This window comes from Thermoactinomyces sp. CICC 10523 (assembly GCF_016055105.1).
GTDB classification, from domain to species: Bacteria; Bacillota; Bacilli; order Thermoactinomycetales; family Thermoactinomycetaceae; genus Thermoactinomyces_A; species Thermoactinomyces_A daqus.
In genome coordinates this window covers 56,806-111,781 of the sequence record NZ_JAECVX010000002.1, presented here as the reverse complement: position 1 = coordinate 111,781, position 54,976 = coordinate 56,806, and the positions used below count along the sequence as shown (strand labels likewise).

65 protein-coding genes and 1 other annotated feature (1 of these 66 cut by a window edge) are annotated in these 54,976 nt (G+C 49.8%); of the genes, 15 read left to right on the top strand and 50 right to left on the bottom strand.

The features are described from left to right. Positions 1-690 carry the 5' end (the start) of a DNA repair helicase XPB gene (locus I8U19_RS03495; protein ID WP_033100990.1) on the bottom strand. The gene continues 999 nt to the left of window position 1, outside the view, so the window shows 690 of its 1,689 coding nt (coding positions 1-690); it begins with the start codon at positions 688-690; the stop codon falls past the left edge of the window. A 135-nt stretch (positions 691-825) separates the two neighbouring features. Here I8U19_RS03495 and I8U19_RS03490 point away from each other — a divergent pair, with 135 nt between their 5' ends. Then, entirely contained in the window at positions 826-1,272 is a 447-nt protein-coding gene (locus I8U19_RS03490; protein WP_198055203.1) for a protease complex subunit PrcB family protein, read from the top strand. A gap of 109 nt (positions 1,273-1,381) precedes the next feature. Here the strand turns inward: I8U19_RS03490 and I8U19_RS03485 are convergent, their stop codons facing one another. Beyond that, complete coding sequence (locus I8U19_RS03485; protein ID WP_160173844.1) at positions 1,382-1,528, bottom strand: hypothetical protein; 147 nt, start codon at positions 1,526-1,528, stop codon at positions 1,382-1,384. A gap of 122 nt (positions 1,529-1,650) precedes the next feature. Between I8U19_RS03485 and I8U19_RS17480 the strand changes: the two genes are divergently transcribed. Continuing rightward, positions 1,651-1,785, top strand: a complete 135-nt coding sequence (locus tag I8U19_RS17480; protein WP_255517803.1) for a hypothetical protein — start codon at positions 1,651-1,653, stop codon at positions 1,783-1,785. Here I8U19_RS17480 and I8U19_RS03480 read toward each other — a convergent pair. The 10 genes from I8U19_RS03480 to I8U19_RS03435 all read right to left on the bottom strand — a co-directional run bounded on the left by I8U19_RS03480 (position 1,770) and on the right by I8U19_RS03435 (position 8,891). Next, positions 1,770-2,129, bottom strand: a complete 360-nt coding sequence (locus I8U19_RS03480; RefSeq protein ID WP_033100987.1) for a hypothetical protein — start codon at positions 2,127-2,129, stop codon at positions 1,770-1,772. The two genes, I8U19_RS17480 and I8U19_RS03480, sit on opposite strands and share 16 nt — an antisense overlap. Positions 2,130-2,206: 77 nt before the next feature. Further along, positions 2,207-3,304 (bottom strand): S8 family peptidase, encoded by a 1,098-nt coding sequence (locus I8U19_RS03475; protein ID WP_198055202.1) that lies wholly within the window; start codon positions 3,302-3,304, stop codon positions 2,207-2,209. A 76-nt stretch (positions 3,305-3,380) separates the two neighbouring features. Then, a complete protein-coding gene (locus tag I8U19_RS03470; RefSeq protein ID WP_198055201.1) occupies positions 3,381-3,566 on the bottom strand; it encodes a type II toxin-antitoxin system antitoxin in 186 nt (61 codons plus the stop codon). Continuing rightward, positions 3,563-4,408, bottom strand: a complete 846-nt coding sequence (locus I8U19_RS03465; protein ID WP_198055200.1) for an SPFH domain-containing protein — start codon at positions 4,406-4,408, stop codon at positions 3,563-3,565. Before I8U19_RS03465 ends, I8U19_RS03470 begins: the two co-directional genes overlap by 4 nt. Positions 4,409-4,510: 102 nt before the next feature. Beyond that, the gene (locus I8U19_RS03460) at positions 4,511-5,176 is read right to left on the bottom strand and encodes a GDSL-type esterase/lipase family protein (RefSeq protein ID WP_198055199.1); all 666 of its coding nucleotides are present in this window, start codon (positions 5,174-5,176) and stop codon (positions 4,511-4,513) included. Further along, entirely contained in the window at positions 5,173-6,207 is a 1,035-nt protein-coding gene (gene spoVAD / locus I8U19_RS03455) for a stage V sporulation protein AD (protein WP_033100983.1), read from the bottom strand. The genes I8U19_RS03460 and spoVAD overlap by 4 nt, the downstream gene beginning before the upstream one ends. A gap of 15 nt (positions 6,208-6,222) precedes the next feature. Beyond that, positions 6,223-6,687, bottom strand: coding sequence for a stage V sporulation protein AC (gene spoVAC / locus I8U19_RS03450; protein WP_152568543.1), 465 nt, complete (start codon positions 6,685-6,687; stop codon positions 6,223-6,225). Between the two features lie 84 nt (positions 6,688-6,771). After that, complete coding sequence (locus I8U19_RS03445) at positions 6,772-7,149, bottom strand: YhjD family protein (RefSeq protein WP_198055198.1); 378 nt, start codon at positions 7,147-7,149, stop codon at positions 6,772-6,774. Between the two features lie 67 nt (positions 7,150-7,216). Further along, complete coding sequence (locus I8U19_RS03440) at positions 7,217-7,663, bottom strand: CBS domain-containing protein (RefSeq protein WP_033100980.1); 447 nt, start codon at positions 7,661-7,663, stop codon at positions 7,217-7,219. A 43-nt stretch (positions 7,664-7,706) separates the two neighbouring features. Next, a complete protein-coding gene (locus I8U19_RS03435; protein ID WP_198055197.1) occupies positions 7,707-8,891 on the bottom strand; it encodes a M20 metallopeptidase family protein in 1,185 nt (394 codons plus the stop codon). A gap of 176 nt (positions 8,892-9,067) precedes the next feature. Between I8U19_RS03435 and I8U19_RS03430 the strand changes: the two genes are divergently transcribed. Then, positions 9,068-9,412 (top strand): YugN family protein, encoded by a 345-nt coding sequence (locus I8U19_RS03430; RefSeq protein WP_033100978.1) that lies wholly within the window; start codon positions 9,068-9,070, stop codon positions 9,410-9,412. Positions 9,413-9,557: 145 nt separating this feature from the next. On the opposite strand, the gene I8U19_RS03425 is transcribed toward I8U19_RS03430, so the two are convergent. Then, positions 9,558-9,938, bottom strand: coding sequence for an Asp23/Gls24 family envelope stress response protein (locus I8U19_RS03425; protein WP_033100977.1), 381 nt, complete (start codon positions 9,936-9,938; stop codon positions 9,558-9,560). A 66-nt stretch (positions 9,939-10,004) separates the two neighbouring features. Next, positions 10,005-10,823: an NYN domain-containing protein gene (locus tag I8U19_RS03420; RefSeq protein ID WP_160173843.1), complete on the bottom strand. Its 819-nt coding sequence runs from the start codon at positions 10,821-10,823 to the stop codon at positions 10,005-10,007. Between the two features lie 229 nt (positions 10,824-11,052). Between I8U19_RS03420 and cax the strand changes: the two genes are divergently transcribed. Both cax and I8U19_RS03410 read left to right on the top strand, forming a co-directional pair. After that, positions 11,053-12,114 carry a calcium/proton exchanger gene (gene cax, locus I8U19_RS03415; protein WP_198055196.1) on the top strand — a complete coding sequence of 354 codons (1,062 nt, stop codon included), beginning with the start codon at positions 11,053-11,055 and terminating at the stop codon, positions 12,112-12,114. Positions 12,115-12,446: 332 nt separating this feature from the next. Further along, complete coding sequence (locus I8U19_RS03410; protein ID WP_198055195.1) at positions 12,447-13,343, top strand: LysR family transcriptional regulator; 897 nt, start codon at positions 12,447-12,449, stop codon at positions 13,341-13,343. Between the two features lie 52 nt (positions 13,344-13,395). Here I8U19_RS03410 and I8U19_RS03405 read toward each other — a convergent pair whose 3' ends face one another. Continuing rightward, entirely contained in the window at positions 13,396-13,674 is a 279-nt protein-coding gene (locus I8U19_RS03405; protein ID WP_033099067.1) for an Fpa/YlaN family protein, read from the bottom strand. Between the two features lie 251 nt (positions 13,675-13,925). Here I8U19_RS03405 and I8U19_RS03400 point away from each other — a divergent pair, with 251 nt between their 5' ends. Continuing rightward, positions 13,926-14,297: a hypothetical protein gene (locus I8U19_RS03400; protein ID WP_033099068.1), complete on the top strand. Its 372-nt coding sequence runs from the start codon at positions 13,926-13,928 to the stop codon at positions 14,295-14,297. 260 nt (positions 14,298-14,557) lie between these two features. Here I8U19_RS03400 and I8U19_RS03395 read toward each other — a convergent pair whose 3' ends face one another. The 4 genes from I8U19_RS03395 to I8U19_RS03380 all read right to left on the bottom strand — a co-directional run bounded on the left by I8U19_RS03395 (position 14,558) and on the right by I8U19_RS03380 (position 17,874). Beyond that, positions 14,558-15,040: a PaaI family thioesterase gene (locus tag I8U19_RS03395; RefSeq protein WP_309485181.1), complete on the bottom strand. Its 483-nt coding sequence runs from the start codon at positions 15,038-15,040 to the stop codon at positions 14,558-14,560. A gap of 19 nt (positions 15,041-15,059) precedes the next feature. After that, positions 15,060-16,106, bottom strand: coding sequence for a M42 family metallopeptidase (locus tag I8U19_RS03390; RefSeq protein WP_033099120.1), 1,047 nt, complete (start codon positions 16,104-16,106; stop codon positions 15,060-15,062). Between the two features lie 150 nt (positions 16,107-16,256). After that, positions 16,257-16,730 carry a PTS sugar transporter subunit IIA gene (locus I8U19_RS03385; protein WP_198055194.1) on the bottom strand — a complete coding sequence of 158 codons (474 nt, stop codon included), beginning with the start codon at positions 16,728-16,730 and terminating at the stop codon, positions 16,257-16,259. 13 nt (positions 16,731-16,743) lie between these two features. Continuing rightward, positions 16,744-17,874, bottom strand: coding sequence for an aminopeptidase (locus tag I8U19_RS03380; protein WP_033099070.1), 1,131 nt, complete (start codon positions 17,872-17,874; stop codon positions 16,744-16,746). 340 nt (positions 17,875-18,214) lie between these two features. Between I8U19_RS03380 and I8U19_RS03375 the strand changes: the two genes are divergently transcribed. Next, on the top strand, positions 18,215-18,718 hold the full coding sequence (locus I8U19_RS03375; RefSeq protein WP_033099121.1) for a GAF domain-containing protein: 504 nt from the start codon (positions 18,215-18,217) through the stop codon (positions 18,716-18,718). A 70-nt stretch (positions 18,719-18,788) separates the two neighbouring features. Here I8U19_RS03375 and I8U19_RS03370 read toward each other — a convergent pair whose 3' ends face one another. The 9 genes from I8U19_RS03370 to I8U19_RS03330 all read right to left on the bottom strand — a co-directional run bounded on the left by I8U19_RS03370 (position 18,789) and on the right by I8U19_RS03330 (position 27,476). Then, the gene (locus I8U19_RS03370; RefSeq protein ID WP_052153828.1) at positions 18,789-19,223 is read right to left on the bottom strand and encodes an NUDIX hydrolase; all 435 of its coding nucleotides are present in this window, start codon (positions 19,221-19,223) and stop codon (positions 18,789-18,791) included. A gap of 12 nt (positions 19,224-19,235) precedes the next feature. Further along, positions 19,236-19,709 (bottom strand): PaaI family thioesterase, encoded by a 474-nt coding sequence (locus tag I8U19_RS03365; protein ID WP_052153829.1) that lies wholly within the window; start codon positions 19,707-19,709, stop codon positions 19,236-19,238. A 108-nt stretch (positions 19,710-19,817) separates the two neighbouring features. Then, positions 19,818-20,441, bottom strand: coding sequence for a histidine phosphatase family protein (locus I8U19_RS03360; RefSeq protein ID WP_198055193.1), 624 nt, complete (start codon positions 20,439-20,441; stop codon positions 19,818-19,820). Next, positions 20,441-21,568 carry a hypothetical protein gene (locus I8U19_RS03355; protein WP_198055192.1) on the bottom strand — a complete coding sequence of 376 codons (1,128 nt, stop codon included), beginning with the start codon at positions 21,566-21,568 and terminating at the stop codon, positions 20,441-20,443. The genes I8U19_RS03360 and I8U19_RS03355 overlap by 1 nt, the downstream gene beginning before the upstream one ends. A 181-nt stretch (positions 21,569-21,749) precedes the next feature. Further along, positions 21,750-22,580: a carbohydrate ABC transporter permease gene (locus I8U19_RS03350; RefSeq protein ID WP_198055191.1), complete on the bottom strand. Its 831-nt coding sequence runs from the start codon at positions 22,578-22,580 to the stop codon at positions 21,750-21,752. A gap of 12 nt (positions 22,581-22,592) precedes the next feature. Continuing rightward, positions 22,593-23,894 (bottom strand): carbohydrate ABC transporter permease, encoded by a 1,302-nt coding sequence (locus I8U19_RS03345; protein WP_198055190.1) that lies wholly within the window; start codon positions 23,892-23,894, stop codon positions 22,593-22,595. 212 nt (positions 23,895-24,106) lie between these two features. Further along, the gene (locus I8U19_RS03340; protein ID WP_033099076.1) at positions 24,107-25,387 is read right to left on the bottom strand and encodes an ABC transporter substrate-binding protein; all 1,281 of its coding nucleotides are present in this window, start codon (positions 25,385-25,387) and stop codon (positions 24,107-24,109) included. A 35-nt stretch (positions 25,388-25,422) separates the two neighbouring features. Beyond that, positions 25,423-26,478: a Gfo/Idh/MocA family protein gene (locus I8U19_RS03335; protein ID WP_198055189.1), complete on the bottom strand. Its 1,056-nt coding sequence runs from the start codon at positions 26,476-26,478 to the stop codon at positions 25,423-25,425. 29 nt (positions 26,479-26,507) lie between these two features. Continuing rightward, positions 26,508-27,476: a sugar phosphate isomerase/epimerase family protein gene (locus I8U19_RS03330; RefSeq protein ID WP_033099078.1), complete on the bottom strand. Its 969-nt coding sequence runs from the start codon at positions 27,474-27,476 to the stop codon at positions 26,508-26,510. Between the two features lie 328 nt (positions 27,477-27,804). Here I8U19_RS03330 and trmB point away from each other — a divergent pair, with 328 nt between their 5' ends. The 3 genes from trmB to I8U19_RS03315 all read left to right on the top strand — a co-directional run bounded on the left by trmB (position 27,805) and on the right by I8U19_RS03315 (position 30,129). Beyond that, positions 27,805-28,485: a tRNA (guanosine(46)-N7)-methyltransferase TrmB gene (trmB, locus tag I8U19_RS03325; protein ID WP_198055188.1), complete on the top strand. Its 681-nt coding sequence runs from the start codon at positions 27,805-27,807 to the stop codon at positions 28,483-28,485. 290 nt (positions 28,486-28,775) lie between these two features. Next, positions 28,776-29,378 (top strand): 30S ribosomal protein S4, encoded by a 603-nt coding sequence (gene rpsD / locus I8U19_RS03320; RefSeq protein ID WP_033099080.1) that lies wholly within the window; start codon positions 28,776-28,778, stop codon positions 29,376-29,378. 337 nt (positions 29,379-29,715) lie between these two features. Next, the gene (locus I8U19_RS03315) at positions 29,716-30,129 is read left to right on the top strand and encodes an NUDIX hydrolase (protein ID WP_033099081.1); all 414 of its coding nucleotides are present in this window, start codon (positions 29,716-29,718) and stop codon (positions 30,127-30,129) included. 172 nt (positions 30,130-30,301) lie between these two features. Here I8U19_RS03315 and tyrS read toward each other — a convergent pair whose 3' ends face one another. Then, positions 30,302-31,564: a tyrosine--tRNA ligase gene (tyrS, locus tag I8U19_RS03310; protein ID WP_198055187.1), complete on the bottom strand. Its 1,263-nt coding sequence runs from the start codon at positions 31,562-31,564 to the stop codon at positions 30,302-30,304. Between the two features lie 44 nt (positions 31,565-31,608). Further along, positions 31,609-31,831 (bottom strand) — a binding site (T-box leader). A gap of 85 nt (positions 31,832-31,916) precedes the next feature. On the opposite strand from tyrS, the gene I8U19_RS03305 reads away from it, so the two are divergent. Both I8U19_RS03305 and I8U19_RS03300 read left to right on the top strand, forming a co-directional pair. Beyond that, the gene (locus I8U19_RS03305; RefSeq protein WP_198055186.1) at positions 31,917-34,244 is read left to right on the top strand and encodes a transglycosylase domain-containing protein; all 2,328 of its coding nucleotides are present in this window, start codon (positions 31,917-31,919) and stop codon (positions 34,242-34,244) included. Between the two features lie 137 nt (positions 34,245-34,381). After that, positions 34,382-36,691: a transglycosylase domain-containing protein gene (locus I8U19_RS03300; RefSeq protein WP_198055185.1), complete on the top strand. Its 2,310-nt coding sequence runs from the start codon at positions 34,382-34,384 to the stop codon at positions 36,689-36,691. Between the two features lie 54 nt (positions 36,692-36,745). Here I8U19_RS03300 and acsA read toward each other — a convergent pair whose 3' ends face one another. The 11 genes from acsA to I8U19_RS03245 form a co-directional block, all read right to left on the bottom strand. Then, on the bottom strand, positions 36,746-38,464 hold the full coding sequence (acsA, locus tag I8U19_RS03295; RefSeq protein ID WP_198055184.1) for an acetate--CoA ligase: 1,719 nt from the start codon (positions 38,462-38,464) through the stop codon (positions 36,746-36,748). 131 nt (positions 38,465-38,595) lie between these two features. Further along, the gene (locus I8U19_RS03290; RefSeq protein ID WP_081943620.1) at positions 38,596-38,748 is read right to left on the bottom strand and encodes a DUF1540 domain-containing protein; all 153 of its coding nucleotides are present in this window, start codon (positions 38,746-38,748) and stop codon (positions 38,596-38,598) included. A 109-nt stretch (positions 38,749-38,857) separates the two neighbouring features. Beyond that, on the bottom strand, positions 38,858-39,583 hold the full coding sequence (locus I8U19_RS03285; protein ID WP_198055183.1) for a 5'-methylthioadenosine/adenosylhomocysteine nucleosidase: 726 nt from the start codon (positions 39,581-39,583) through the stop codon (positions 38,858-38,860). 70 nt (positions 39,584-39,653) lie between these two features. Then, a complete protein-coding gene (ccpA, locus tag I8U19_RS03280) occupies positions 39,654-40,694 on the bottom strand; it encodes a catabolite control protein A (RefSeq protein ID WP_198055182.1) in 1,041 nt (346 codons plus the stop codon). Between the two features lie 94 nt (positions 40,695-40,788). Then, complete coding sequence (locus tag I8U19_RS03275; protein WP_152568440.1) at positions 40,789-41,931, bottom strand: hypothetical protein; 1,143 nt, start codon at positions 41,929-41,931, stop codon at positions 40,789-40,791. 154 nt (positions 41,932-42,085) lie between these two features. Further along, positions 42,086-43,186: a bifunctional 3-deoxy-7-phosphoheptulonate synthase/chorismate mutase gene (locus I8U19_RS03270; protein WP_198055181.1), complete on the bottom strand. Its 1,101-nt coding sequence runs from the start codon at positions 43,184-43,186 to the stop codon at positions 42,086-42,088. A 236-nt stretch (positions 43,187-43,422) separates the two neighbouring features. Then, the gene (locus tag I8U19_RS03265) at positions 43,423-44,160 is read right to left on the bottom strand and encodes a zf-HC2 domain-containing protein (RefSeq protein WP_033099088.1); all 738 of its coding nucleotides are present in this window, start codon (positions 44,158-44,160) and stop codon (positions 43,423-43,425) included. A gap of 13 nt (positions 44,161-44,173) precedes the next feature. After that, positions 44,174-44,719, bottom strand: coding sequence for an RNA polymerase sigma factor (locus I8U19_RS03260; protein WP_152568441.1), 546 nt, complete (start codon positions 44,717-44,719; stop codon positions 44,174-44,176). 53 nt (positions 44,720-44,772) lie between these two features. Then, positions 44,773-45,117, bottom strand: a complete 345-nt coding sequence (ytxJ, locus tag I8U19_RS03255) for a bacillithiol system redox-active protein YtxJ (RefSeq protein ID WP_033099090.1) — start codon at positions 45,115-45,117, stop codon at positions 44,773-44,775. Between the two features lie 164 nt (positions 45,118-45,281). Beyond that, complete coding sequence (locus tag I8U19_RS03250) at positions 45,282-45,566, bottom strand: YtxH domain-containing protein (protein WP_052153833.1); 285 nt, start codon at positions 45,564-45,566, stop codon at positions 45,282-45,284. Next, positions 45,550-45,981, bottom strand: a complete 432-nt coding sequence (locus tag I8U19_RS03245; RefSeq protein ID WP_160173771.1) for a DUF948 domain-containing protein — start codon at positions 45,979-45,981, stop codon at positions 45,550-45,552. Before I8U19_RS03245 ends, I8U19_RS03250 begins: the two co-directional genes overlap by 17 nt. Positions 45,982-46,268: 287 nt before the next feature. On the opposite strand from I8U19_RS03245, the gene I8U19_RS03240 reads away from it, so the two are divergent. Further along, positions 46,269-47,351 (top strand): isocitrate/isopropylmalate family dehydrogenase, encoded by a 1,083-nt coding sequence (locus tag I8U19_RS03240; protein WP_033099092.1) that lies wholly within the window; start codon positions 46,269-46,271, stop codon positions 47,349-47,351. 92 nt (positions 47,352-47,443) lie between these two features. Here the strand turns inward: I8U19_RS03240 and I8U19_RS03235 are convergent, their stop codons facing one another. Further along, on the bottom strand, positions 47,444-48,181 hold the full coding sequence (locus I8U19_RS03235; RefSeq protein ID WP_198055180.1) for a hypothetical protein: 738 nt from the start codon (positions 48,179-48,181) through the stop codon (positions 47,444-47,446). A gap of 342 nt (positions 48,182-48,523) precedes the next feature. After that, positions 48,524-48,808, bottom strand: coding sequence for a hypothetical protein (locus I8U19_RS03230; protein ID WP_033099094.1), 285 nt, complete (start codon positions 48,806-48,808; stop codon positions 48,524-48,526). A 178-nt stretch (positions 48,809-48,986) separates the two neighbouring features. Here I8U19_RS03230 and I8U19_RS17475 point away from each other — a divergent pair, with 178 nt between their 5' ends. Further along, positions 48,987-49,112, top strand: coding sequence for a hypothetical protein (locus tag I8U19_RS17475; RefSeq protein ID WP_255517802.1), 126 nt, complete (start codon positions 48,987-48,989; stop codon positions 49,110-49,112). A 285-nt stretch (positions 49,113-49,397) separates the two neighbouring features. Here I8U19_RS17475 and I8U19_RS03225 read toward each other — a convergent pair whose 3' ends face one another. From I8U19_RS03225 to I8U19_RS03205, 5 genes are all read right to left on the bottom strand, one after another. Continuing rightward, positions 49,398-49,643: a hypothetical protein gene (locus I8U19_RS03225; protein ID WP_033099095.1), complete on the bottom strand. Its 246-nt coding sequence runs from the start codon at positions 49,641-49,643 to the stop codon at positions 49,398-49,400. Positions 49,644-49,687: 44 nt separating this feature from the next. After that, a complete protein-coding gene (locus I8U19_RS03220; protein WP_052153834.1) occupies positions 49,688-50,248 on the bottom strand; it encodes a Myb-like DNA-binding domain-containing protein in 561 nt (186 codons plus the stop codon). Positions 50,249-50,466: 218 nt separating this feature from the next. Continuing rightward, complete coding sequence (locus tag I8U19_RS03215) at positions 50,467-50,850, bottom strand: DUF309 domain-containing protein (protein ID WP_198055179.1); 384 nt, start codon at positions 50,848-50,850, stop codon at positions 50,467-50,469. Between the two features lie 256 nt (positions 50,851-51,106). Continuing rightward, on the bottom strand, positions 51,107-51,829 hold the full coding sequence (locus I8U19_RS03210) for a tetratricopeptide repeat protein (RefSeq protein ID WP_033099097.1): 723 nt from the start codon (positions 51,827-51,829) through the stop codon (positions 51,107-51,109). 252 nt (positions 51,830-52,081) lie between these two features. Further along, positions 52,082-52,582: a DUF3907 family protein gene (locus I8U19_RS03205; RefSeq protein ID WP_198055178.1), complete on the bottom strand. Its 501-nt coding sequence runs from the start codon at positions 52,580-52,582 to the stop codon at positions 52,082-52,084. 207 nt (positions 52,583-52,789) lie between these two features. On the opposite strand from I8U19_RS03205, the gene I8U19_RS03200 reads away from it, so the two are divergent. Continuing rightward, positions 52,790-53,266: an acyl-CoA thioesterase gene (locus I8U19_RS03200; RefSeq protein ID WP_033099099.1), complete on the top strand. Its 477-nt coding sequence runs from the start codon at positions 52,790-52,792 to the stop codon at positions 53,264-53,266. Positions 53,267-53,299: 33 nt separating this feature from the next. Here I8U19_RS03200 and I8U19_RS03195 read toward each other — a convergent pair whose 3' ends face one another. The 3 genes from I8U19_RS03195 to I8U19_RS03185 form a co-directional block, all read right to left on the bottom strand. Then, positions 53,300-53,488, bottom strand: coding sequence for a hypothetical protein (locus I8U19_RS03195; RefSeq protein WP_033099100.1), 189 nt, complete (start codon positions 53,486-53,488; stop codon positions 53,300-53,302). Between the two features lie 283 nt (positions 53,489-53,771). Continuing rightward, a complete protein-coding gene (locus I8U19_RS03190; protein ID WP_198055177.1) occupies positions 53,772-54,209 on the bottom strand; it encodes a CoA-binding protein in 438 nt (145 codons plus the stop codon). Continuing rightward, entirely contained in the window at positions 54,190-54,912 is a 723-nt protein-coding gene (locus I8U19_RS03185; RefSeq protein WP_052153835.1) for a hypothetical protein, read from the bottom strand. Before I8U19_RS03185 ends, I8U19_RS03190 begins: the two co-directional genes overlap by 20 nt. Positions 54,913-54,976 lie beyond the last annotated feature (64 nt).

Sequence of the window (54,976 nt, the reverse complement as noted above, 5' to 3'; positions counted from 1 at the left end):
CCGCTGCATGATCGCCAGCGCGACAACCGTTTTTCCCGCACCGCATGGCAATACGATTACTCCCCCGCCATACCAGTCCGCTCCTTCGGCAAAATACGCTTCGAGCGCATCCTGCTGATAGGGACGCAAACCGCGAAAACGATCATGTTCAGAAAGCGAAAAGGAAAGCGATTCCCCTCCGGCAAAGCCGGTTTCGTCCAGTGGCGGATATCCGGCGGCAACACATGCCTGCTTTACGGCTCCAAGTGAATGCATGGGAAATATGAATGCCCGCTCACTTTCCGGTACGGGTACAGTTTCCCGCTTTAAATGCGTCAGGATTTGTGGGAAAATGGAAGGAGATGCACCAACCAGTGCAAAGGTGTGCTCTTTTCTTCGTTGCAGTCGAATCTGCCCAAACCGGTTGATCGTTTCTTCCACCCGCCGCTCAAATGCACCGGTCAACGGAAATTTGCTGTGCGAGCGCAGCCATTCCAGCAGACTTTTGGCCGACATCCCGGAGGCTGCCGCTTGCCACAGGGTAAACGGCGTTAAACGAAAAGTGACAAGCTGCTCCGTTTCTCGTACCTTTTGCGCAAAGCGGTTGAGTTTCAAACTCAGTTCACTTCCGCTGTCCGCTATTTTTTCCAATAAAACGGTACCGTCGTGCTGAATGATCAGCCCCTTTTTCAGCAAACTTTTTTCTGACATTCTTTTCCCTCCATCTCTATTTTTTCCTAACGGCTGAAAAGCTATTGATATTGCAAAATACTCTGTCGAATCATGCAACTTTTTCTCTTCTTCATCGTCTATTTCATACAACAAACCAAGCTTGGAGGAGAAAGGATGCGCAAGCTGATCGCTCTGATGCCGATTCTTTTGCTCATGACCAGTTGTCAAATCGCAGATGCCCCCGGACTAACAGGAGGACTGAAAATGGAAGAACCCAAAGAAAATATAACTTTTCATACCATCGAACCTTCCGGGCTGCCGGAAGAGATTCAGAAGCAAGTGAATCAAAAACTGGCGACACCGAAGAAACAGGCTGTTCTGTTTCACGAAGATAGCCGACATTTCGCTTTGATTACCCTGGGCGAACGGAAAACGGCCGGGTACACCATCACCGTTGACCAAGTTGTCCGCCGGGGAAATACCGTAACGGTATATGCCACGGAAAAAACTCCGGCGAAAGGAAGCTTTGCCGCACAGGTGATCACCCACCCTTCGATTATCATCACTTTTTCCGCCAAACAGCCGGTGCAGCATTTAGAAGTGAAATGGGCACAAAGCTGACAAAAAAAGGAGGCGAATTCCCTGTGAAAAGGGTTCCGCTTCCTTTTTTCAAGCAGTTTTATATCCCTTGCATCCCTAAAAAAGCGATAAGTACAAATGATCGATGATGTCATTTTTTCGGCTGTTCAGGCTGATGCGGTTGTTCATATGGATCCTTGACCGGTTCATATGGTGTCATGATTTCCGGAAAATACGGCTGGGAAATTTCAGGTTCGTGTGTTGGATACGTTACATCCGGTATCTTAAAACAAATCATTTCAGCTTCCCTCCTCGTTATCCGTATTGTTCCCACTCCTTCCGGTTTTACGTTTTCACTTTTTCCCATTAAAAAATCCCTCCGACCGGCAGCCGGGGGGAACAGTTGGGAGGGGAGGAAGCGTGCATGCTTCCCGTATGATCGATCCATGCATCGCAAACGGTATATATCTCTTTCCGAAAAACGGAATTCGGGTCAACCTGTCACTTTCCGGCTGGAGCCCGTTTGTTGCGACGATCCATCATGACCGCTTTTGATTTTCATAAGCTCTCAGCCATGGGGACTCCGGCGATTCCGGCGACTCCCATACCGGTTTTTCCGTGCCGGAATACGCTGGTTGTGGAGGAGGAGGCATCATCCCCGGGCCTTGCGGAGGGATCGCCGCTCCCGGAAAACCTTGTGCGTGAACCGGAGGTGTGGGAATCATCCAGGGATGCCATGCACCATAAGGCGGCAGATAAGCAGAGGTCATGCTTTGCCCTCCGCAACATCCGGAACCGGCAGGCGTATAATGGTAATGATAATACGGGATAAACCCGTATGTGTAAGCAGGATAATTTCGGAAGCCAACCGGACCCGGTTGGTAATATCCGTAATCCATGTCTGTCCCTCCTTTGATCTGACGATACACCACCAATATATGCCCGCCCGGCCTGCCTTATGAGAGAAACCCTCTTCCTACAGCCCCTGCACCAGTCCTACTCCGGTAAGCGGATCCCGCCCCGCCGGCGGCAGATCGATCGCCCGGTGATACAGCATGGCTTTCAACTCGGCCGAAGTCGCCCTGGGAAAAGCAGCCCGATAGATGGCCAGAACTCCCGTCACATGGGCTGCGGCCATCGAGGTTCCGCTCAACACCGCATAACGGCTGTAGAAATAAGTGCTCAAGATCCCCGTTCCCGGCGCTGCGATATCCACTTTTCCGGTGGCTGAATACGAGTCCCGACGGTTTAACTTATTCAGCGCCGCCACGGAAATCACCGGGGATATCCTTGCCGGGATCGAAACGGTATCGCCTTTTCCGGACGCATTTCCATTGTTCCCTGCGGCAGCGACAATCAAAATCCCCCTGCTTACGGCTGCCGCAATCGCTTGCGCCAAGGCCGGGTGAATCGTTTGCCCGCCGCTGATGCTGATATTCAGGATATGCATCCGATTGGCAATCGCCCATTCAATTCCCTTAATCAAATTGGAAATCGTTCCGTGTCCTGCAGAATTCAATACCTTGATCGCGTAAAGAGATACCTTCGGGGCGATCCCGACCACGCCAAAGTGGTTGTTTAATGCCCCGATGATTCCGGCAATATGGGTCCCGTGGCCGTTATCATCTTGCGGAGGCAGAAAAGGTGAAAGAACATTTACGCCGCCTTTAATGTTTGAAGCCAGATCCGGATGATGAAAGTCGAGCCCGGTATCAATGACCCCCACCCGCACTCCCGTACCGTTGTTCAATCTGCGTTTCCCGAGGACCCTTGCGACATTCCAGGTCAGCACCTGGCTGTTGACGGCCCTTTTGTCATTGATCCTGCGGGAGGCTGAAAACACTTTTTCGATCTTGAAAAAAGGCAGCCGCAGCAAGCGGTCTTCCTGTATACTGATTAAATCCGGGTCCTTTTTCAATTTGAAGGCATTTTTCGAGGATTTAAACGATGCCGTAACGGTGGAAGAATATTTTCCGACATGGTGAATCTGTCCCCCGGCTTGTTTCACGATTTCAGGTTTGGCAACTGAACGAAAAACAAACGTATAACGTCCTTCCGGTGAAACAGCTGACATAAAATCACCCCTTTATTCTAGTTATGAATAAAAGGGTGATTTTGCTTGGACTAGATTGGTAAGTATTTAGTTGATTTTAAGTTTCGCCATCCGGCTTCTTTGACTTGCTTGAGGGAATTCTGCCCGCCCTCTTCACCGCATCTTTTAATAGAAATTCAATCTGTGCATTTACACTTCGAAATTCATCGGCCGCCCATTTTTCTATCATATTGTAAAGCCCTTGATCGATTCTCAGCAAAAACCGCTTTTTGTTGGTACTCATGTAAACAAGGTTCCGGTATTAATTACCGGAGTCGTCTCTCCTTCAGATACCAAGGCGACCATCAGATTATTCACCATCGCAGCTTTTCTTTCCTCATCCAGTTCGACGACGCCCTTCTTTTCGATGTGGTCCAACGCCATTTCCACCATGCCGATCGCACCTTCTACGATTTTCTGCCTGGCTGCAATCACCGCCTGCGCCTGTTGGCGGCGAAGCATCGCCTGGGCGATTTCGGGAGCATAAGCCAAATGGCTGATCCTCGCCTCCAAAATTTCCACTCCGGCGATTTTCAGCCGCTCTTGCAGCTCGGTGCACAGATTTTCCGCCACTTCCTCCGGCGCTCCCATCAACGAAGGAAGCGACTGGTCATGGCGATCATAAGGGTAACGGCTGGCCAGGGAGCGGATGGCGGTTTCGCTCTGGATCGCCACAAAAACGTTAAAATCCTCCACATCGAAAAGCGCTTTGGCGGAGTCGATCACTTTCCATACAATCACAGCGCCGATCAGAATCGGGTTTCCATCAGCATCGTTTACTTTCAGTTTATCACTGTGAAAATTGCGTACGCGCAGGGAGATTTTCTTTTTTGATGCGAAAGGATTCGCCCAAAAAAACCCATCTTCCGCAATCGTACCGGCATACTTGCCAAAAAAGGTGAGAACGCGGGCCTCATTCGGCTGAATCATAACGAATCCGGGGAGAAGCAGAACGGCCACCACCAGAAAAATGATCCCAATCCCGTAGATGACGAGTCCGGCTCCGGCCAAAAGCAAGAAAATTTCGAGCAACAAAAACAAAAATCCATTTGCCTTCCATGCAACTCTCTCTTCAGTGCGTGTCATGCGCTGCCCCCTTATCAATTTGTTATCTATATGATATCATTATGATAATAAAAAATCCATTCCTGCGGCCGAAAAAGGGCTCGGCGAAGGAATGGAAAATGGTCATTGAGTAAGCGGTGTCAGAGATGGCAATGCATCAGTGCGGGTTTGGACAGTTGAGATGAAGAGTTTGGCAAGCTCATCATATCCCGTCTGGTTCGGGTGTACTTCATCGCTGAAATATTCTTTGCGATTTAAAAAAACATCAAACGGGTTGATCAGTTTGGCTCCGAACGGGTTGCAGATTTTCTCCAAGGCACGGTTAAGGGATTGGATGAGAAATGAGGCTTTGCCAACGCCGATTTCATAAGCTGGCAAAGGAATATAAAATCCGAGCACACGAAGCACCGCCGCCGGATTTTCTCTGCGCATCAGCGTAAGCATCTTCCTGACATTATCCTGAAGTTTATGGGTTGTCTTCATAATTTTTCTCAGAGTCAACTCATTATTTTCATAAAGCGAAATGAAATCGCATCCCCCGGTGGTGATGGTAATGTGCGTCATTCTAGGCAACAGGCGAATCATCGCAGGGTTGCTCACCAAGGATAGCAGTTCGTCAGAGGTCATACCGGAAATTCCAAAATTCCGCACATAACATTGGTTTGAATGCCGCAAATGCTGAAAATATTGGGCAACAAAATGTGCGGAAGGGTTACTGGCTCCAATCCCCTCCGTGAGAGAATCTCCCAGGGCCAGATAAGCGACAGGTGAGATCCGCTGTTCGTTCATGCCTTTCCTTCCTTCCCTTCTTCCATTTCAAAAGCCACCGCATGCGCTATACAAGGAATGGCTTCCCCCTGTTGGTATGAAACGGTACTCAATAAGGCACCGGTCGCGACTACCAGGATGCGCTTCCACTTGTTCCGCATCATTTCTCTCAACAGATGCCCATAGGTTACGACAGCACTGCATGCACACCCGCTGCCGCCGGCAAATGTTTCTTGCTTCTGGGTATAAATCATCAACCCGCAATCCGCAAAATGTTCCCCCATCTCAAAGCCAGCATTCTTCAGCAGCTCCCGCGCGATGGGCAATCCCACTTTGGCAAGATCCCCGGTGACGATTAAGTCATAATCTTCAGGGGATCGGCCGGTATCGGCAAAATGCGCTTGAATCGTCTGCGCGGCCGCCGGCGCCATGGCAGAACCCATATCCATCGGATTTTTCACGCCCAGGTCGGTTACTTTGCCAACGGTGGCATAGCGAACAACCGGGCCGTCACCCGAACGCCCCAACAAGCAGGCACCTGCCCCGGTCACGGTCCATTGGGCCGTCTCCGGCTTTTGTCCGCCATACTCTGTCGGATAGCGGTACTGCTTTTCTGCTGTACAATTGTGGCTGCTCACACCGGCGATCACATGACGGGCATAGCCGCCATCGACCAATACCGCCGCCAAAGCCAAAGACAACATCGAAGTGGAACAGGCGCCGTATACGCCGAGAAACGGAATCTGGTTCGTTTTGGCGGAAAACGAGGCGGAAATGTTTTGGTTCAGCAAATCGCCGGCAAGATAAAAATCGATTTGTTCCGGGGTCAGGCCTGCCTTTTCTATGGCAAGGGAAACGGCATCCTCAAGCATTTTGCGTTCCGCCTTTTCCCATGTTTCTTCCCCGGCATACAGATCCGGATAAATTTTATCGAAACTCTCCCTTAACAATCCTTCCCCTTCCATCGGGCCGACTGTGGCAGCACTGGACAGGACGCGAACATCATTTTGAAATTCCCATGTGCTTTTTCCAATCAGCTTGGTTCCTGTCATTTCGTCTCCCCCATGTCATCTCACCAGTCCGGTCAAGGTATAGATCAAACCGATCACAAAGGCGGACAGCGTTCCAAACACAATCACTGCCCCTGCCAGCTTAAACATGTTTCCGCCTACTCCGAGAACATAGCCTTCAGCCCGGTGTTCCAGCGCCGACGAAGCAATCGAATTGGCAAATCCCGTGACCGGTACGGCCAATCCGGCGCCGGCCCATTGACCGATCCGGTCGTAAACTCCCAGCCCGGTCAAAAGGCAGGAAATAAAGATCAGTGTGGCTGCGGTCGGATCGCCGGCCTTTTCCGGTTTAAACCCAAACCAGTGAATATACATCAGCATGAGCGCCTGGCCAAGTACGCAGACCAATCCGCCGATCACAAAAGCTTTCAGGGAATTCATCCATATTTTAGGCTTGGGCCGATGTTTGTTTGCGATTTTTTCATAAGCCAATTCCTTTTCCTTCTGTCTGTGCTTTTCCATCGCCATCGCCCCCTTTTTTCGATCTGTCCGTTTTTAGAGTGCGCCTTCCCACTCTCTTTATGCATCATAAAAAATGCCTCCCTGCTATTCTGACTGCACTCCGTACGCTTCGCCGAGCAAGGTCTGCGCTTCCCGCATGCATTCGACTTTGATCCACTCGTTCAGCAACTTTTCTTTATAGAGAAACCCGTGCAGTTCCGCTTCAATCTCACGATGGTCCGGTGTTTGTTTCACCGCAATGATTCGCCCGCCCATTCGCCTCAGCGCTTTTCTGCTCTCGCTTTCTTTTTCCGCCAGACGTTCTGACATTTTCCTTATTTGTTCCAACCAAATTTCCTTCAGTTTGCAGGGGGAACGGGCCACGGTCCGGTAATCGGCCTGCAAGACAAGGGCAAGCACCTGCAAAATGGCCGTTTTTTTGACCAAGGTCAGGAAAGACTCATATTCTTCGCCGGAAATCATCACAGCACACGTCCTTCCCTTGACGTAAAAAGCCGCCGGGTCAACCGGCAGCTTTTTACCTTTCGGGTTATGACTTGAGATCATTTGATGCATTCGGATTATGCGTTTCTGAAATTTCGTTGAGAGCCTGGCTCGCTTCATCTTGATGTTGCTCGCGTACAGCCATGTCCCCAATCGACACGACACCGACCAGGCGGTTGTTTTCCACGACCGGCAACCGGCGAACTTGTGCTTCAGCCATTATTCTCGCCGCTTCATCCACCGTCATGTCCGGAGTTCCCGTCACCAGGGAAGTGGACATAATGTCAGCCACCGAACCGGAATTGGGCTGTTTGCCGGCGATTCCGCGCACAACGAGGTCGCGGTCGGTAATGACTCCTTTCAAGACGCCGTTTTCCACTACGGGAACCATCCCAACATTCGATGCCCGCATTTTGGAAGCTGCCTCAAAAACATTGTCCTGCGGCGTAACGTATTCCACATCAGTCGTCATAATCTCACGCAACGTGTGCATCAAAGATCCCCCCTGAGCCTTATGGTAACCAAACGGGGGATTCTCATTCTCCCTTTCCGCTTCCAAGAAACCGCATAGCCGTCCGAACCCACAATTCCGCCCCGATTTTCATCGCTTCTTCATCGAAATCAAAAAGGGGATGATGGTGGGGAGCCGTGATATTCCGCTCCGTGTTGCCGGCGCCCACAAAGCAAAATGCTCCCGGCCGTTGCTTCAGGTAATAGGCGAAATCCTCCCCTGCCATCACCGGATCGATTTGCCAGACCCCCTGCTCCCCGACAATCGCCTTGGCGGACTCGGCCAATATGTCAGTGGCGGCAGGCTCATTGACAACCGGAGGGTATCCCCAGGTATAATCAAACCGGTAATCTGCTCCAAACATCCGGCAAACCCCCTGAATCACTTCTTCCATCCTGGCCACGATCGCTTCGCGCGTCTCTTGCTTAAAGGCACGGACCGTTCCCCAAAATCGGCAACGCTCAGCAATCACATTAAACGCATTGCCGGCTTCGATTTGACCGACCGTGATGACGCCTGAATCCAGGGGATTGAGACAGCGGCTGATAATCGTCTGTAACTGGACAATTACATGGGATGCAATCACCACTGAATCAACCGCTTCATGCGGCAGTCCGCCATGTCCGCCTTTGCCGATGATCTCCACTTCAAAGGAATCGGCGGATGCCATCAGTTCCCCGCTGCGAATCCCAATGACCCCGCAAGGCAGAGGAGTCCACAGATGGACGCCGAAAATGGCATCAACCCCGTCCAGCACACCAGCGTCGATCATGGACACCGCACCGCCCGGCAACAACTCCTCCGCATGCTGAAACAAAAACAAGATGGAACCGTCCCATTGCTCCCTGAGCTCTATCAAGACGGCAGCTGCCCCGAGCAAAGTGGCCATATGCCCGTCGTGTCCGCAGGCGTGCATCACTCCCGGAACCTGTGACCGGTAGGAGCAATCCTTTTCATCCTGAATCGGCAGTGCATCCATATCAGATCTTAAGGCGACAGTTCGCCCCGGCCCTTTTCCGCGGAGAAGTCCGACAAGGCCATGCCCGCCGATTCCCGTTCTCACTTCCAGACCGAGGCTTTTCAAAATGGAAGCCACTTTTTGCGCGGTTTCCTTTTCCTTAAATGAAAGCTCGGGGTTACGGTGAAAATCCCGGCGCCACTCAACCATCCGTGGATAAATTTCCGCAATTCGCTCTTTTATCCTCTCCATTTATCTCTCCCCTTTTCATTGGCACACGAACTGAAGCGGCAGCGGATATTTTTTGAATACTCATGTTTCTCTAATTTCGGACTTCTGTCACCCCCGATCGGTTGCGCTTACATGGGTAATCGTACTATCATAAATAATGATTCAATTCGGTGTGAAATGCAAAGGGAGGCGCCCAGATGATTTTTAACCACATAAAAACCAAAGGTATCAAGAAAGAATTCGGCGAAATGGAAAAAATCATGAAAAAATTGGGGTTTGTCCGCTGGTCCTGGGATTATGAGAAAGTCACTTATGATTTGAAATATACGTCTGATCAAATTGATTATTTCTTGCGCTTGCGGGCAGATGTAATCAATGACAAACGTCTCGAACACCCGAAAGCACTTCTGGAAATCGGAACCCCGGTCTTTGTGCGCCACTTTTTCCCGCACGGTATCGATGAAACAGCAGAGGTTCCCGAATCGTTACGGCAACAGGTAAACGCCAAACTGGAAGAACTGGAAAAAGCGTTAAACGGCTGACCATCGTTGCTGCAAAACGATGACGGTCTGCCGGCACCCCCGGGATGAAAACGGAGTGAAATACCGGGGTGGCAGGAACCGCAGGGATGCCGCCTGCTGCACCAAGGCAAAAAAAGAGGGTGCTTTCGATCCTCACCCTCTTTCCTCATTTTATTTTGTTTTCCGCAGCCTTCGAATCGTGAAATTCCCCCAGCTCCACCCCGTCCACTTTGATGTTCACCTCTACCACTTTCAGGCCGGTCATCATTTCAACGGCTTCTTTCACCCTTTGTTGCAGATTCCGGCACACCTCGTCAATTTTCACCCCGTATTCCACAATCACCCGAAGATCGATTGCCGCCTCCAATTTTCCAACCTGAACGTTGACCCCTCTAGTGATGTTTTTGCCGCTGACGCGTTTGGCCAGTCCCTCGGCCATCCCGCCTGACATGCTGGCAATGCCGTTTGTCTTGCTCGCCGCAAACCCGGCGATCACAGCGACCACATCATCGGCAATGCGCAGCGTTCCACCTTGAAGATCTGCCATTTGTTTTCCCCCTCGTTGTCATAAAATCGCATCGGAACATCACACGGAAGACAAGCAGTCCCAGGCCTAGCTCACTTTGTATCCTGCGATTTTCACCATCGTTTGTACCTGAGGATGGGTCAGATTCACTTTGTACCCGTAATATGTTTTGGAATCCATCTCAATTTCCACAGGTATAATATATTTCCCTTTTAACAATTTTGAAAACAATTGGTTGGCTTCCAGCTCATCCAAATGAAATTTGCGAATAAAATCATTCTTTATCCAAGTGCTTCCATAACTCTTCCCAATATTATTGGGATCGTGATACCACTCATAAATTTGCACGACCGCGTTATGAATGAGCCGGTCGACACGGGAGAGATTTTGGAATTGGTGAATATTGAGAAATTCAAATAAATTGTGGGTGTTATCGCAGAATTCATGCAGCCCGGCCGAACGGGACAAACTTTCATCACAGAGGCAAAAAAGTTCCACCCGTTTTCCCTTTGACCATAGCCGGTCCAGGAGGGGGATCATGTCCTGATCTGCACTGACGATAATGTAGGTGCTGATCTCCGGGATCTGGTAAAGCACTTCCATGGCGTCAAGGCAAAGCTGGATATCTGCCGCGTTTTTCCGGTCCCTGCCGTCTCTGCCGTTTCCGTATACCTGATGCACATGAACTCTTTTTTTCTGGAGGCTCATCATGGACAAATCCAACTGCTCAAAATCGGCATATGCCTCAATCATCCGGATCGATTCTCTGCCATAATGGTCTTGCAGGCGCAAAAACAGGTTGTGTGATTCATCGGGATGGTCAGGATCCATGTGATATTTCTTCAAACCGTAGTAAACATTCTCTAAATCAATAAAGATCGCTGTATCTTTTACCCTGCCATTCAACCATTCTACCTCCTTTCTAATCATTCAAGCATATTTAATTATTTCGATCCTTGGGAGAGTATTCCTTCCAAAATCGGCTAAAACAGTCTGCAATCTACTTTGATAGGATTTGACATATTTCGATTGTTTCGTATGCTAAATTGAGGATTATTTAATATGTTGTTCACACTTTTTCCATCGAGAGGTTTGTTTCCTGTTTTTGACAAACGAAAATTAAGAGGTGAACATTTTGAAGAAAAAGTGGTTTGTTGCCTTGCTCCTTCTCACAACAATCATCAGTGCGGGAGCACACTTTTTTACCCACAATCAGCCTTTTCAATTTGCCAGTGCCTGTTTGTCCCTTCTCTTCTGGGCGGCGCTTCTGGGGAAAGCGACCGAAAGCGTGGCCCAATATTCCGGCGAACGGCTGGGCGGGCTGTTAAATGCCACCTTCGGTAACGCGGCGGAGCTGATTATCGCCATCTTTCTGGTGAAAGCCGGATTGTTCGACATGGTTAAAGCCAGCATTACCGGCTCGATCATCGGAAATCTGCTGCTCGTGCTCGGGCTGAGCGTATTCGCCGGCGGATTGAAATTCAAAATTCAGCAATTCAATCCACTCTTAGCCGGTCATAACGCTTCATTGATGATGCTGGCGGTCATCGCCCTGTTTATCCCTGCCGTCTTTATGCACGGTCTCACCCGCAGCGAAATCAGCATGGTCAGCGTCGTCATCGCCATTGTCCTGATCATCGGATATTTTCTGTGGCTCTATTTTTCCCTGGTCACCCATAAAGAAGAGCTGGGGGATAAAGTGGACGGCATGCCTGATTTGGATCAGCATGAAGAACCGGACTGGTCCAAAGGCGTATCACTCCTGTTCCTGCTGATCGCCACTGTCTTCGTCGCCATCGAGAGCGAATGGCTTGTACATAGTGTGGAATCTGTAGCCAAAGCGCTGGGCTGGTCGGAATTGTTCATCGGGGCCTTCCTGATTGCGATTATCGGAAATGCTGCCGAACACAGTGCCGCCGTCTTTATGGCGATGAAAAACCGCATCGGAGTGGCTGTTGAAATCGCCGTCGGAAGCAGCCTGCAAATCGCCTTGTTCGTCGCTCCGGTTCTCGTCTTTGTCAGCCTGTTATTCGGCAATCCCATGAACATCATCTTCAGCAATTACGAAATTGCGGCAATCGCCGTGGCCTCATTGATCGCTTCCTCGATCTCCCGTGATGGATCTACCAACTGGTATGAAGGAATTCTGCTGGTGCTGGTTTACATCATCTTGGGAACTGTCTTTTTTGTCGTCTGATCCCCCTGAACACGGGAAGGCCCTTTCGCCAAAGTGCGGAAGGGCCTTTCTTGGTGCAACGGAACCGGACATGATCGTTTTTTATTCAAAATTACCCGGCAGGAATCTATAAATTAATAATGAAATAATTTAATACTAAATATGAATACACTTTTTAAATGATAATTCCATTTTAAAAACAGTGATCACCACACCAAACGTCAAAATGGCATTCTGCATGCCGTCATCCTTTCCGAAAGCACCAATCTTCCATAGAAACGAGGTTGCCTGGTTCCTGTCCGGCGTGATCATCTCGTTTTAAAATTTAAAAATGAATTAAAGGGGTGACAAACATGAATGAACAGCAATTGATCACGTTTATCGAAGTGGCCCGTAAGCGTCACTTCCGGCACGCGGCGGAAACCCTGAACTTAACCCAACCTGCCGTCAGCGCACAGATCCGCAGCCTGGAAGAAGAATTGGGAACCACTCTCTTTTACCGGTCGCAAGTGAAACTGACGGCCGGCGGTGTTCTCTTTTATCCTTATGCGCAAAAAATTCTTGATTTGATGCAAGAGGGGCGCGAAGTGATTACCGAAGAAAAAGAGAAAGCCCATAGCCCCGTAACGATCGGGACGACTGCCTGCCTGTCTTTGGCGATTGTCTCCCGCATCTCGAAATATTTCCAAACGGGCAGCCCCGGGCTTCCGCTCAAAATCCTTAACTTGAGAACGGAAAAGATGATGAAGCTGCTTCAGGAAGGGCAAATCGAACTGGGGATTGCCTATTCCTATTCCCCGTTGCCCTCCCAAGTGGAAAAAAAGACACTGTTTTACGATTCCTTTACCCTGATTGACTCAGCGACCCGGCCAGTTATAAATAATAAAAGGTCTTTTCTCCCTTTGAAAGAGTTGGATAAGCTGCCGATGATCTCATTTGCCGGTGCAACCACCGAACGGGATCTCCTGAACGAGATCATGAGAAGATACGGAATTGAACTAAATATCCAAATCGAGCTGTCCAGCGTTGAAGAAATCAAGCGGTTGGTTGCAGAGGGTTTCGGCACCGCCCTGATCCCCGGACTCGCCCTGGGCAGCGGAGATTTCCGCTTGCGCCACATCCGGGTAACCCAGTTTGAGCATACGCTCCCCGTTTTTCTCTATTTTCTGAAAAGGCGCTACCTGCCCCGCGCAATTCGCCAGCTGATCCATGATATCAGCGGGATTTATCCTGTCGAATCGGAAGAATAGAAAAGACTCCCACAAGGAGTCTACGATCGTAATCTTTATTTGATTTCAGGAATCATGGAAGAATTTTTGCATATAAATCCGCAAGTTTTCGTTCAAGATCATGAATAATCTGCTGACCTTGCTCACGTGTGATCAATCCGGCACGAACAGCAAAGTCGATTTCCCGGGATAAACCAAACATCTGTGTATCTAAAACTTCCTCATATAAAGGACATTTCGGCAAAGTTAAATTATCCAATTGAACCGAAATCAATTGAGCAATTTTTTCTGCATCTTCATTTAAGAGTTGCACCGCGCGCAGATTTAAATCGGTCTGTGTCGGTGTGGTCAACGCAAACCCCCCCATCGACCGTTCTACTCGGGATTGCGGAAAACGGCCCTAATACCTGTACACTAATACTAATCATAGTGTATCACGATCCTCCTGCTTTTGCAAAACACTTGCATCCTGTCACGGCTGCGTCCCCCCGTCCCAGCAACGCTGTTCTCTCCGTCACCGTCTCTTCTTCTGTTTTTTGCAACGCCAAACTTCGCTATAATGAATAGGGCATGATCAAATATTTTATGAAACAGGTGATCGCTATGAGTTCCGTTATTCTCATAACCGGAAAAGTTCAGTTCAAAATCAATCTCGATCCGACGATCTGGATCATCGATGACCGCCGTTTTTCTTTAAGCGATCGCATCCCCGGAACGGAGGGGCTGGCCATGGAACTCGCGCCTTTTCTGAATAACGCCGGGCCCGCTCCAGACGCAACCCACGTGATTCTTCACCGTTCGGTGGGAGAAAAAGTGATCCTGACAATGGAACAAGCGCAAACTTCCTTTTTGTGTTTTGCCAAGGAAAATAAACCGATTCGCGAAGGCGGCCCGGCCCTTTTGTATCTGGCAGACGGCAGCAACAAAGAGAACCCGGTTTCCCATCTGACCGAACTGGAAGTAACCAGTATGTGAGAAAGAGAAAAAGCAGGCAACCGGCTCGCTCCAGCTTGTTGACAAAGTCCCTTCTTGGTACTTCCTCTGCTCCCGGCCCCCTTCGCCGCAAAGGTCGCACAAAAAAGCACCAATCCCCTTCCGCCTGAACTTGTCGACAGCCTCAGCGGGCAACCAGCCTGCTATTTTTTATATCCCTTTCATATCAAAAAACGATTGGATCATATAGGCAGGTCAGACTTGCCTTTCACCAAGATGCCGTCCGCCATAAAAGGCGAATATCACTTTCCCTTTGGCAACAGATAAAAAGTCGCTGTCGCATAGCAGATTCGCTTCCCTTTCTCGTTGGTAATTTCACAATTGAGAACAGCCAGCGTCCGGCCAAGGTGGAGCAGTTCCGCGCGTGAAATGAGCATTTTGCCCGTCCCCGGTTTTAAATAATTGATCTTCAGTTCAGCTGTTACTGCTCCCGAACCTTCGGGAAGCAGACGGTTGATGCAGGAGCCCATCGTGGAATCAGCGAGCGTCGCCGCGATCCCTCCGTGCACAATGCCGCGGCGATTCAACATAAACGGGGTAATCGGCACGCGAAATTCGTATACTTTCTCTTCGATAAACCGGCCGGACAAACCGAGAAAGCCGGAGAGATAGGCGCTGTTCCGTTCCCGTTTCTGCCGGATCGCCTGTAAGGCCAATGCCAGCACTTCTTTTTCTTCTTCCGTCCCGTTTTCCAATACTTCCCGCAGCTCATCCGCCAACGTCATCCCTGATCCCCCTCTTTCTTTACAATGAAGGCGACAACAAATAGTGATATAAGAGCAAATAGGTATTTTTCAAAGCTTCGAGGTGTGTGCGTTCATAGGCGTGAGAACCGTCGACGCCCGGCCCGATCAAGGCATGCATCATGTCATAGCCAGCCCGAACCGCCGCACTGGCATCGGAAGCATAAAAGGGGTACAAATCAACCTGATGGTAGATTCCTTCTCTTTCGGCTATTTCGATCAGTTTGGTCGTAAGTCCGTAATGATAGGGACCACTTCCGTCTTTGGCACAGATGGAAACGCAGTACTCATCCGTCGTTTGTCCTTCACCGATCGCGCCCATATCCACTGCCAAATATTCACGGACCTGCGGCGGAATGCTGGAGTTTGCACCAAATCCGACTTCTTCAAAATTGCTGAAGAAGAAATGGGTTGTGTGCGGCAACCGGACGGATGACTCATGCAAGTAAAGCAACAGTTCAAGCAGAATGGCCGCACTCGCTTTGTCATCCAAATGACGCGCTTTGATAAATCCCGCCTCTGTCGTCACCACCTGCGGATCAAAAGATACAAAATCGCCGACGCGAATTCCCAGTGCCTTTACATCCTGCGCCGATTTCACCCGCTCATCCAACCGGACTTCCATGTGCTCATCCGATCTTTTTTGCTCTTCCGCATCAGCATAAACGTGGACCGATGTATGGGAAGCAAGGATCGTCCCCGAAAACATCCGGCCTTTCCTCGTTTCCACCCGGCAATAAGCCCCGTCGACGGAAAACCAGCCGAATCCCCCGATTTTACTTAACCGCAAGCGGCCGTTCTCCTTGATTTCCTTCACCATGGCTCCCAACGTATCCACATGGACGGTAACCAGTCGATGAACCTGGTCGTTTTCTCCCGGAACCGTGACGATTAATCCGCCTTTGGCTGTAAGCATCGCATTTAGACCGGATTGCTTCAACCGGGAATGAATGTAATCGACCGCTTTTTCCGCCCTGCCTGTCGGACTGTGGATTTCCAATAATTGAATCAGGGTTTGAAGCACAGTCTCCTCAGGAAATGAAATCATCACCAAAACCTCGCTTCCCTTTTAATGTCGAAAGAAGACGGCTTCCTTCTATATTGTCTGAGAAGGAAGCCGTAGAACATCCATCACTCCGCCAGCACAAATCCGGCCGGGATTTGCATCCGCATCATTTGATTAAATCAGGAGCGGTTCTCATTTCTGTTCCACTCTGGCGACGACGGTTTCTCCTGCCTGAAGAGAACCGGTTGCACAGAGTTCCAGTGACCATGCCGCCGATTCCGGAAAAATAACGGGCGTGATCAGAGGTTTCCCGCTGTTTTTAATCTTCTCCATATCAAAATCGGGCAATTTCTGGCCGGCCGAAACCCGATCTCCTTCCGATACATATGCCGTAAATCCTCCCTCTAATTCCACCGTATCGATGCCGACATGAATCAGGATTTCCAAGCCGTTTTTCGTCTTGATTCCAATCGCGTGTTTGGTCGGAAACAGATTGGTGATTTCACCGTCTGCCGGAGCATATACTTCGCCCTTTTCCGGTTCGATCGCAAATCCGTCGCCCATCATCTTCTGCGAAAAAACCTGATCGGGCACCTCTTCGAGCGGAACGTAACGCCCTGTTAGCGGGGCGGCAATTTCAACCGACTTTTTGCGTCTCCAGAACAAACCCGATTCCTCCTTAAAAAGATTCGCTTGCCTTTAAATTTTCCGGGTTGAGCGGAATTAAGTCATCGACCACAAACAGCCCGTCTTTGCGGATCAGTTCCCCGTCAAAATAGATTTCGCCTCCGCCGTAATCCGCGCGCTGGATCAAGACGAGATCCCAGTGGATGGACGACCGGTTGCCGTTGTCTGCCTCCTCGTAGGCCTGACCCGGAGTGAAATGGAAACTTCCGTTAATTTTTTCATCAAACAGGGTATCTTTCATCGGATGGTTGATGTGCGGGTTGACGCCCAGGCTGAATTCACCGATGTAGCGCGCACCCTCGTCAGCATCCAAAATCTGATTCAGCCGTTCGGTATTATTCGCGGTGGCATTGATGATTTTTCCGTTCTTCAATTCAAAGCGGATGTTTTCAAAGGTGACCCCTTGATAGACCGATGGCGTATTAAAGGTGATCACGCCATTGACCGAATCCCTCACCGGTGCGGTATAAACTTCACCATCAGGGATATTGCACTCCCCGGCGCATTTGATAACCGGAATATCCTTGATCGAGAAAGTGAGATCCGTACCCGGTCCGACAATGCGAACCTGATCTGTCCGCTCCATCCGTTTCACCAAAGGCTCCATCGCTTTGGCCATCCGTTCATAATCGACATTGCAGACGCGGAAGTAGAAGTCTTCAAATGCTTCCGTACTCATGTTGGCCAGCTGTGCCATGGCGGAGTTGGGGTAACGAAGCACAACCCACTTCGTATGTTTCACCCGTTGTTCGCTATGTACGGGATGATTGAACATCCGGGCATAGAGGTTCATTTTGTCTTCCGGCACGTCAGACAGCTCGCTCACATTGTCGCTTCCGCGCACCCCGATATAGCAATCCATCGATTTCATCTGGTTCAGGGCATGTTTCGCCATGGTTTCCATGTGTTCTTCCGATGTTCCCAGCAAGAGTGCACGGGTGACAACATGGTCATTCAGCTGCACATACGGGTACCCTCCCGCCTCATATACCGCTGCGATCAAAGCCCGGACCAGCTCTCTTTCCTTTCCAAAAATATCAATTAAAACACGTTCTCCCGGTTGAACCCGGCAAGAATGTTCAACCAATATTTTAGCTAATTTGGAAATACGAGGATCACGCATTGGAAAACATCTCCTTCTAATATGTATTCCCTTTGCAAAAAACAACGAACGTTTAAACGACGCTACTATTTTATCACGAGATGACTATAATTTAAAATGCTTCCATTTTAATCAATAGATAGGGTGGCACTCATTATCCAATTAATGCCACAGAAAGGCATTTATGACGAATCGCTACCTTTCCCAAAATTCTTTCTAGTCCGTAAATTCACAAGTTATGCACACCGCATACCCTCTTTTCAGATTGAATCCGCAGGTGTACAATAGCACGAGAAAGCTTTACTGCAGTCGTGTGAACGATTTTATTTTAACATTTACGGAAAGGATCGGGAAATATATCATGTTTGCTTTTGAACGTGTTGAAGGAGATAAAAAAACCAGCTATGAGCTGATCTTGAAACAATTGAAGCATCTGATCGAGGGTGAAAAAGACTGGATGGCCAATCTGGCCAATTGCGCTTCCCATCTGTATCACACTCTGAGCGATGTGAACTGGGCAGGCTTTTATCTGTTGAAAGGGAATGAACTTGTTCTCGGCCCCTTTAACGGAAAACCCGCCTGCGTCCGCATTCCGGTCGGACGGGGTGTTTGCGGCACGGCAGTAAAAGAAGAGAAAACGCAGCTGGTCGAAGATGTATTTGCATTTCCGGGCCATATCGCCTGCGATGCGGCCTCCCGCTCGGAGATTGTCATCCCGCTGAAGGCAGACGGAGTCCTGATCGGCGTTCTCGATATCGACAGTCCGGTAACGGCCCGTTTTACCCCGGAAGATCAAACGTATTTGGAGCAATATGCCCGCATCCTGGTCGAAGGAACCGACTGGTCCCCGCTGACCAGAGCTTGATCAGGTCGGAAGAGAAAATCTTGCAAACCCGAAAAAAAACCCTCTGGCCAAAAACCAGAGGGAAACATGCCTATTGCTGAATTCCCCGAAAATCGGCATAGATCCGGTAAGCACGGCGGATTTCTTCTTTCATCCACTCCGGAAATTCCGCTTCGTTCAAGCGATGGAGCTCAACCCAGAAATAGTGATCATGCTCCGAGCTTAACTTTAACTCGCCCAAAGGCTTGTCACAGGCAAATTTCACGATAATCAGGTGTTTATCTTCCTGAATTTCATCATAGATGTAGGCCGGTGCCACCACTTTCACTTGCAGCCCGGTCTCTTCCATCACCTCTCGCGCCAGCGCATCCATCAACGGTTCACTGGGCTCAAGCCCGCCTCCCGGAAAATCCCAGCCGTGCGTATCATTGGCCAGCCTTTCTTCCAGAGATTTGCGCAGGATGAGCACTCGGTCCTGATGATCAAAAATGATCGCTTTCGCAACAATTTTATATGGTTTGTTCATCGGATTTTCCACCTACTGTAATCGAAAAAAGGTTGAAGAAGCTGTGGCAATCAACTTTTTCCGTTCATCGGTCACTTTCGTCTCCAACAGGATAATCGTTTTCCCTTTTTTGATGACAGCTGTCTCTGCGGTCAGCCATCCGCTTTCTCCGGGTGCCAGAAAATTCACGTTAAGATCCAGCGTCACAGCTTTGGTTCCTTCATCCATATGGAAAATGGTGGAACCCATAGCCGTGTCGATAAATGTGGCTGTAATGCCGCCATGCAGGATTTTGTAGCGATTTTTCAGTTCATCGGTAATCAGCATCCGATGCACGTAAACGCCTTTTTCCTGGTCATAGCCGACCGCTTGAAAGTTCATTAGCTCTTCGACAAAAGCAAGAGGGCTGACCCGGGTTCGTTTCAGGGCTTGGACGAGTTTGTGAATGGTCCGAACTTCATTGGGATTCAGGTCTTGCAATTCTTGGTACAATGTTTCCAGTGTCATATGTACTTTTCCCCTTCTTCCATTCTCCATCTATCTTATCGAATCGGGAATAAAATGGCAACTCGCTTCCATTTCGTCCAAAAGCCGAACGCCCGGCGGTTTCGCCTTTTATCCGTCGATAAATCTCTCTTTGCCTTGTTGCAGGTGAGGTGTAACGTTGTAGGCTTTCACCGTCCAACCCGCATTTTCCCGGGAAACGAGCCGGGTGATGCTGGTATTTTGCAATATTCCTTTCCCGTAACCATATTCTCCTTCCGTCAGGAACGAGATGGCCAGATTGAGGCACAAGCCGTGGGCCACGATCAAAATCCGCTTCCCCCGGTGCTTGTCAACCAGTTCATTGAATTTCCGAACGAAGCGTGCCTGCACTTCTTCGATCGGTTCAATTCCAAACATTCCCCCGTGCATGCGGTACTTCTCCCAATCGGGATATTTTCTTTTCACTTCTTCCAGCAGCATCCCTTCCCATTCTCCGACTCTTTGCTCACGAAACTCAGACAGGCATGTCACCGGAAGCCCCCATTGACCGGCAATCCGCTCGGCAGTCCGGCGCGCCCTGACCAAGTCGCTGGCATAAACCGCCTGGAAGGAATGTTGCCTCAGATATTGCGCCAATAGTTCGGCCTGCTTCTCCCCCGTTTTGCTTAAAGGGACATCCCGGTGCCCCTGAATTCGCTTCTCCGTATTCCATTCCGTTTCCCCATGACGCACCAAGTAAACCTCTGTTTCCATTATGATCCCCCTGTCACGCGCTGAAAGCGGCCTTTCTTCCATTCCCATTCCAATGTCCGGAACAGATTTCCTTCCCGATTGTAAACATCAACGGTCAGTCTGTTCGCCTCTTCCGCATCGCCCTCAGCGGAGAGCACCAGTTGATAGTAGGAAACCGGCTGCGTCGGCGATTCGTGACGCTTTCCCTCGATGATCCCCTCTTTGCTCCCGATCACCAGCCGTTTGCCGGACAAATCGCCTGCGGTAAATTGCCATGCTTCCCCAGCATAACCCGTTTGGCCATCCCCTTCTGTTTTCTTCTTTTCAATTCCCGCCAAAAACCAGTCATTCTCGCCGGTTCCGCGCATGAGCAACCGGCATGGCTTCGATGATTGCAGGACGGACTGGCAAATTCCCGCCAATTGCTGATCCGACGGTGACCGGTACACTTGACGGGGGACAACGGCGGAAACCGCCACAATCTTTACATCTCCCCGGTTCCGGGCAAAGATGATCACTCCCCACGTCTGCCGATCGGGCATCAGCGGAATCGTGTAGGCGGACGCTTCATCTTTTTCCGCCGTTTCCCCTTTGGCCACCGTCCACTGCTCGCCGGCAGGTGTGGTGAGGGAAACGCGCAAGTCATCTTCCTCAAAAATCAGCGAGCCATGCCCCGCGAGTTCCTGATGATAACCGGGAATGAGAATGGCAGGCCGGACCCCGCGGCTGATTTGGTATTCCGTTTTCACCGTATTTTGCACCAGCTTTATATATTCGTCTCCATTCGGCTCCTTTGATGCTGACCCCAGGGGTAAATTAAACGACTGGATGATGGAAGAGTACCGTAAATCAAACACATCAAGGCGACAAGTTTCCCTGCTCCGTTCGGGTACAATCAACGCCAGATAACGCCCGTTCCCGCTGATTCCCAAAAGATAGGGCCGGGTTTTCAGATACACCGCAAATGCCGGCTCTGCCACAAGCTCTTTTAAAGCGGGTACTTCATTTCGGGCATAAGGCTGAAAGGAAAAGGGATAGATGCTCCCCCGCTGCCAAGGGGACATGGCGGAAAAAGATTGGCAACCTGCACAGACTGCGGACAAGAGGCAAAGCAGGACAAAAGAATGAAATGCTGATCTGGTTGTCACAATCACACCCCAAACTGGCAGTTGTTGATTGACCAACATACCCAAACCGTTAACAAAACCAACTGCTTCTTTTTATTTTAACGCAAGAACATACAGGGCAAGGGAACGTTCTTCGTTGTTCACAATGGTTCCAAAAAACCCTTAGCCGGAACGAGGCTAAGGGCGCAAAACCCGCTTTCCTCTATTCTTTTACTGCGCCGGCCGTGATCCCGGCGATAATACGCCGCTGGAAAATGAGAACCATCACCACCAGCGGAATGGTCACCATCACGGATGCAGCTGCAATTTCCCCCCAGGGAATCGTGTACTGACCTTGAAACAGGGCGATGCCGACCGGAACGGTTTTCATGTTTTCATCCGTATTGATGGTCAGAGCAAACAAAAACTCGTTCCAGGCGGCGATGAAGGTAAGAATCGCCGTGGTGAAGGTGCCCGGAACCGCCAGCGGAAACACCACTCTCCAAAACGTTTGCATAATGTTGGCCCCGTCCATTTTGGCCGCCTCTTCCAAGTCGGCGGGTATTTTCCGGTAAAAAGAGGTCAGATTCCAAACGGAAAGCGGCAGGGCGAAAGTGGTATAAGGAATGATGAGCCCCAGATAACTGTTAGTCAGATTCATCTCCTGCATAAACAGGAAAATTGGCGCAATTGTAGCGATCTGCGGAAACATCGACACCGCCAGAATCAGTCCGAGGATCACGGTTTTTCCTTTAAATTGAAGACGGGCAATCGCATAGGAGGCAAAAGAAGCGATCAGAATGCAATACAGGGTGGTGAAAATGGACACAACCAGGCTGTTCCAGAGATAAATCGCAAAAGGCCGTTCCGTAAAAACCCGCACATAGTTATCAAAGGTAGGGTGCTGTGGAATGAAATTGAAGGCCTGGTCGCCAAACAGCTCGAGCGGCGGTTTGACCGAAGCGATAAACTGCCAGAAAAACGGAAACAAGATCACGATCAGCATGGCGGTGATAAAAAGGTAAAACAGGAAGCCAGTTCGTTTTTTCTTCATCTTCGTCCCCCCTTATTTGCCCTGTCCGTCACTGATCAAGTCACTGCCAAGCAGTTTGACGAATATCATGCTGATGATCGCCACGCAGATGAAAACAATCACCGATAAAGCGGAACCCTGGCCAAAGTCCATCTGAGCAAACATCGTTTTGTAGGCATAAATGGAAATGGTCTCCGTGGAGTTGGCCGGCCCCCCGCCCGTCAGCACATATACGAGGTCAAAGACGCGGAAGGCATCGAGGGTGCGGAACAGAAGCGACACGAGGATGGTCGATTTCAACTGGGGCAGCGTGATCCGGAAAAATTGCTGTACCTTGGAAGCGCCATCGACAGCCGCCGCCTCATAAAGGGACTCCGGAATCATCTGCAATCCGGCGAGCAGCAACAGGGACATAAACGGCGTCGTCTTCCACACATCGGCAAAAATCACCGCAAACATCGAACCCCACTTGGTGGTGAGCAGCAAACCCATATCCGATACCAGACCGATCTGGGCAAAAAATTTGGCCATGATGCCATTTTGACCGTCAAACATGAACTTCCACATCAGCGCCGAAATCACGGTGGGAATCGCCCACGGAATGAGAACGGCAGCCCGGACCAGTCCTCTTCCGCGAAAGGAGCGGTTGACCACCAGTGCAATCATCAACCCCAACACCAGTTCCAAGCCGACGGAGACGACCGTAAAAATCATCGTGTTGGTAAGCGAAGCCCACAAGCGTCCGCCCGTCAACAACTTTTCGTAATACTTCAACCCGACAAAATTGGGTTGGATCAGTGATTCGGTCAAGCCGTTGGACAAGCCGGCCAGCGTATTGTCCGTTAACTGGTGAGCTTCCGTCATCTCCGCCAGCTGCTGGCGGATCGCTTTCATCTCCCCGGTCACCTTATCTGCCTGTGCTTTGTCCAGTTTGAAGATTTTCAGATCATCAGGCACAGATTGACCGTCAAAAAGAATATCATCCACTTGTTTGTACTGCCGGGAAAATTGCGGATTTCCATCCAGTACTGCCTTTAATTGCTCCGTCTTCCTTTTGATTTCCTCCAGTTGTTGTTTCGTCTGCGGATCGGCCTTTGCGCTGGACTCATCCAGGTTTTTGGTCAAAAGGGGGAATATGTTGACAAACTTCTCCATATCGATTCCGTAACTGTGATGAATCTCCGTCTTGGCCGGGTTGTTCAGTTCCACATCGTACAGGCTGATCCAGAAGGATCGGAGAACGGGCCAAATGGCGATCACCAAAATCGTGATCAGGGTTGGCAGAATGAGAATCAAGCCCATCCTCTTCTCTGACTGCGTCCATGTTCTCCACATTACCTTCACCTCTTCTGTGAAAGTGCCATCGCATGTCGATTCGATGTTGATTGGACTATCAAACTCGGGTTGAGCCAAAAAGACCTGATAAACCAAGAGCCATAAGCACTCGGCCTATGACTCTCGGCTCTTGGGTATCTCCTCTTACCGCAAGCGCTATGCGGACGGCGGTCCGGTTTTGACCAAGGGACGGGCCGAATCAGACATCGATGTTATTGGTGCAAAAGCTGTTTCAGCTGTGTATCCATGTTCTTGACAGCCTGTTCTGCTGTTTCTTTGCCCGTAACCGCTTTGGAAACCTCGATTTGGATCACGTCAGAGATTTTCGGATAATCCGGTGAAATGGGGCGCGGAATAGCAGCGCTCACTCCCTGGACGTAGTTCTTGTCTCCAAAGAGCGGATAAGCCTTTTGTACTTCAGGATCGTCAAAGGTCGGGAGATAAGTCGGCGTTTTCCCTCCATAAATGGCCGAAATCTTTTGCCCTTCCGGGCCGGACATGAATTTGACGAATTCCCAGGCCTCTTTTTTATGCTTGGAAAACTTGTTGATCCCCATCATCCATCCGCCCAGCGCAGCGACCGATCCGTGGTCTCCGGCCGGCAACGGGGCGACCCCCACTTTGTCAACCACTTTCGACTGGGATTTGTCCTGCACAAGGTTATACATATAAGGCCAGTTTCGCGCCAACGGGGCTTGTCCCTGAGTAAAGGAAGTATGGGTTTCCACTTCGGTAAAGGTGGAAATGTTTTTCGGCACGAAGTCGGACTGCGTAATTTCGATCAATTTCTCCAAGCCCTTGATCGTGCCCGGGCTGTTGATCACCACATTGCCTTTGTCATCCAGAATGCGGCCGCCATAAGCGCCGGCAAATTCGATAAAGTTACAGACCAGCCCCTCATATTGCTTGGCCTGCATCAGATAACCAAACTGAGTACCGCCTTTGCCTTTGGTTTCCTTGGCCAGTTTGATCAAGTCATCCCACGTTTTCGGAGGGGACGGAATCAAATCCTTGCGATAAAACAAAAGGCCCGCATCGATATACTTGGGGAGTGCATACTGTTGACCATCAACTTTCCCTGCTTGAACAGCACCGGGGATATATTTGCCAAGGTCAATCTGGTCATGATCAATATAGCGGTCGAGCGGCTCCAGATAACCGGCTTTGGCAAATTCGGCCGGCCAGATCACATCCGCGTTAAAAACATCGATTTCACTCGAGCTTGCGCTGAGCATCGTCACCATTTGATCATGGTACTGTCCGGTGTCCGTCGGCATGTCCTTTATGTTGATTTTGATGTTGGGATGCGCCTTTTCAAAAGCTTCCACCAATTTTTTCGATTCTTGTGTTTCGTCTTTGCCCCGGGCCCAGGTGATGGTGACCACATCACCTTTTCCTTGCCCTCCGCCCGCCTCATCCTGCGAGCAGGCAGTCAATGAAAAAGCCATCAGGAAAGGCAGTCCGGCCGCGATCCACTTTTTCCAGTTCTTCATCGACATAACCTCCCGTGAGGAAAAATTGGGAACACTTATGCGAAACGAACCAATTCACCCGTTTGCGCCGACTGGTAAATCGCATCCAAAATTCTTTGAATCATGATGCTCTCTTCCGGTTTGCAGATCGGATTTGCCTTTCCGGTGACCGCATCAACGAAATTTTTCAGCAATGCCAGGCGTTCATCCTGATAATCTAAATGAGTGACCTGGTCGACCGGCTTGCCATCCACATCCTGATACAATGTCACTGTTTGCTCCATAAGGTCGAGGGAGGCTCCGCCCCGATCTCCGTACAATTCAAGGTAAACGCTCTCTTTTCGGATGTGGCTTGCCCAGCTGGCATCAAGTACGAGGGAAGATCCATCGGCGAATTGGATCATCGCAACCGCCAGATCTTCCACATTGAATGATCCCTGGTCGACAATCCGGCCATAACCCATCAGTTTCTCTTTGCGTGAACCGAACATATCATACGTCCGGCCAAGGACAGATACAGGCTGAGGATAACCCATAATCCACAAAGTCAGGTCAAGCACGTGCACCCCGACGTCGATCAGCGGCCCTCCTCCCGCTTTTTCCCTTTGCGTAAACCAACTGCCCCAGCCGGGAATTCCGTTGCGCCGTACCCAGCCGGTCTTGGCATGATAGATTTTTCCGAATTTTTTATCGTCCGCCCATTTTTTTGCCAGTTGCGTTTCCGTCCGGAACCGGTTGTTCTGTGCCACCATCAAAATTTTGCCGGCCCGGTCGGCCGTTTCTTTCATTTTTTCGGCTAATTCAACGTTTAAAGCCATCGGTTTTTCGCACAGTACATGGCTTCCCGCTTCCAGTGCAGCCTGCGCCACCGGAGCATGCAGGAAGTTGGGGACACAGACGATGACTGCGTCCAGTGACTCCTGCTCGAGCATTTTCTCATAATCCGTATAAACCTGATCGATGGCAAACTTGGCAGCCGTTGTGCGGGCAAACTCCTCGGCAACATCGGCAATCGCCACCGCCTTGACCCGCGGCTCTTTTTCGATGGCCCGGAGATGGGCCTGGGCAATCCCGCCGGCCCCGATCAGCCCGATCTTCAATTGTGCACTCATCCACTCCACCCCATCTTCTTTTTACTCGGTCAGACCCACCACATCTCGGACAGTGACTCGCTCGGCATGACCTGTTTCAGATTGGCAACCGCTTTCCGGAACCCTTCATCAATCGACATCAGGGCATCTTCATGCTCAATACTGACTACGTAATCATAGCCGGACAAGCGTAAAGCACTCAAAATATCGGCCCACTCCTTCAGGCTGTGCCCGAATCCGACCGTCCGGAACTGCCATGCCCGCGATTGCAAATTTTCATAAGACTGCATATCCGTCAGTCCATACATATTCACATTGTCTTGGTCAATCACGGTATCTTTCGCGTGGAAGTGGTGAATCGCCCCTTCCTTGCCCAATATCTTGATCGCGCCCACCGGCTCAATGCCCTGCCACCACATATGGCTGGGGTCAAGATTGGCTCCGATCACTTCACCTACCGCTTCACGCAATTTCAACAGCGTGGCCGGCGTGTGGACAGAGAAACCGCCATGAAGTTCCAGGCCGATTTTCACATGATGCTCTTCGGCAAATTTCCCGGCTTCTTTCCAATAGGGGATGATTTTTTCTTCCCATTGCCATTTAAGCACTTCCCGGTATTCAGGCGGCCAGGGTGCGACAGGCCAGTTCGGGTACCTGGCTCCCTCGTGATCACCGGGCGTTCCCGAGAAGGTATTGACGACGGGAACCTCCAGCTTTTCAGCCAGGCGAACCGTTTTCATAAGGATGTCATGAGAAGCTTTGGCGTGCTCCTTATTCGGATTGAGCGGATTCCCGTGACAGCTGAGAGCGCTGATCACCAAGCCACGATCGGCCACAGCTTTTTTGAACGCCTTCAGCTTGCCCGCATCCTCCAATAATTCATCCGGATTGCAGTGAGCGGAGCCAGGATATCCGCCGGTTCCGATCTCCACTGCTTCAACACCTGCATCCTTGACATAATCCAGCATCTCTTCAAATGGCTTCTGGGAAAATAAAACAGTAAAAACCCCTAGCTTCATTTCCTTCTCCTCCTTGCGATGAGTTGAGCGGAAAGACATTTCCCGGGAGCGTGATCCCTCCCGGAGATGATCTGTAAACCGGCGACTTTCGCCGCGGGGAACCAACACCTCCCGTAAACGGCACCCTTTTTTTCAAATTGAATAAAAAAACTCACAAATTTGATGAAAACGTTTTCTCAAGAATAGAATAATGTAGATCCAAAATTCCCGCAAGTATAAATTTATATTGTTTTTACCGGTTAAGGCGACGGGGAATTTTCAAGTTTGTTTTTGGGCGAAACCCCGATATAATAAGAAACGAAAAAAAATGTAGGAATGGTTGAGAAAAATGCGTCTACGAAGAAAACCCGAAGCGAAGAAGATTTTAAGTGAACACCCGCTCGTCTTCACGGCGACGGAAGAAAATAAAAGCGAATTTCAGGGAAGGTGGCGCGAGCTGTTCCCCGAACCGGCGCAACCGCTCCATGTGGAACTGGGCACCGGAAAAGGACAGTTCCTGGCCAAAACCTCCGGTCTTCATCCCGAAATCAACTGGATCGGGGTTGAGCGGATTGAAGAACCGCTGCTCATGGCTGTCCGGAAAGGTGAAGCGACGAAAAACCCCAACCTTCGTTATATCTGGGCCGATGTCCAATGGCTGGATGAGATTTTTGCACCCGGGGAAGTCGACCGCTTCTATCTCCACTTCAGCGATCCGTGGCCCAAAAAACGCCACACCAAACGCCGCCTCACTTACCGCACATTTCTCGAGTGCTATGAGAAATTACTGGCTCCGGGCGGTGACCTGATCCTGAAAACCGACAGCGTTTCCCTTTTCGATTTTTCGCTGGAAGAATTTCAGGAAGCCGGTTGGGAGACGATCGAACTCTCCCGTGATCTGCACCACAGCCCTTATGCTTCGGCCAATATCACAACCGAGTATGAAGACAAATTCGTTTCCCGTGGAATGCCGATCCACTATGTCCGGGTAAGACCGGGCCGGAAAGGTTCCGCTGATCCGGGCGAATAGGCCCGTTCCATCGGCTGCTGCGGCAAGGCCCGGCCGCTTTCTTCCCTTTATTGACATTTCGCCCAAATCGGCTATAATTGTTGTTTGTATGGCTCAAAACTGCCTCCAAAGGGGATTTGAGGATAGCAGCAAAGGATAGGTGAAGGGATCACCCTCACTAATTCGCCCCGTGATTTTATCATGGGTATCCGGTCTTTCGCCGCTATCCGGAAGGCCTGGATAAAGCAAAGCGAATTAGCACCCTGTCATTTGCGTCAATTTCAAAGCAAATGATGAAAGGAGCAACAAAAATGGCACGTTATACCGGACCGCGTTGGAAATTGAGCCGTCGTCTTGGTATTTCTCTTTCCGGCACCGGAAAAGAGCTGGCTAAACGCCCTTATGCGCCAGGACAACACGGACCCGGCCAACGCAAAAAACTTTCTGAATACGGATTGCAGCTTCAGGAGAAGCAAAAACTGCGCCTCATGTACGGCGTAAGCGAAAAACAATTCCGCAACTTGTTCGTGCGCTCGGGTAAAATGAAAGGGGTTCATGGTGAAAACTTCATGAAGCTCTTGGAATCCCGTCTCGATAACCTCGTTTATCGTCTCGGTTTTGCCCGTACCCGCGCACAAGCCCGCCAATTGGTGGTACACCGTCACATTACCGTTAACGGTAAAACCGTTGACCGTCCTTCCTATCAGGTACAACCTGGCGATGTGATCGGTCTGCGCGAAAAAAGCCGCAATTTGACGGTTGTAAAAGAGGCTCTGGAAGAACGTCAATATCTGCCGGAGTATCTCTCTTTTGATGAGAACAAACTGGAAGGCACTTACACCCGTCTTCCGGAGCGGTCCGAATTGCCGTCTGAAATCAACGAGACGATGATCGTAGAGTTCTACTCTCGTTAATCTCATCATATACCGTGAAAAGCCGCACTCCTGTCCGGGGTGTGGCTTTTTTCTCTGTCAAAACAAATCCGGCAATGGTCATCCCCGTGAAAAAGGAAGACAAAATCGGGAGGAAAGCGGTGCTGCCCTGACCATCACAAATCCAATTGCATAGATTAACAGAAACAGAACACAACTCCGGCCAATTCCAATAATATTCCCCTCTTATCCTGCTCCTGCACTTTTTTGCTCTATACTTTTTCCAGCCGGTTTTTGCTAAAATGGTAGTAACCAAACGTTTTCTTCTCGCTTTCGAGCTCCAAGTATGCCCCATGAGACGAAAGGTCAGGTGATCCCCATGGCTTCACCCAAACATGTTTTGGCTGCCTATGCCGTCGTTCTCAACTATGATGCCGAGATTTTGCTGGTGAAACATCCGAAACGGGGCTGGGAGCTTCCCGGCGGACTTGTGGAAGAAAAAGAATCGATCCGCCTGTCCGTGATCCGTCAAGTGAAAGAAGAAACGGGAATTCACATTAAGCTGGTCAAATATTGCGGAATTTTCCAAAATCCGCGTTCCGGCATCTGCAACTTTCTTTTCCGCGGGAAGCCCATTGGTGGACGCATTACGATTGATGAAAACAATGAAATCGAAGATGCTGATTATTTTCCGATTGAAACGGCGATGCGCCTGGTATCCTGGCGCAACATGAAACAACGGATCTTCTACTGCCTCGACGAAAAAAAACACCCGTTTTTCGTAGAATTTTAACTTACCCTCCGTCCCAGTCATCGGCGGCTTCAAAAAACTTTGGCTGTTCTGCGGGCCAAAGTTTTTTGTGTAAGAAACGTCAGGAGATTCAGGGGGAACTCCGGAACCCGCGATCGGACAATTTCAATGAAAAAAAGGACGGCTTGCCCACTGACAAACCATCCCCTCACGATCATGATTCGAGCTTGACCCGGGCAAATTTGCGCCGGCCCACCTGCACGACCATTCCGTCCTCAACCGGAACTTGTGCTGACTGGTCTGAGACTTTTTCCTGATTGATGCGCACGCCTCCCTGCTGAATCATGCGGCGTCCTTCTCCATTGCTGGCAACCAGCCCCAGTTTGGACAAGAGCGCGACGATCCACATCCGGCCATCTTCCAGCTCATTTTCCCCGATTGCCACTTCCGGCATATCCTGTGGCAGTTCCCGCTGCTGGAACACGACCTTAAAGCGTTTTTCCGCTTCTTCTGCCGCTTCCTCACCATGGTACATCCGCACCAGAGTGCGCGCCAATTTCATTTTTGTGTCACGGGGATGAAGCTGTCCGCTTTCCAGCCCTTTCTTGATGTTTTCCAACTCCTCGAGCGATACATCGGTCGCCAGTTCAAAGTACTTAGCCATCAGCTCATCCGGAATCGACATCGCTTTCCCGTACATATCATCCGGCTGATCATCGACGCCAATGTAATTGCCGAGGCTTTTGCTCATTTTCTTGACGCCATCCAACCCCTCGAGGAGCGGCATGGTTAAAATCACTTGTTCTTCCTGGCCAAACTCTTTTTGTAACTGGCGTCCCATCAACAGGTTGAAGGTTTGATCGGTTCCACCAAGTTCCACATCGGTTTTCAGAGCGACGGAATCATAGCCCTGCATCAGCGGGTAGAAGAACTCATGGATGCTGATCGCCTGCCCGCTATGGTAGCGTTTGGAAAAATCATCCCGTTCCAACATCCGGGCCACTGTGCATTTGGAAGCCAGCCGGGTGACGTCGGCAAAAGTGAGTGGGCTCAGCCAATGGCTGTTGAAGTGGATCTCCGTCTTTTCCGGATCAAGTACTTTAAAAAGCTGTTCCGTATAGGTTTTGGCGTTTTCCTTCACTTCTTCCTCCGTCAGCTGTTTACGGGTTTCCGACTTGCCCGTCGGGTCACCGATCTGCGCAGTAAAATCGCCGATCACCAGTTGCACGATATGGCCCAGCCGTTGAAAATCACGAAGCTTATTAAAGACCACTGTGTGGCCGAGATGCAGGTCGGGTGCAGTGGGATCGAGTCCCAGTTTTACTTTCAGCGGGGTTTTCGTGGCAATGGAGCGGCGCAATTTGGAAACGAGCTCTTCCAAAGGAAGAATTTCCGCTGCCCCCCGTTTGATGATTTTTAACTGTCGGTTTACTTCCGCTTCGATTTCAGGCGATAAAACTTCTTCTTTTACTTTCATGCAAAGACACCCTCCTTTTGTTCAACAATAAAAGCCCCGCCCAAAGAAGGGACGGAGCTTGATTTCCGCGGTACCACCCTAATTGAAAGCAGAGCTTCTGCTTCCCGCTCATTCTGATAACGGAACCGGTCCGTACACTGATCCAAACATAACCAGTGTCAGCTCACAAAGTGTAATTCACCGGATAGCGGCCTGCTGGTTTGCACCGGCCACCAGCTCTCTGAAAGGTCCTCTCTATCGGCTACTGGGCTTGTTCACAGCTTTTTTGATATTTAAGTTTATTCGTGGTGAAAGAATGTTTCATCCAGATTATGTTATAATATTACCCTAGAACGAGGAGGGTATCAAGTGAATGAAAAAACATGAATCCAGGCGCCAGCGACACAGGAAAAAAAGGCGCTATCTCAAATGGACGCTAAAGACCGTCTGGTGGGCCCTGGCGCTGCTTTTTATCCTGTCTGCCTGCGGAGCCGGAATCGGGGTGGGAATCGTTTCCGCCATGGTCAAAGATGAACCGGTGCGCAGCAAAGCAGATTTCCAACGCGATCTCGACAGTTTATTTCAAAACAGTTATGCCTATTTTCAAAATACGGACAAAAATAATAACCCTGTACGTATTGGCGCTTTTCGCAATGACGGTGAATATCGCAAATTGATCAGATCCGTCAACGATGTGAGTCCTTACCTCGTCGATGCTTTTATCGCCACGGAGGATCGCGATTTTTACACTCATCACGGAATCGTGCCGCGCTCGATTCTTCGCGCTGCCTACCAGCAGTTGGTTCATGCGGACGTCACGACCGGCGGAAGCACGATCACCCAGCAATTGGTCAAAAATGTGATCCTCAAAAACCGCGAACAGGACCTTGAGCGCAAATCCAAGGAAATCGTTCTGGCCGTTCGCCTCGACGCAATGTTTAGCAAAAACCAGATACTTGTCTACTATATGAACAGCGTTTTCTTCGGAAAAGGGGCAAACCGGCAAAATTTATACGGTGTCCAGGCAGCTGCCAAAGGTTTGTTCAACGTCGATGCCAAGGAATTGAATCTGCCACAAGCCGCCTATATCGCCGGTATGGTTCAGCGGCCGAACGATTATAACCCCTTCCGCGGTGAAAAAAATCTGCAACACGGTATCAAGCGAATGCAACTGGTTCTGCGCAATATGCTGGAAACTGGCAAGATTACGCCGCAACAGTATCACGAAGCACTGAAATTCAACATTAAGGCATCGCTGGCCAAACCTGATCCGTCTGCCAACGGCTATAGCAGTTATCCATTTATCATGTATGCCCTGGAAACGGAAACAGCGGAAATTCTCATGCAGCATGACGGCCTGAATATCGAAGAACTCAGCAAACAGGGCAAATACCGCTCCACACTCGAACAGTATGTCAAGCAGGTACAGACGCGCGGTTACCACGTTTACAGCACAATCGACCAAAAAATGTATGACGCCGTAAACAAAGCCGCAACCAAAAATTTGACTTTTCATAACCGCACCTACAAAGGGATCAAGGGGCACGAACAGCTGGGAGCAGTGATCATCGACAACCGCAGCGGTGCCATTCTCGCATTTGTCCCGGGCACTTCGAGTTATAACCAGAATGCGAAAAACCATGCGCTGGATGCCTCGAGACAGTCGGGGTCCACAATCAAACCGCTTCTGGTTTACGGGCCGGCCATCGAGGAAAAAGTGATCTCTCCCGACACACTGGTTCTGGACGAGAAAATTCCCCGCGCCGACGGCTCCGGTTACTATGAGAATTCGGGCAAAACATACCACGGGCCGGTTACTGTGAAGGAGGCACTAAAATGGTCGTACAATATCCCAGCCATCAAAGTATTCAACCGGTTGGGCCACGACACAGGCTTTAGCTACCTCCGCAAACTGGGAATACCGCCTGATCCGATCGACGGGGAAGCAGCGGCGATCGGCGGGCAGACCCGGGGCTACACCGTGGCTAAAATGACCGCCGCTTTCGCTACCTTTGCCAATCAGGGAAACTACAACAGCCCTTATCTCATATCCAAAGTGACAGATGCAAACGGCCATGTGATCTGGGAACACAAACAGGCTCCAACCCGCATTTTTTCACCGCAAACCTCTTATCAGATAACAGACATGCTCCGGGATGTGGTGAAAAGCGGAACCGGTGTCTTCATCGGCAGCCGGATTCACGGCTACGACCTGGCCGGCAAAACGGGTACCTCGACCGATGACCGCGATCTCTGGTTTATCGGCTATACACCACAGGTTACCATTGGAGCCTGGAGCGGTTATGATTACGGATTCAGCATGTCTCATAATGACCATTTTACCAAACGGGCCTGGGTGAATATCTTTAACGCCGCAGCAAAATCAAGCCCTTCTTACTTCGACAAAGGAGCCCGTTTTGAAAACCCCGGGCATCTGTTTGACGGTGTAAAATGCCTGGAATGCGATAAAATCAAAAAATATCAAGACAAGAAGAAAAAAGAACAAAAGAATAACCGGGATCAGCATAACAACCAGCCGCCTGATCTTCCACCGGCGCTTCCTCCATCGGTACCCCCGCCCCCGAACAACGGCGACAACCCACCTCCGACGGAACCTTCGGAACCTCCGACAAAACCCTGGTATCCGCCTCCGCCGGATGAAGGAAAAAAGAAACCGCATCATGATCCTTTTCCTTTTTGACCGCCCCCATCTCCCCCGATGGGGGTCTTTTGTCTTAAAAAAATGAATAAGATATTGTCAAAAATTCTCTATCACCAAGCGGTTTGGCGGATGTGATATAATTAATTTCGCATGACAAAGGGGGGAGAAATGAGGGAATGAAGGACTCTCAAAGCAGCCCCAGCGAGAAAGAGACAAAATGGGGAAAAAGTAAAATCGTTCCGGTGATAAAACGCGTTGCGCTCATCCTGCTCGCGTCAGTTTCCATCATCGCCGTCGCGGTGATCGGCGTCGGAACCGGCGTCTTTTCCGCATTCGCTAAAAACGCGCCGGTCATGACCAAAAAGGATTATGACAAATACCTGACAGGCTGGTCGCAAACAAGCTACGCCTATTTCCGGGACAACAAACCAATCGGGTACATGGTTACCAAAACCAACAGCAAATTGATCAAAAATCTCAATCAAGTGAGCCCGAATCTCATCGACGCTTTAATTTCAACGGAAGACCGGGAATTTTGGACCCACAACGGGATTGTTCCCAAATCGATCGCTCGGGCTGCAATCCAACAAGTGATCGGCAGCGACGTGCAGACCGGGGGCAGTACGCTGACGCAACAATTGGTGAAAAACAAGATTCTCGACGACCGTTCCAAGAACTATGAACGCAAGACGATGGAAATCATCGACGCCATCCGCCTGGAGAAGTATTACAGCAAAGATGAAATCCTGGTCAAATACTTAAACAGCGTCGAGTTTGGTCCGGATGCGGATGGAAAGCGGATGACCGGATTTGCCGTCGCGGCAAAAGGCTTGTTTAATACGGACATCAAAGACCTCGACATTCCGCAGGCAGCTTACCTTGCGGGAATGGTGCAGAGTCCTTATGCCTATAACCCGTTTTACGCACCCAAGGACGGCGACGAGGAAGCGCATTTGAAAGCCGGTACAGCGCGCATGAAATACGTGCTCGGCAAAATGCTGGAAAACAAGGTAATCACCAAAGAGCAATACGATGAAGCAATCCATTACGATGTTGCCAAACATCTGGCGAAAAAATCGTCGTTCCATAACGGATTTGCCGATTATCCTTACATCATCAACGCAGTCACCAAAGAAGCTGCACAAATCCTGCAAGAGAAGGACAAAAAAGCAGGGATTGACAAACCGCTGGAAGCTTATAACCAGCAAGTGACCAATGGCGGTTACAAAATATACACCACGATCGATCAAAAGATGTACGATGCCGTCAACGACGCGGTTGCCAAAATGCATATGCCGTCGAAAAAGATCAATGGCAAGCGGGTCAAGGAGCAGGTGGGTGCAACCCTGATCGACAACAAAACGGGCGGAATCCTCGCCTTTGTCGGCGGAACGCATTATGACTGGCTCAACCGTTCCCTCGACACGCAACGGCAACCCGGTTCGTCGATCAAACCGCTCCTGGTCTATGGACCGGCCTTAAATGAAGGCATCATCTCACCGACATCGCAGATTGTGGATGAGAAGATTTACAAGCCGGACGGTTCACCATACCGCAATGCCAATGGCAAATACCATAACGCTCCGGTTACAGCAACATACGCCTTGCAATGGTCGCTCAATATTCCGGCCATCAAGATCATTCGCAAACTGGGAGTGGAGCACGGGTTTGAGTACCTGCGCAAAATGGATATCAACCCAAATGAAAAATATGACGGGGAAGCATCGGCACTTGGCGGTTTTCACGATGGTTTTTCCGTCACACAAATGACGGGCGGCTATGCGATGATCGCCAACAACGGGGTTTTCAACAAACCGCATCTGATCGATAAGATCATCGATTCCGAAGGACACGTCGTATACGATTACGCCAGGGACAACAAGCCGGTCAAAGTTTTCAGCCCGGCAGCTGTATCTGACCTGCGCGGCATGATGCGACAGGTTGTGGCCGCCGGTACGGCACAAATGGTTGGAAATGCAACCAGCGGCTATGAAGTGATCGGGAAAACGGGTACCACTTCCTCGGAAAAGGACGTCTGGTTTATCGGGGCGACACCCGAAATCTCGCTCGGCGTCTGGACCGGTTTTGACCAACCGGCAACAGTCGTGGTTCACGATCTTTCCATGATGGCCTGGAATCGCATTTTCAAAGCGGCGGCCCAAGCGCAGCCTTCCATGATTCCGAAGGGAAGCAAGTTTAAAAGCGAAGGCTCTGTTCCCTTTCAATGCTTTGAGTGCAACCGCCAACCTGCCCAGCCGCAACAAGGCGGACAGCAATCCGGCGGTCAACAGGGCGGAGGAGCACAACCGCCGGCCAATAATCCGGCCGTACCCAACCCCGGGCAAAATAACCCGGCTCAGCCGCCCAATCAAAACCCGGGCACACAGCAACCGCCCTCTTCTTCCCAGCCACCGACTGACAATAATAACGGCGGACAAGGCCCGTCAGACGGAGGAGCGGAGCAACCGGGAGGCATTATACAGTAGTAACGAACCAAACCCCTTTAGGAACTGAACGCCTAAAGGGGTTTTTTATGTCGCTCAATCTTCCATCGTGGATAAATCGCCAACCGGCAAATCCAATTCCCAAGCTTTCAGGACACGGCGCATGATTTTGCCGCTTCTCGTTTTCGGCAATTTATCTTTGAATTCAATTTCTCGCGGCGCCGCATGAGCAGCCAGGCGCGTTTTCACAAACTGGCGAATCTCTTCCTTCAACTCTTCGGATGGCTTATAACCGGCACGCAAGGAAATAAAGGCCTTGATAATCTCACCGCGCAAGGGGTCGGGTTTTCCGATCACACCGGCTTCAGCCACTGCCGGGTGTTCCACGAGTTTACTTTCCACTTCAAAGGGACCGACTCTCTCGCCGGAGGTATTGATCACATCATCCAAACGCCCCTGGAACCAGAAATAGCCGTCTTCATCCTTATAAGCGGAATCACCCGATACATACCAGCCGGGGATGCGGAAATACTCTTGGTATTTCTCCGGATTTTTCCAAATCTTGCGCATGATCGAGGGCCAAGGTGTTTTTATCGCCAGGTTGCCCATTTCATACGGCGGCAACTCATTGCCCTGATCATCAAGGATCGCGGCATAAATGCCCGGGAACGGTTTCCCCATCGAACCCGGCTTGATCTCCATCTGCGGATAGTTGGAGATGAGAATCCCCCCGGTTTCGGTCATCCACCAGTTGTCATGAATCCGTTTGCCGTACACTTGGAGTCCCCAGCGCACCACTTCGGGGTTCAGCGGTTCACCGACGCTCAGGACGTGGCGCACCGAAGAAATGTCGTATTTTTTCACCAAATCTTCACCGGCGGCCATCAACATGCGAAATGCGGTCGGAGCGCTGTACCAGACCGTCACTTTATATTTTTCCAGTGTTTGGTACCAATCGTCAGGGCTGAACCGTCCCCCGCGCACGACATTGGTGACACCGTTGAGCCACGGGGCAAAAATCCCGTAAGATGTTCCCGTCACCCAGCCGGGATCGGCCGTACACCAGTAGATATCCCCTTCCTGCAGATCCAGCACCCATTTTCCCGTTTGATAGTGTTGGATCATCGCGTTATGGGCGTGAACCACCCCTTTCGGTTTACCTGTTGATCCGGACGTATAATGGATCAGCATCGGATCTTCGCGATCCACCCACACCGGTTCCAGTTCGGTCGGGGATTTGGCCAGTTCTTTTTCAAAGCTGTAATAGCCGTCCGTCAATTCCCCTTTGGCCCCGACGAGAATAATATGTTTCAAATGAGGCAAATCGTCTACAGGAACCCGTTCCAGCAGGGTTGGCGTAGTCACCAGGGCAACTGCTTCACTGTTTTCCAGGCGGTCTCGTACGGCTGCTTCCATAAAGGCTTCAAAAAGCGGTCCGACAATGGCCCCGATTTTAATCGTCCCTAAAAAGCTAACATATAAATCCGGTGTCCGGGGCATAAAGATGAAAACGCGGTCCCCTTTATGTATGCCAATCCGCTTCAACAAATGGGCAAATTGGTTGGATTTCTCCTTTAATTGCCTGAACGTATACGTTTCTTCACGATCGGGGGCGCTGTAGATGAGCGCAGTCTTCTCCCCTTTTCCCTGCTCCACATGACGGTCGATCGCTTCATAGGCGGCGTTTACTTTTCCGGTTTTGTACCAGGAAAATTCCTGTTCAACCTGTTTCCAGTCAAAAGATGCATAGGTTTCTTCATAATTTTGCAAATTATTCCCATTGGTTTGAACGGGTATACGTTCCGTGTTTTTCATGATGAAGACGCCTCCCCTGTAAACGATTTCATTTTTCATTATTATATCATACATTATAATATTGGCAATTTGACACCAAAGAAGCAGCCCGGCTGCCTGCATAACGAAAGCAGCCGGATGCGGAAATTCGGTTAGTGCTTGGGTTTGAAGGTCTTGCAATCAGTTTCTTTGGTATCCTTGGCCTGTTCAGTATGGGTCACGACATAAATTTCATCTGCTTTGCACAGATTTCCCTGTCCCCAATAGGTGCAGGTATTCACTTCGCACAGTACGTCTTTCGGCATTATGCTTCCCCCCTTTGGCGTATCCTTATTATGTGCACCGGCAGGAGGAGGTACACTGGCAACATGATGAAAAAAACACCAAGGGCCAAAAGCCCAAGGTGCTTTGGTTTTAACTCCGTTCTTTTTCCCGTTTGCGCTGTTCGAGAATTTCGCAGACAAGAACCGAGGAACGCTCCGCCGCCAGCTTGGTAAACTCGGTGAAATTCACATCTGCCGAATGGTCGGCCCGATCCGACATGGAGCGAATCACGACAAAAGGCGTTCCGCTCAAGTGGCACACATGAGCCACTGCCGCGCCTTCCATCTCCACGCAGTCCCCGCCCAACTGTTCACGCAGTTCGGTTACTTTCCCGCTGTCGGAAATAAACTGATCTCCCGACAAAACCTTGCCCAGGCGCACCTGAACTCCTTCGAGCTTTTCGCCCGCTCGCGCCGCCCATTCGATCAATTTCGGATCAGCGGGAAACACGGATGTTTCCTGAAACGGAATGGTTCCTTTGGGAAAGCCGAGCGCGCTGGCATCGAGATCATGCTGCTGGCATTCGGTCGAAATAACCAGATCCCCGATATCGAGATCCGGATGCAGCGCTCCGGCGACTCCGGTAAAAATGATCGATTCAACATGAAACCGCTCGATGAGAACCTGTGTGCAAATCGCGCCGTTTACCTTCCCGACGCCTGATTTGCTAACCACAACCGGGGTCCCGTTGAGCGTTCCCGTATAATAGGTAGTCTGATACACTTTCTGCGTTACTGCCTGATCCATTTTTTCCAGCAGCAATGCGATTTCTTCATCCATTGCGCCGATCAGGCCGACTCTCCGATTTTCCTGCATTCGCTTCAACCTCTCCCTTTTGCTTCCCTTTCATCCCGTGCTGCAGTTTGACCAGACAGGATGTTTTCTGTTACAAGCGTTCTTCTTCCCACTCCCGCAATCTGGTCGAATTTCGCAATTCAATGCGGTATTGCAGGATCACCTGGCCTGACTCGACCGGTTCGTCGTTCATGTATTTGGTCAAAAGGCGCATCGCCACCGCACCGATATCATACATCGGAACCGCCACCGTGCTCAACAAAGGTCGAACCTGCGAGGAAAGAGGAATATTTTCAAAGCCGATAACCGACAGTTCTTCGGGAACCTTCCGCCCCATGTCCTGCGCGGCATGCAGAGCCCCCACCGCCATTTCATCGCTGGTAGCGAAGACGGAAGTGATATCCGGTTTGGACTTCAACAGATCGGTCATCGCCTCATAACCGGAGCGGTAACGGTAATCACCGATCCGGATCAATTCATCGTCAAACGGGAGATCATTTTCTTCCAATGCCCCTTTATAGCCAAGATAACGCGAATACCCGTTGACCGAGTCTGTCAGCGGCCCCCCGATTAAAGCGATGCGCCGGCCTCCTTCATGGATCAGAACGCTGGTCGCTTCTTTTGCCGCCTGAATCTGATCGATCGTCACATAAGGCAACTCTTTTTTCTCATCTCTCGTCGCCGCCAGTACGATCGGGACGGAAGTGGCAGCGAAAACCTCCCGGTGCGCCTCTGTCACTTCCCCGCCGAGAAAGAGCAATCCATCCACCTGTTTTTCCAATAAAGTTTCGATCAGGCTGATTTCTTTTTCCTTTTTCAGATCGGAATTGCTCAAGATAATATTATAGTGATACATGGCCGCGATATCTTCGATTCCCCGTGTCAGTTCGGCGTAAAAATGATTGGAAATGTCCGGAATCACCACGCCGACAGTGGTCGTTTTTTTACTTGCCAGCCCCCGGGCCACGGCATTCGGCCGATAACCCAACTGGCGGATAACATTCAATACTTTTTTTCGGGTAGCCGGCTTTACGTTGGGGTTTCCATTTACGACCCGCGATACGGTCGCCATCGAAACCCCTGCTTCTCTTGCCACATCATAAATCGTAATCGTTTCCTTCTGTTTTGCCATTCTATCTCCACATCCATTTATCAAAATCAATACAAGTTCAGACTAAGTTACTCTTTAGCTTTTCCATCCATGAAAAAAGAATGAGCTGCCCCGGTTAAACCGACTCTCCCTGCAATTGCCCCATCAATTGCAGAACATAGGGCAAAGTGTCTCCCATAATGCTGGTCCACGCCTCGGGAGATCCGCGGTTAATCCACACGATCGGCTTGCGCGGGGCCAAAGCACGATACAACTTCTTCGTGGAAATGAGGCGGGGCGTCATCGCAGGCAGATTGGGGTTTTTTTGCCTGGCCTCGGCGATCAGACGGTTGGCATGAACTTCCGATGTGAAAAAGTCGACGATCGGGCTTTGATCTTGTCCAGCCAATATCACCATATTGCCCTCCGGATCCACAACGACCCAGATCCGCCGCAGTTCAGCCATCGCCCGGCAAACTTCCCAGCCATTTCCCATCCCCTGTCCTTCAATGGTCGCTTTCTCCAATTTCTTAAGCCCTGCGGCCACATCCGGATCGATCGGTCGTTGCTGGGGTGTGATATTCTCCGTTTTCGACGGTGTCTCCGTGACTTGCTTGGGCTGGACGCTGGCGAAGAGTCGCGTTGCCTGCTCTTTTGTGAAAGGAATTTGTTCCGGCAATCCGTAGTGAAAATAGGGAGCATCGGCACCGAGTTGCCGGCAACGCTCCAAAACCTCGCTCCAGGTACGCTGAACAGGCTTCCCGCCTGATTTTTGCGTCACGGCCCCGGCATCTTCCTCACGCAAGTAGACAGCCACCGTATATTGCCCTTTTTCATATTCGACCAACAACACATTTTGCTCCATCGTCGGCACCCACGGCCCGGGCATTTTCGCAAGTTGCTCTGCAGCGTACTCGCGAATCAATTCCTTCAAATAACCTTTATTTAAAAACAACCGCGACGGAAGACCCGGGTTCAAAACAATCCCTTCCGCATCGGAACGAAAAGCTTTCAAAAGAAAGGGCAGGGCCGCTTCCTCTTCCCGTTTCATATATTCAGGGTAATCCACCTTGACCACCGCCGATGCCTCCGCATCCGAGAAAGCGACAACATATCGGCGATCCGGCGCATTACCCTTGGCCAAAAACGGCTTTTTACTTCCCTCTGTCACCTGGTACAAAACCGCTAACTCCGGAACTTGTGTAGCCATAAAACGATAAAGTTCATCCGGGCTTACCTGCTTGGTACTGGCTAATTCTAGATATTCCCTCGTGTTCAACAAACCGTTCCTCCCTCTAGACAACAACTGAAACCTGTTTCCAAAAACGGGACTTTTATCTGTATATCATCATACCAAATTTCCAGCCAAAAAAAGCGGACAGACTGTGACGTCTGTTCGCTTTTTCGTTAAAGTTTTTTTCTCTTTATCCCTTTTAAACACCAGTTGGAGCGGTTTTCGACTGTTCGAATAAGCCCGATGCACGAAGCTCTCCCATAAAATGATCAAACGAGGGAATATCGATTTGTTGTTTTGCATCGGACAAGGCGACAGCAGGATTGGGATGAACCTCCAGCATAATGCCGTCTGCTCCCGCTGCGAGAGCCGCTTTCGCACAGGGCAGCAAAATATCCCGTCTGCCTGTTGAGTGAGTGATATCCACAAACACCGGCAAGTGCGATTCGTTCTTCAAAATGGGAACGGCTGAGATATCGAGCGTATTACGGGTCCACTTCTCATAGGTTCGGATCCCGCGCTCACAGAGCATGACCTGATCATTTCCACGCGACATGATGTATTCCGCGGCAAACAAAAATTCTTCCAGTGTAGCGGAAAGTCCCCGTTTCAGCAGAACCGGCGTATTGACGGAACCGGCGGCTTTCAGCAATTCAAAGTTCTGCATATTGCGCGCCCCGATTTGAATGACATCAATATATTCGCCTGCCACTTCAATATCGGCCGGGTTCACGATTTCACTGATCACCTTCAGGCCGAATTCATCGGCAGCCTTGCGCAAAATTTTCAATCCCTCAAGGCCCAATCCTTGGAAATCATAAGGCGACGTTCTCGGTTTAAAGGCTCCGCCGCGCATGATTTCGATCCCCTGTGCCTTGAGTGCCCGCGCAACGGCAAACACCTGCTCTTCCGACTCGACCGCGCACGGTCCTGCGATCACATGCGGGCGTCCTGTGCCAACCCGGGTTCCTCCGAGGTCAATTACCGTATCGGAATTCTTCTTTTTGCGACTGACCAACAGCGCTTCTTTCTGATCGCTCTGTTGCAAATCGAGCGAAGCCTTGAAAATCTGTTTGAACAGATAGCTTATGGTCTCGTCGGAAAAAGGCCCCTTATTTTCCTTGGTGAGCACTTCCAACATCTTTTGTTCGCGCTCAGGGTCGAACTTGTTAATTCCCTGTTTTTTCTTGACTTCCCCAATTTCTTTTGCAATGCTCGCACGCTCGTTTAACAGAGCCAATAATTTCAGGTTGATCTCATCCAATTTCTCGCGCAAATCAGATAACCGATGCTCACTCACTCGTCTTTCTCCTCTCTACTCATTTAAAAACTGCCCCGCCAGCTTTTATGGTGGCTTCACTTACATTGAGCCTGCTGGCGTTCTCTCTGCGATGGCATATCCCATGCCCTCACCATGTTGTAGTTTAACGAGGTTCCGCTCGATGAAAAGCGTAAAATGGATTGGATGCCAGAAGCGATCCTAAAAATAATTTTGTACATTATATCCGAATTCTTTTTTCTTGTCACCCCCTGATTTCAGGGAGTGATCAGAGTTTGACTGGTCAACCGGCTGAACCAGCCCGGGTTTTCGGGGGCGACTTCGGAATCATCGATCAGTTCAATGCTGGGCCTCTCTCCGGTTGTGATCACAAAAGAAGCGGGGAAATGAACCGATCCCTCTCCAAGCCATTCCGTTTGGGCCGGAATGCCCGCCTCCTTCAGCAGGTAATAAAAGGTGCGCGAATCTCTCACCCTGACAAAAATAAACCGGTTCACTTTTCGCATCCAGGCCGTGCTTGTCCGGACAAAGATTGGAGATTTGCCCGGATTAATTGCAGCGGATTCGGAGGCCATGGAGTACGGCACATATTCCGGACTGCCAATAAAGGGAGTCCCCTCGGGAAGAGCCTGTCTGTCCCTTGTCGCAAATACCAACAAGCCGGAAACTGCTTCCATTTCCGGATCGTCTTCTGCCGAAAGGATCTGCGGGGATTTTGATTTGGCATGAAAGGAGGAAATGAAGGCGAAAAGAGCTACCACTACGATGACTGTCGTCCATTTCAGCGGCTGGAACAGGATGCGCCGCTGTTTTGTCCGTGCTTCCCGCCCCAGTTTTTCCAGTGACGTGACCAAATCGACCATCTCGAAAAAAAGCTGCCGACAATGCGGACAAACCTTCACGTGCGCCTGTAGCACCATCATCTCTTGATCCTGGATCTCACCGTCCGCATAGAGTTGGATCAGCGTCTCTACTTCCCTACAGGTTCGGCTCATACGCCCCTCTCCCTTACCCCTTCCTGGATAACCGTTCTTTCAACAGTTTGCGGGAACGGAACAATTGAGTTTTCACCGTTCCTTCCGGAATGCCCAATTCCTTGCTGATCTCCGCGTAAGAATACCCGTAATAATGGCGCAAGACAATGACGCGCCGGTATATTTCCGGCAAGGAACCGATTTCTTCCTTCATCCGTTCCAATAACAGCTTGCGCTCCACCTGTTCTTCGACTGAAGCATTTGCATTCACGGCTGCTTCGGCCTGGGGCATCGCTTCATCCAGGGTAACCACGGGCAGGCTCTTTTTCCGCTTCTGGTCGCGAAAACGATTCGTCATCATCGTCCTGAGCCAGGCTTTCAGCGATTTTTCATATGTATATTTGCCTGATTTCTGATGAGCCTGCCACAGCGTTTCCTGCGTCAAATCTTTTGCATCTTCCGGGTTTCCGGTCAAGCGGTAGGCGATGCGGAACAAGTACCGCTGGTGTTTGTGCAGCCGCTCCATAAATTCATCCGCAACGCTTTTCCACGCTCTTTCCCCCATCCCATTGCTGTTCATGGCTTCCTGTTGCACGGCGATTTTTGCACAACAGGGGTTTCACCTCTCTTTCTCTATTGTTCAACTGCTTTTTGCAGGGATTCGACCGTGATATTCCAATGCGAATCGTGCCAGAGAACTTTTCCGTCCGAAAGCAAAATGGCTTGCGGCGATTCATGCTTCACTTGAAGTTGGTCGGCGATGTGATTGGACACCGCCCGATCTTCCCTCACATGCACCACGGCTATTTTGACGCCGGCCGCGGCAGGGGTTTCGCTGAATCTCTTCAGTTCCGCAAAGGCATTGGCGCTGATCGGACAGGTTGTGCTATGTTTAAACACCAGTACCGGAATTTGTTTTGACTGGCTATACACTTCATCCCATTGGTTTAATTCGCTCAGTTGTGTAAAGGTGCTCATCTTTTTCACCCTTTGTGTCGATTTTTCTTATTTTAACACATCCGTTTCCGGAGTGTTGACTTGTGCGATGTTGGCAGAATACGGAAATCCGTTTGAGAAGAAAAACGGGCTTTGGAACGTGTTCCCCCCTTTTGCGGAAGGCCATGCTCCAAAGCCCGTTTCATTTATTCTTTTTCCGCTGCAGACGTCTCTTTTGGCTTCAGCGGCAATTCCAGCCATTTGCCGGAAAACTCTATTCCTGCATCACTCGCTTTATCCATCAGGTCTTCCGCCTGATTTTTCACGGTCACATACAGGTCTTTCCCTTTCGCTTTCACTGTTTCAAGATTTTTCCCCAATTCTTCGCGCAGTTCTTTGCCCGTACGCGGCGCGGTTAACAGGGCAACCGCCGCACCGACCAAACCGCCCAGAATGGCCCCCGCCACAAAATATCTACCGTTTTTCGCCATCCAGCTTTCCTCCTCGTTCTCCCTTTTCATACTGATGGTCCTGCCTCCACTTTTTGGCCAGCTCGATTCCGACACCGAGGAGCGCAATCGCATTTCCCCAACGGTTGCGGTTCACCTCTACGCTTTTTAATACACTTGTGGAAGCCTCCTGTAAACTTTTCCCCATTTCCCCCAGTGAATCAAACAGGTGCTCCACCTTTTGCGATTTTTGCCGCACGTCTTCCACCAAAAACCGGACTTCTTTCAGTGTGCGGGACGATTCCTCAACAGTATTTTCCACTTTCCCCTTGAGGTCGGCAAGTGTCTGGTTTACAGACAGTAATGTTTGGGTCAAAGCATTTAATGAACGAATGAGAAAAATAACGAGAATCACGAGCGCTGCCGCGATCACTGCCACACTCACTTCAATAATCACGCGAGAACCTCCTTGCCATTTCTCAGCAATCATTCCTGCCCCCGTTTCGCCCAGGACCGGGGATGAAGGCGGAGGCGAATCCGAAAAATCGAATGACAAATATTCCCTTCGCATCCGCTTGCTTCTTTTTTCATTGTACCGAATAGTCTCCTGCAAGCTCCACCAAAAATGAGGCAAAACTCCAAATCCTCGGGTTAAGTTATTAGTCCGAATCTTCAGCGCTAGTACGATCAATTTGGAAACTGTATAATAGACGGGGAATGTTAAAATGCTTGAGGTGAAAGAATATGGATACGAAATCCGTCGTAGTCATGAAAGGTGACCAAACAGGACAAGAGTTGTTGGACGAAGCATTGCGCGTCCTTGATCCCAATGTGATCGGCTTTGAGATCGATTTTCAAACTTTTGACTTAAGTTTAGAAAATCGCCGAAACACGAAAAATCAAGTTGTTTATGATGCGGCTCAAGCCATGAAACGGGCCGGATTCGGTTTGAAAGCGGCAACAATCACACCGGAGGAAAAAGGGGATGTCGGCAGCCCCAACGCAATTTTGCGCAAGGAAATCGACGGCAAGGTGATTATTCGTACCGGCCGCCGCATTCCAGGAGTTCGCCCTGTGGCCGGAACATTTGCCCCGATTTCCGTCATCCGCATGGCAGTCGGTGATGCCTACGGTGCCAAAGAATGGCGGGAAGGGGAAGGTCTGGATGAAATCGCCTATCGCACCGAAAAAATCGACCGCAAAACCTGCCGCGCCGTGGCCGAATTTGCTTTCCGCCACGCAAAAAAAACCAATGCAAAAGTGTTTGGCGGCCCCAAATATACCGTCAGCCCCGTCTATGAAGGAATGCTCAAGGAAGAAATGGATGAGGCAGCCAAACGTTATCCTGAAGTTCGTTACGAGCCGCAACTGATTGATGCCACCTATGCGCTTCTCATCAACAATTCCGGTGAATCCCTGGTAATTCCTGCACTCAATCGCGATGGTGACTGCCTCAGCGACCTCGTTCTGCAAATGTTTGGAACGATCGCCGGCTCAGAATCGATTTTGATGAGTTTTAATGAAGATTTCAATTCTCAAGTCGTTATGGCTGAAGCTCCCCATGGCACCGCCCCGTCCTTGTTTGGCAAAAATGTCGCCAACCCGATGGCGATGATCCTGGCCGCTGCTTCCCTGCTCACTTATTTCAATGATCCCAAAGCAACCGCCGCTTCCCGCGCCATCTACGAATCCGTGATCGAAAGCGTGCGAGAAGGCGTCCGCACTGCCGATCTGGGCGGAAGCTCCACCACAACCGAATTTACCAACGAAGTGATCAGCAAAGTGCAGACCAAACTGGAAGTATGGACTACCTTGCAAGGATTTTAAGCCGTCAAAAGATAACGCCCGGAGGTACAGCAGGTTGTACCTTTGGGCGTTATTTCATGAAAGTGCACAGTGATACGAATGTTCATGTCTTTTCACGCCGGGTTCTTTTCCCATTGCTGCCGCCACTGTTTGATCTCTTTGCGGAAAACGGACTTCAGTTTTTTATATTCCGCCTTCAGCTTGGCCTGATCGATCTGCAGAGCTTGTTCAACCTCTTTCCATGACTTTTTTTCTTCTTTCAATTTCAGCACTTCTTCATAAGATTTTCCACTTGCTTTGGACAAAACGGCAGCTTTGACAGCCCCGGGCAAACCGAGCCGGGAATGGTAGAGTGCCTGTTGAATCTCCGCCGGGGTGCGGCCCAGATAATCGGCCAGAATCTCAAAAGCGACAGCCGGATTGTTTTTCAGCCATTTCGCTGCGTGTGCGCGCGGAAACCACTTATGCAGCTCCTGCACCACCGCTCTCCGGTCCAAATGATAAACGGACAGCACCTCTTTCCAATTCTGCTTCTGTTTCATCGTTTGCAGCACTTGATCGAGCGGTTGGCGGCTCAGTTTTGCAATTACACCGGCAATGGCCAGCTTTCCGGGCTTCACCTGGTAGGTGGCCATCAATTGTTTTACCTGTGCAACATCCATTCCCAACTGTTTCGCGACGATTTCCTCCGCTTTTTCCCGGTGAGTTCCCTGCAGTTGCTGTGTCTGACCGCTCTCGCCAAGGATTTGCTTTTTCACCTGCGCAAAACTGACTTGATGGACGCCAAAAGCGATGCCCCCGATCAGCCCCAGAACGGCAGCCGTTCCGATCAGCTTTTTCAATGAAAGCATCGATGCTCTCCTCCTTTTTCCTAATTCGGCGATATGCTACTAGCATAACCAAAAACGATGACAAAAATTGGACAGCATCGTGACCGGATGAAGAAACGGGAAAGGCCGGCGCGAAACAAGTGTCTTTTCCACACTCGCCGGCGACGGAAATTTTTTCGCCGTGCAATTGGGCCGGCTGTTTGCCGATGGAAAAGACGGACCCCGTTTCTCAAAAGCCCGCCTACTTCTAATCCGCTCTAACGAAAATCGAGGAGAAGAGGGGCAGGCGTCCCCGGAATGGTAACTGACTCACAGGAAAAGGCCCTGTCCCGGATCGGGAGGGCCTCGCTTGCTTCAAGCCTGCTATTTTTTCTTGCGCGGAACTTTCTTTTTCCCCTGCAGAATGTCCATCCCCAGCGAAGGATCAGCCCTGATGGAATCTGCAAATTGTTTTAATTCCTTAAAATCAACATCGGCTCGGGTCACTTTCATCAGATATTCCAATACCGCGTTCATTCCGCCGCGGTCATGAGCTCTCTTTGCTCCGGCCAAAATCTGTTCCATTTGCTGTTCAGTCAATACACGCTGTCCCATGACAGAATTGATCATCTGCACCAAATCTTTTACCGTGATTTCATTTCCGGCCAATCAGATCCCCTCCTATTAAGGCAACTCTGTACACCTTATGTAAAGAGAGGCGGTGCAGTCCGGGGCAAAAGCCCTGCCAACAAGCCCAAAAGAGGAGAAACGGGTACCAACCCAACACTTTTTTTGCGGGAAAGGTATAGGATTTTACTAACCAGTCGGCAGAAAGGGTTGAAGCAGAATGGGTTACAAACCCGTGCAAGTAAAGGCCGCCGTTTTCCGTCCGCCCGTCATTTCCCCATGGCTGAATCTGCTGCTGTTTTTGCTGGTCATTCCCACGATTTTTGTCTTTGTCGCCAATCTTTGAAACGCAGGCAGGGGAGGCCTTTGTACCCTTGGCATAGTCATAAACCGCGATTCCCGGTTGAAGGTGCATTGAAAGGAGCGGCTTTTACTGTTGCGGTTTCGGCCGAAGCTTCTCAATCAACGCAACCGGAAGAAACGCGCGGCATTGGTGACGAAGGCGACCGAAACAAAGAGCACCCTGACCCGTCGGACTTCCGATTCAGGAATTTGCCAACAAGCTGAGTGCCCCCGCTCCGGAGGGCACTTTCTTAATACCAAAAAAACATGAGCCTTACCCGTTTCAGGCTCATTTTTCTTCATTCGGTTTGGAACCGGCGCCGATGGACTGAATCAAAAGATGGTCTTGCTCCTTGCTGAGCAAATGAACCAATAACTGGTATTCCTCCAATAGCATGAGTTCAAAAAACTTGAAGTCTTGCTTTATTTTCCGGTTTTCCTTAATCAATTGTTCCAGCTGGCTTTGCACCTTTTCCATCTGTTCTTCGAGGCGAGACAACCGAGAGTCCAAGCATTCTGTCAGCCGGTCAGGCAAAACCCGCACCTCTTTCTGCCTTAGAACTAAATAAGCACTTTATCTTATGTTGTGATTCCTTCTTCGTTATCGGCTTTCACCTGAAGGCGTTTGTCATTTTTCAGTTCAAACGGGATCTCTGCCTGTTCTTTCACGGAAGAGATCAAACGGATGAGATGCTGGTATTTATCTTTCACTTCCTGCTGATACCATTGATAAGAGTTCATTTCCTCCCGCAGTTTTTTATTTTCTTCCCTCAATTCTTTCTCCTGTTTCCGCTTGCTCTCCACTTTTTCAGACAGCGATTTCACTTCTGCTTTCAGTCTGCTGCCCTCTTTTTCCATCTGCTTTATAAGGGGAATCAACTGCGATATGCTTTGGGGGGAATTGGCGCGTTTTTGTTGCAATTGGCGGTAGACACGCTTCTTTTTTGCCTCTGTATAGGAAAGCGGATCTTTTTGCCGCAGGACGGCGTTCCAACGAAACCCGCAGGCTCCGGGCGTGCGGCCCAATTTTTTTCCGATTTTTTCAAACGCCTCAACCTGCGTGCCTCCATTGATAATAGTCTGGAGTACACATTCTTTTAACAGTTGATCTTCTTCAGCTGTCCAGCCCCGCCCTTTCATCCATCCTCCTCCTCTCCGCTGATGATGCTCCTACACATTTTCTATATTCATTATTTAGTCGGAGAAGGAGGTTTTTATGATAACACATCATAAAAAATATTCATTTTGGATAGACCTGCATCGGTGAAAGTTTGTTGCTGACTGATCGCTGAGTCATCCTTTCCTCAGGCGCTTCACTCCGCTTCGGGCTTTGTTCCAACTCTTCCTCACAGGGTTCGCTAATTGGAATTTACCTCCCGAACATCAGGCAGCGGACAAACCGGTATTTCTTTCAACAGCGCATCATCGGGCGGCAGTTTTTCCACTCCATCCGGAAGCACCTCCAGACAGAGGTTCAACCAATCCAGAACCCGATCGACCAAAACACCATCTTTTTCGGGAGCAAACGGCGAAAGGTATTTGATGGCACTGGTCGCCAGTTTTCTGGCTCCGCGCACTTTTCCTCTGTTGAGTTGATGCATGATGGCCGCAATTTGGATCAAACCGTGATAAAAGTCATTGTGACGCTGTGATTGCCACAATTCTTCCAAAACTTCGTGCGCTTCCCAATATTCCCTCCGGTGATAATGAATAAAAAATAATTGATAGAGATTGTGAGCCATCGCTTTTATTCAAACCTCCGTTCACATTCCATTTTTAATCAGCATAACAGAAACCCGGGAAAAAGAAAAAAGACCAGGTTTACCTGGTCACATGAAAGAGGGTCAAGATTAAGGAGTTAAAAAGAAGCGTGGTAGCGTAAGCAAGAAGGTCAACCTTACTTACACAAACATTTTAACACGCTCCCCGAAATTTGTCGATATCATGTCGATGATCGTTTTCAAACTTTTTCAAGTTTGGCGGTCTAATCCAACAGTTTTAAATTACCCAACGCTTCCAAAACAGGAAAATCCGGGGTGTGTTCGTCGCTTTAAGCACCTCGGTGAATTCTGAGCGTATCACTTTGTTTTTCGGGTCCATCCTCAGCGCCAATTTCAATTGCCTCGCCGCTTCCTCGTACTTTTTCATCTCGATGAACACTTTTGCTTTGCGTTGATGGTACAAGGGGTTGGCCCGATAGTAGTGAGCTGCCAGTTCCAAGTGCAAAAGAGCTTGTCCGGTTTTTCCGCGTAAAAGGTAAATTTCCGCCATCAGCGTGTGAGCAATTGAGTCTTTGGGGTCCAGTTCCAGACAGCGAAACAACAAATTTTGCGCCAGGGTGATCGTATCCGTATGGCTCATCAAGTAGCGCGCATACTCACGGTAAGCCTTGGCAAAGCGGGTATGTACCCGCACACACGCCTGATAAAGCGATGCAGCTTCTTTCAGGTCGTTTTGCGCCTCACAAATTTGCGCCAACAGGAGCATGGCATCAGCATGCTGAGGCTCCAGCTTGAGCGCTTCCTCAACGGCTGCTTGCGCCCGGTGCCAATATCCTTTGCGCGCCTCCAAAATGGACAGCACCAGATAATATTCGACTCTCGGGTCATTTTTGAGCAATCGCTCTATGCGGGCGCGATTCCGCCGATAGCTGCCTGACGCAAGTCTTTTCCCTTGAGGTTCAGCAATAAAATCCGCCTCAATGATCGGCCCCGCCACCATACAGTTCCCCCTTTTTCCCATCTCTCTCTATCCTTTTTCTGTAAAATTTTGCTGCTTGCCGGGTCGTGGTGTCCCCCCAGACCTCCCCATGTTCACTGAGGGGGGCACCACTCCAATCCATTGCTTAAGTCTATCCTGGGGTTCTGTCGTCAAGTCATTGCTTGTTCATGAATAATTATTCATTCATTGACGAAAAACAACCCCCCGGAAACAGAGGACGAAACAGGGTTTGTTTGCCAAACAAACACAACCTTATCGGGATTGCAAACGGATGCGCGTGATATAATCCGTTTCATAATAGTCCAACTCATCTCTCAAAGCTTCGAAGATCTTGGACAGGGAAACCGTGATTTTCCGCAAAGCTTCGGGAGGTGTTTGTCGGAATTTGATCGCATCCATCTGAGTATATGTGTAACGGCCGTCTTCCTCATATACCTCGTGCTTCGGATAATAAAAGGCATAAATGCATGAATGGACGATTTCACTCAGCACTTTTTCCGCAAACTCGTGATTGAACTTGGCTCGCCGCAAAACGAGGCTCACCTTCTCATACCCGAGTTCGCAAGCGACACTCAAATGCCTTAAATCCTGCAGGTATTCACAGATATAGGCCTCTTGTGCGGAATCATTTTCTTTTTCCCCCAGCAGCATGGGCACATGGGTATAATTAAGAAAATGATTCAGCTCTTCTTTCGCTTCTTTTAATTTGTCTTTTACGAAAACACATAATTGTCTCGTCTGCTCTGCCGGCATCAAAAAGACCCCCCTTGGACCAGGACTAGCCCCCTTCATTTCCACTTTTAGTATATCATATGAAGTATTTAATTTCTGCATTTAATTTCGACGTTTTTCTCATAAAATTACAGGAATAAAATCATATTTATAAATGAATTTATTTATATAATAATATTGTTTGTACCAACATTTTCTTTAACGACATGTTAATGGAGGTTCAGATCCATGATTCCTGCATGGCTACCAGAAGACCCAAATCAATGGGTTGATTCTTTTCGCTTTTTCACCCCGGTTCAAGTCCGGTTCTCCGATACCGATATGCTCGGACACATCAACAACGTCAGTTATTTCAGCTATTTTGAGCATGGGCGGATCGCCTATTTCGAGGAGTTGAATCTAACCGATAGGATGTTCGATCTCCATTCGGAACACAGCGGAATCATTGTGGCTGCAAGTTTGGAGTGCCAGTATCTGCGGCAGGTACACTTTGGGCAAAAGGTGAACCTCGGGGTTCGCATCAGTCGCATCGGCAACAGCAGCATGGATTTTGAATATGCCCTGCTGGCCGATGACCAACTGGCAGCTGCCGGTCGCGGAACGGTCGTTTATATTAACCCGAAAACCGGAAAAAGCCAGCCTCTCCCGGAAGAGATCAAACAGGCGATTCGCGAATTCGAAAACTCGGCCACCAACGTACATTAATAAGGAAGACCCGGGCTCTCCGGGCCTTCCCTGTTAATGGTACCATTTATCTCCGTGATGATAAGCGATCGTCTGTGCGACAATGCGGCTGATATCGTCCCTGTTTATATTGGAAAGCTCACCGTGAACCAAAACGCTGGCATCCAGTTCAGCTTCTGTCAACAATTCATACAACTCGGGGGAAACTGCCAATACCAATTGAGATAACCTCAATGTTTGCATTTTGACTCACCTCAATCAGCTGAATTTGCCACACCTGTAAGGGGAAAAACCCGCTGTTTGCTTTTTCATTATGCCACATCTTTCGCTAAAAATCTATTTTTTTCGACAAATCGAAACACAATCTCCTATATAAAAATCTGGCGGATATTATTTTTGTTCGGCGCAACCCCTGCGCAGTCAAAGAAAAAAGTCCGGCTATTCCACCGGACTCGGGGGCTGATCACCAAACCAAGTTTTCAAAATACAGGAAATATCAAAAATGAGTGCAGGACGGCTTACAGACTCAGCTTTCCCGGGCGGACCGTTTCCCCAGCAGAATGGCATGATCCACTTTAATACAACGGTCCATGATCACGATCAGTCCATTTTCAGCGGCCAGCTCCGCCGCTTCTTCATTCCAGACTCCGATCTGCATCCAGATCGCTTTTACCCGGACTTTGACGGCTTCCTCCGCGATCGGAAACACCTCTTCACTTCGGCGAAACACATTGACAATATCGATCGGCTCGTTGATCTCGCTCAGTGAGCGATAGGGCTTTTCTCCCAAAACCGGATCGGTCAGATAAGGATTGACCGGAAAAATGCGATATCCCGCATCCTGCAATGCCGCAGCGATCAGATAGCTCGTTCGTTCAGGTTTATCCGAGCATCCCACCACAGCGATATTTTTCGCCTCTTTCAGCAATTTTGCCCTCTCTGCATCAGTCGGATTCTGAAACATTTTCCTGCTCCTCTCCATTCTTCTCTTGTGTCAGCCAGTCGATCCCCATTCGCTGCTTCATATTCTGCACAAAAGAAGGCAGGGAAAACGCATTTCCCCCCTGATTGAAATAAGCTCTTTTTACTCTTTCCATCAGCCATTTGGGAATCTTTCGCCCACGGATATAGGGATAACAGACATAATAAGCTTCCACCAGATGTTCCCAGCGCCGGTCCCGACCCGGTTCCATATACTCGGACACATCGATCAGCTTGGCGCGCCCCTTTTGCAACAACACATTTTTCAAATGAATATCGCGGGGATTGAGACCCTGGCAACGCGCGCAATCAACTGCCTCTTCGACGTCGCGGATCACCTGCTCCGGAATCACGATCCCCAGTTCCAAGCATTCATACAAGGTCGGGCCGCTTTCATGGCTGAGGATGAGATAATGATCCCCGTATCCGTAACAGCGGGCATAAAAGGGGCAATTCCCCAGTTTTTGATAAACCGTCCACTCTTTTTCTTTTTTATGAATCCGGTCCTTTGCATACACTTTAAACACAATACCCGGAAATTCCGGATGGGATACGACAATCGCATCCGTTCCCCGTCCGATCTCGTGAAAAACAGGCGGAACGCTTTTAACCGCCACCAATTCATTTTCAGGTGAAGCAACAATCTGAATGCGCTTCAGCTCCTGTTCCACGTCGCCGCGGAGCAATGTTCCTCCTGTTTGAAAAATAGCGGATCCACTCCTTTGAGGGCTTTCCCTTCCTATTTGCATT

Bases quoted from the DNA above. Each gene is read 5' to 3' on its own strand.
- I8U19_RS03490 (WP_198055203.1), top strand. From the start codon at position 826: ATGCGCAAGCTGATCGCTCTGATGCCGATTCTTTTGCTCATGACCAGT.
- I8U19_RS03485 (WP_160173844.1), bottom strand. From the start codon at position 1,528: ATGATTTGTTTTAAGATACCGGATGTAACGTATCCAACACACGAACCT.
- I8U19_RS03480 (WP_033100987.1), bottom strand. From the start codon at position 2,129: ATGGATTACGGATATTACCAACCGGGTCCGGTTGGCTTCCGAAATTAT.
- I8U19_RS03475 (WP_198055202.1), bottom strand. From the start codon at position 3,304: ATGTCAGCTGTTTCACCGGAAGGACGTTATACGTTTGTTTTTCGTTCA.
- I8U19_RS03470 (WP_198055201.1), bottom strand. From the start codon at position 3,566: ATGAGTACCAACAAAAAGCGGTTTTTGCTGAGAATCGATCAAGGGCTT.
- I8U19_RS03465 (WP_198055200.1), bottom strand. From the start codon at position 4,408: ATGACACGCACTGAAGAGAGAGTTGCATGGAAGGCAAATGGATTTTTG.
- I8U19_RS03460 (WP_198055199.1), bottom strand. From the start codon at position 5,176: ATGAACGAACAGCGGATCTCACCTGTCGCTTATCTGGCCCTGGGAGAT.
- spoVAD (WP_033100983.1), bottom strand. From the start codon at position 6,207: ATGACAGGAACCAAGCTGATTGGAAAAAGCACATGGGAATTTCAAAAT.
- spoVAC (WP_152568543.1), bottom strand. From the start codon at position 6,687: ATGGAAAAGCACAGACAGAAGGAAAAGGAATTGGCTTATGAAAAAATC.
- I8U19_RS03445 (WP_198055198.1), bottom strand. From the start codon at position 7,149: ATGATTTCCGGCGAAGAATATGAGTCTTTCCTGACCTTGGTCAAAAAA.
- I8U19_RS03440 (WP_033100980.1), bottom strand. From the start codon at position 7,663: ATGCACACGTTGCGTGAGATTATGACGACTGATGTGGAATACGTTACG.
- I8U19_RS03435 (WP_198055197.1), bottom strand. From the start codon at position 8,891: ATGGAGAGGATAAAAGAGCGAATTGCGGAAATTTATCCACGGATGGTT.
- I8U19_RS03430 (WP_033100978.1), top strand. From the start codon at position 9,068: ATGATTTTTAACCACATAAAAACCAAAGGTATCAAGAAAGAATTCGGC.
- I8U19_RS03425 (WP_033100977.1), bottom strand. From the start codon at position 9,938: ATGGCAGATCTTCAAGGTGGAACGCTGCGCATTGCCGATGATGTGGTC.
- I8U19_RS03410 (WP_198055195.1), top strand. From the start codon at position 12,447: ATGAATGAACAGCAATTGATCACGTTTATCGAAGTGGCCCGTAAGCGT.
- I8U19_RS03400 (WP_033099068.1), top strand. From the start codon at position 13,926: ATGAGTTCCGTTATTCTCATAACCGGAAAAGTTCAGTTCAAAATCAAT.
- I8U19_RS03395 (WP_309485181.1), bottom strand. From the start codon at position 15,040: ATGACGTTGGCGGATGAGCTGCGGGAAGTATTGGAAAACGGGACGGAA.
- I8U19_RS03390 (WP_033099120.1), bottom strand. From the start codon at position 16,106: ATGATTTCATTTCCTGAGGAGACTGTGCTTCAAACCCTGATTCAATTA.
- I8U19_RS03380 (WP_033099070.1), bottom strand. From the start codon at position 17,874: ATGCGTGATCCTCGTATTTCCAAATTAGCTAAAATATTGGTTGAACAT.
- I8U19_RS03375 (WP_033099121.1), top strand. From the start codon at position 18,215: ATGTTTGCTTTTGAACGTGTTGAAGGAGATAAAAAAACCAGCTATGAG.
- I8U19_RS03370 (WP_052153828.1), bottom strand. From the start codon at position 19,223: ATGAACAAACCATATAAAATTGTTGCGAAAGCGATCATTTTTGATCAT.
- I8U19_RS03365 (WP_052153829.1), bottom strand. From the start codon at position 19,709: ATGACACTGGAAACATTGTACCAAGAATTGCAAGACCTGAATCCCAAT.
- I8U19_RS03360 (WP_198055193.1), bottom strand. From the start codon at position 20,441: ATGGAAACAGAGGTTTACTTGGTGCGTCATGGGGAAACGGAATGGAAT.
- I8U19_RS03350 (WP_198055191.1), bottom strand. From the start codon at position 22,580: ATGAAGAAAAAACGAACTGGCTTCCTGTTTTACCTTTTTATCACCGCC.
- I8U19_RS03345 (WP_198055190.1), bottom strand. From the start codon at position 23,894: ATGTGGAGAACATGGACGCAGTCAGAGAAGAGGATGGGCTTGATTCTC.
- I8U19_RS03340 (WP_033099076.1), bottom strand. From the start codon at position 25,387: ATGAAGAACTGGAAAAAGTGGATCGCGGCCGGACTGCCTTTCCTGATG.
- I8U19_RS03335 (WP_198055189.1), bottom strand. From the start codon at position 26,478: ATGAGTGCACAATTGAAGATCGGGCTGATCGGGGCCGGCGGGATTGCC.
- I8U19_RS03330 (WP_033099078.1), bottom strand. From the start codon at position 27,476: ATGAAGCTAGGGGTTTTTACTGTTTTATTTTCCCAGAAGCCATTTGAA.
- trmB (WP_198055188.1), top strand. From the start codon at position 27,805: ATGCGTCTACGAAGAAAACCCGAAGCGAAGAAGATTTTAAGTGAACAC.
- rpsD (WP_033099080.1), top strand. From the start codon at position 28,776: ATGGCACGTTATACCGGACCGCGTTGGAAATTGAGCCGTCGTCTTGGT.
- I8U19_RS03315 (WP_033099081.1), top strand. From the start codon at position 29,716: ATGGCTTCACCCAAACATGTTTTGGCTGCCTATGCCGTCGTTCTCAAC.
- tyrS (WP_198055187.1), bottom strand. From the start codon at position 31,564: ATGAAAGTAAAAGAAGAAGTTTTATCGCCTGAAATCGAAGCGGAAGTA.
- I8U19_RS03305 (WP_198055186.1), top strand. From the start codon at position 31,917: ATGAAAAAACATGAATCCAGGCGCCAGCGACACAGGAAAAAAAGGCGC.
- I8U19_RS03300 (WP_198055185.1), top strand. From the start codon at position 34,382: ATGAAGGACTCTCAAAGCAGCCCCAGCGAGAAAGAGACAAAATGGGGA.
- acsA (WP_198055184.1), bottom strand. From the start codon at position 38,464: ATGAAAAACACGGAACGTATACCCGTTCAAACCAATGGGAATAATTTG.
- I8U19_RS03290 (WP_081943620.1), bottom strand. From the start codon at position 38,748: ATGCCGAAAGACGTACTGTGCGAAGTGAATACCTGCACCTATTGGGGA.
- I8U19_RS03285 (WP_198055183.1), bottom strand. From the start codon at position 39,583: ATGCAGGAAAATCGGAGAGTCGGCCTGATCGGCGCAATGGATGAAGAA.
- ccpA (WP_198055182.1), bottom strand. From the start codon at position 40,694: ATGGCAAAACAGAAGGAAACGATTACGATTTATGATGTGGCAAGAGAA.
- I8U19_RS03265 (WP_033099088.1), bottom strand. From the start codon at position 44,160: ATGAGCCGAACCTGTAGGGAAGTAGAGACGCTGATCCAACTCTATGCG.
- I8U19_RS03260 (WP_152568441.1), bottom strand. From the start codon at position 44,719: ATGAACAGCAATGGGATGGGGGAAAGAGCGTGGAAAAGCGTTGCGGAT.
- ytxJ (WP_033099090.1), bottom strand. From the start codon at position 45,117: ATGAGCACCTTTACACAACTGAGCGAATTAAACCAATGGGATGAAGTG.
- I8U19_RS03250 (WP_052153833.1), bottom strand. From the start codon at position 45,566: ATGGCGAAAAACGGTAGATATTTTGTGGCGGGGGCCATTCTGGGCGGT.
- I8U19_RS03240 (WP_033099092.1), top strand. From the start codon at position 46,269: ATGGATACGAAATCCGTCGTAGTCATGAAAGGTGACCAAACAGGACAA.
- I8U19_RS03235 (WP_198055180.1), bottom strand. From the start codon at position 48,181: ATGCTTTCATTGAAAAAGCTGATCGGAACGGCTGCCGTTCTGGGGCTG.
- I8U19_RS17475 (WP_255517802.1), top strand. From the start codon at position 48,987: ATGGGTTACAAACCCGTGCAAGTAAAGGCCGCCGTTTTCCGTCCGCCC.
- I8U19_RS03220 (WP_052153834.1), bottom strand. From the start codon at position 50,248: ATGAAAGGGCGGGGCTGGACAGCTGAAGAAGATCAACTGTTAAAAGAA.
- I8U19_RS03215 (WP_198055179.1), bottom strand. From the start codon at position 50,850: ATGGCTCACAATCTCTATCAATTATTTTTTATTCATTATCACCGGAGG.
- I8U19_RS03210 (WP_033099097.1), bottom strand. From the start codon at position 51,829: ATGGTGGCGGGGCCGATCATTGAGGCGGATTTTATTGCTGAACCTCAA.
- I8U19_RS03205 (WP_198055178.1), bottom strand. From the start codon at position 52,582: ATGCCGGCAGAGCAGACGAGACAATTATGTGTTTTCGTAAAAGACAAA.
- I8U19_RS03200 (WP_033099099.1), top strand. From the start codon at position 52,790: ATGATTCCTGCATGGCTACCAGAAGACCCAAATCAATGGGTTGATTCT.
- I8U19_RS03195 (WP_033099100.1), bottom strand. From the start codon at position 53,488: ATGCAAACATTGAGGTTATCTCAATTGGTATTGGCAGTTTCCCCCGAG.
- I8U19_RS03190 (WP_198055177.1), bottom strand. From the start codon at position 54,209: ATGTTTCAGAATCCGACTGATGCAGAGAGGGCAAAATTGCTGAAAGAG.